The 45,073-nt window shown below is 61.9% G+C and carries 42 protein-coding genes, 1 tRNA gene and 2 pseudogenes; 27 read left to right on the top strand and 18 right to left on the bottom strand.

The features are described 5' to 3' along the window. From AB4Z53_RS33180 to AB4Z53_RS33160, 5 genes and pseudogenes are all read right to left on the bottom strand, one after another. Positions 1 to 164, bottom strand: a pseudogene (locus AB4Z53_RS33180) (electron transfer flavoprotein subunit beta/FixA family protein); the annotation flags it as partial. A 291-nt stretch (positions 165 to 455) separates the two neighbouring features. Beyond that, positions 456 to 1,247 carry a rhomboid family intramembrane serine protease gene (locus AB4Z53_RS33175; protein ID WP_441599579.1) on the bottom strand — a complete coding sequence of 264 codons (792 nt, stop codon included), beginning with the start codon at positions 1,245 to 1,247 and terminating at the stop codon, positions 456 to 458. A 75-nt stretch (positions 1,248 to 1,322) separates the two neighbouring features. Next, positions 1,323 to 1,901, bottom strand: a complete 579-nt coding sequence (locus AB4Z53_RS33170) for a cob(I)yrinic acid a,c-diamide adenosyltransferase (protein WP_441599577.1) — start codon at positions 1,899 to 1,901, stop codon at positions 1,323 to 1,325. A 69-nt stretch (positions 1,902 to 1,970) separates the two neighbouring features. Continuing rightward, entirely contained in the window at positions 1,971 to 2,174 is a 204-nt protein-coding gene (locus tag AB4Z53_RS33165; RefSeq protein WP_113541334.1) for a twin transmembrane helix small protein, read from the bottom strand. A gap of 24 nt (positions 2,175 to 2,198) precedes the next feature. After that, on the bottom strand, positions 2,199 to 3,032 hold the full coding sequence (locus AB4Z53_RS33160; protein WP_441599575.1) for an SDR family oxidoreductase: 834 nt from the start codon (positions 3,030 to 3,032) through the stop codon (positions 2,199 to 2,201). A 177-nt stretch (positions 3,033 to 3,209) separates the two neighbouring features. Between AB4Z53_RS33160 and AB4Z53_RS33155 the strand changes: the two genes are divergently transcribed. Further along, positions 3,210 to 4,118, top strand: coding sequence for a YihY/virulence factor BrkB family protein (locus tag AB4Z53_RS33155; RefSeq protein WP_223725375.1), 909 nt, complete (start codon positions 3,210 to 3,212; stop codon positions 4,116 to 4,118). Here AB4Z53_RS33155 and gluQRS read toward each other — a convergent pair. Then, a complete protein-coding gene (gene gluQRS, locus AB4Z53_RS33150) occupies positions 4,107 to 5,024 on the bottom strand; it encodes a tRNA glutamyl-Q(34) synthetase GluQRS (RefSeq protein ID WP_441599573.1) in 918 nt (305 codons plus the stop codon). The two genes, AB4Z53_RS33155 and gluQRS, sit on opposite strands and share 12 nt — an antisense overlap. An 18-nt stretch (positions 5,025 to 5,042) precedes the next feature. On the opposite strand from gluQRS, the gene AB4Z53_RS33145 reads away from it, so the two are divergent. Next, positions 5,043 to 5,690, top strand: coding sequence for a DNA-3-methyladenine glycosylase family protein (locus AB4Z53_RS33145; RefSeq protein WP_113541337.1), 648 nt, complete (start codon positions 5,043 to 5,045; stop codon positions 5,688 to 5,690). 107 nt (positions 5,691 to 5,797) lie between these two features. Beyond that, the gene (locus AB4Z53_RS33140; RefSeq protein ID WP_043623031.1) at positions 5,798 to 6,355 is read left to right on the top strand and encodes an HNH endonuclease; all 558 of its coding nucleotides are present in this window, start codon (positions 5,798 to 5,800) and stop codon (positions 6,353 to 6,355) included. 122 nt (positions 6,356 to 6,477) lie between these two features. Here AB4Z53_RS33140 and AB4Z53_RS33135 read toward each other — a convergent pair whose 3' ends face one another. Beyond that, entirely contained in the window at positions 6,478 to 6,990 is a 513-nt protein-coding gene (locus AB4Z53_RS33135; RefSeq protein WP_113541338.1) for a disulfide bond formation protein B, read from the bottom strand. A gap of 211 nt (positions 6,991 to 7,201) precedes the next feature. Between AB4Z53_RS33135 and AB4Z53_RS33130 the strand changes: the two genes are divergently transcribed. Next, positions 7,202 to 7,286, top strand: a tRNA-Leu gene (locus tag AB4Z53_RS33130). Positions 7,287 to 7,520: 234 nt separating this feature from the next. Here the strand turns inward: AB4Z53_RS33130 and AB4Z53_RS33125 are convergent. Continuing rightward, positions 7,521 to 7,655, bottom strand: a complete 135-nt coding sequence (locus tag AB4Z53_RS33125) for a hypothetical protein (protein WP_441599570.1) — start codon at positions 7,653 to 7,655, stop codon at positions 7,521 to 7,523. 142 nt (positions 7,656 to 7,797) lie between these two features. On the opposite strand from AB4Z53_RS33125, the pseudogene AB4Z53_RS33120 reads away from it, so the two are divergent. The 3 genes and pseudogenes from AB4Z53_RS33120 to AB4Z53_RS33110 form a co-directional block, all read left to right on the top strand. Then, positions 7,798 to 7,890, top strand: a pseudogene (locus AB4Z53_RS33120) (IS5/IS1182 family transposase); the annotation flags it as partial. 1,540 nt (positions 7,891 to 9,430) lie between these two features. Further along, the gene (locus AB4Z53_RS33115) at positions 9,431 to 9,577 is read left to right on the top strand and encodes a hypothetical protein (RefSeq protein ID WP_162768975.1); all 147 of its coding nucleotides are present in this window, start codon (positions 9,431 to 9,433) and stop codon (positions 9,575 to 9,577) included. An 822-nt stretch (positions 9,578 to 10,399) separates the two neighbouring features. After that, positions 10,400 to 12,061, top strand: a complete 1,662-nt coding sequence (locus AB4Z53_RS33110) for an AMP-binding protein (RefSeq protein WP_441599568.1) — start codon at positions 10,400 to 10,402, stop codon at positions 12,059 to 12,061. An 83-nt stretch (positions 12,062 to 12,144) separates the two neighbouring features. On the opposite strand, the gene AB4Z53_RS33105 is transcribed toward AB4Z53_RS33110, so the two are convergent. Then, positions 12,145 to 13,419 (bottom strand): GNAT family N-acetyltransferase, encoded by a 1,275-nt coding sequence (locus AB4Z53_RS33105; RefSeq protein ID WP_441599566.1) that lies wholly within the window; start codon positions 13,417 to 13,419, stop codon positions 12,145 to 12,147. Next, entirely contained in the window at positions 13,416 to 14,807 is a 1,392-nt protein-coding gene (locus tag AB4Z53_RS33100) for a lipopolysaccharide biosynthesis protein (RefSeq protein ID WP_441599581.1), read from the bottom strand. The genes AB4Z53_RS33105 and AB4Z53_RS33100 overlap by 4 nt, the downstream gene beginning before the upstream one ends. 127 nt (positions 14,808 to 14,934) lie before the next feature. On the opposite strand from AB4Z53_RS33100, the gene AB4Z53_RS33095 reads away from it, so the two are divergent. After that, the gene (locus AB4Z53_RS33095) at positions 14,935 to 15,168 is read left to right on the top strand and encodes a hypothetical protein (protein WP_113541344.1); all 234 of its coding nucleotides are present in this window, start codon (positions 14,935 to 14,937) and stop codon (positions 15,166 to 15,168) included. Between the two features lie 97 nt (positions 15,169 to 15,265). Here the strand turns inward: AB4Z53_RS33095 and secA are convergent, their stop codons facing one another. Next, positions 15,266 to 17,980, bottom strand: coding sequence for a preprotein translocase subunit SecA (gene secA / locus AB4Z53_RS33090; protein ID WP_291154027.1), 2,715 nt, complete (start codon positions 17,978 to 17,980; stop codon positions 15,266 to 15,268). A gap of 242 nt (positions 17,981 to 18,222) precedes the next feature. Between secA and AB4Z53_RS33085 the strand changes: the two genes are divergently transcribed. From AB4Z53_RS33085 to AB4Z53_RS33060, 6 genes are all read left to right on the top strand, one after another. Next, positions 18,223 to 19,089, top strand: a complete 867-nt coding sequence (locus tag AB4Z53_RS33085; protein ID WP_113541371.1) for a peptidylprolyl isomerase — start codon at positions 18,223 to 18,225, stop codon at positions 19,087 to 19,089. Between the two features lie 219 nt (positions 19,090 to 19,308). Beyond that, a complete protein-coding gene (gene argJ, locus AB4Z53_RS33080) occupies positions 19,309 to 20,550 on the top strand; it encodes a bifunctional glutamate N-acetyltransferase/amino-acid acetyltransferase ArgJ (protein ID WP_113541346.1) in 1,242 nt (413 codons plus the stop codon). 57 nt (positions 20,551 to 20,607) lie between these two features. Next, the gene (locus AB4Z53_RS33075; protein ID WP_441599564.1) at positions 20,608 to 21,423 is read left to right on the top strand and encodes a GNAT family N-acetyltransferase; all 816 of its coding nucleotides are present in this window, start codon (positions 20,608 to 20,610) and stop codon (positions 21,421 to 21,423) included. Positions 21,424 to 21,427: 4 nt separating this feature from the next. Continuing rightward, complete coding sequence (gene mutT, locus AB4Z53_RS33070) at positions 21,428 to 21,841, top strand: 8-oxo-dGTP diphosphatase MutT (RefSeq protein WP_441599562.1); 414 nt, start codon at positions 21,428 to 21,430, stop codon at positions 21,839 to 21,841. Between the two features lie 179 nt (positions 21,842 to 22,020). Beyond that, a complete protein-coding gene (locus AB4Z53_RS33065; RefSeq protein WP_113541349.1) occupies positions 22,021 to 22,341 on the top strand; it encodes a hypothetical protein in 321 nt (106 codons plus the stop codon). Between the two features lie 69 nt (positions 22,342 to 22,410). Next, positions 22,411 to 22,578, top strand: coding sequence for a Flp family type IVb pilin (locus AB4Z53_RS33060; RefSeq protein WP_113541350.1), 168 nt, complete (start codon positions 22,411 to 22,413; stop codon positions 22,576 to 22,578). A gap of 27 nt (positions 22,579 to 22,605) precedes the next feature. Here AB4Z53_RS33060 and AB4Z53_RS33055 read toward each other — a convergent pair whose 3' ends face one another. Beyond that, positions 22,606 to 23,484: a methyltransferase domain-containing protein gene (locus tag AB4Z53_RS33055; protein ID WP_441599559.1), complete on the bottom strand. Its 879-nt coding sequence runs from the start codon at positions 23,482 to 23,484 to the stop codon at positions 22,606 to 22,608. Positions 23,485 to 23,542: 58 nt separating this feature from the next. On the opposite strand from AB4Z53_RS33055, the gene AB4Z53_RS33050 reads away from it, so the two are divergent. From AB4Z53_RS33050 to AB4Z53_RS33030, 5 genes are all read left to right on the top strand, one after another. Further along, positions 23,543 to 24,319, top strand: coding sequence for a ComF family protein (locus tag AB4Z53_RS33050; RefSeq protein WP_113541352.1), 777 nt, complete (start codon positions 23,543 to 23,545; stop codon positions 24,317 to 24,319). Positions 24,320 to 24,366: 47 nt separating this feature from the next. Then, positions 24,367 to 24,624, top strand: coding sequence for a glutaredoxin 3 (gene grxC, locus AB4Z53_RS33045; protein WP_113541353.1), 258 nt, complete (start codon positions 24,367 to 24,369; stop codon positions 24,622 to 24,624). 86 nt (positions 24,625 to 24,710) lie between these two features. Continuing rightward, a complete protein-coding gene (locus tag AB4Z53_RS33040; RefSeq protein ID WP_291154014.1) occupies positions 24,711 to 25,568 on the top strand; it encodes a carbon-nitrogen hydrolase family protein in 858 nt (285 codons plus the stop codon). Beyond that, entirely contained in the window at positions 25,565 to 25,993 is a 429-nt protein-coding gene (locus AB4Z53_RS33035; RefSeq protein ID WP_113541355.1) for a DUF1178 family protein, read from the top strand. The genes AB4Z53_RS33040 and AB4Z53_RS33035 overlap by 4 nt, the downstream gene beginning before the upstream one ends. Positions 25,994 to 26,095: 102 nt before the next feature. Beyond that, the gene (locus AB4Z53_RS33030) at positions 26,096 to 26,662 is read left to right on the top strand and encodes a GNAT family N-acetyltransferase (RefSeq protein ID WP_441599556.1); all 567 of its coding nucleotides are present in this window, start codon (positions 26,096 to 26,098) and stop codon (positions 26,660 to 26,662) included. A gap of 15 nt (positions 26,663 to 26,677) precedes the next feature. On the opposite strand, the gene ubiG is transcribed toward AB4Z53_RS33030, so the two are convergent. Continuing rightward, positions 26,678 to 27,424 (bottom strand): bifunctional 2-polyprenyl-6-hydroxyphenol methylase/3-demethylubiquinol 3-O-methyltransferase UbiG, encoded by a 747-nt coding sequence (gene ubiG / locus AB4Z53_RS33025; protein WP_113541357.1) that lies wholly within the window; start codon positions 27,422 to 27,424, stop codon positions 26,678 to 26,680. Positions 27,425 to 27,641: 217 nt separating this feature from the next. After that, the gene (locus AB4Z53_RS33020; RefSeq protein ID WP_441599554.1) at positions 27,642 to 28,193 is read right to left on the bottom strand and encodes a dihydrofolate reductase family protein; all 552 of its coding nucleotides are present in this window, start codon (positions 28,191 to 28,193) and stop codon (positions 27,642 to 27,644) included. Between the two features lie 148 nt (positions 28,194 to 28,341). Here AB4Z53_RS33020 and AB4Z53_RS33015 point away from each other — a divergent pair, with 148 nt between their 5' ends. Further along, positions 28,342 to 28,857, top strand: coding sequence for a class I SAM-dependent methyltransferase (locus AB4Z53_RS33015; RefSeq protein WP_291154005.1), 516 nt, complete (start codon positions 28,342 to 28,344; stop codon positions 28,855 to 28,857). 73 nt (positions 28,858 to 28,930) lie between these two features. On the opposite strand, the gene AB4Z53_RS33010 is transcribed toward AB4Z53_RS33015, so the two are convergent. Beyond that, entirely contained in the window at positions 28,931 to 30,463 is a 1,533-nt protein-coding gene (locus AB4Z53_RS33010; protein WP_441599552.1) for an ABC-F family ATP-binding cassette domain-containing protein, read from the bottom strand. A gap of 647 nt (positions 30,464 to 31,110) precedes the next feature. Here AB4Z53_RS33010 and AB4Z53_RS33005 point away from each other — a divergent pair. The 5 genes from AB4Z53_RS33005 to AB4Z53_RS32985 all read left to right on the top strand — a co-directional run bounded on the left by AB4Z53_RS33005 (position 31,111) and on the right by AB4Z53_RS32985 (position 37,763). Further along, on the top strand, positions 31,111 to 32,385 hold the full coding sequence (locus AB4Z53_RS33005; protein ID WP_113541360.1) for an aspartate kinase: 1,275 nt from the start codon (positions 31,111 to 31,113) through the stop codon (positions 32,383 to 32,385). An 86-nt stretch (positions 32,386 to 32,471) separates the two neighbouring features. After that, positions 32,472 to 34,739, top strand: coding sequence for a phosphoenolpyruvate--protein phosphotransferase (gene ptsP, locus AB4Z53_RS33000; protein WP_113541361.1), 2,268 nt, complete (start codon positions 32,472 to 32,474; stop codon positions 34,737 to 34,739). Between the two features lie 70 nt (positions 34,740 to 34,809). Then, complete coding sequence (gene prfA / locus AB4Z53_RS32995; RefSeq protein ID WP_113541362.1) at positions 34,810 to 35,892, top strand: peptide chain release factor 1; 1,083 nt, start codon at positions 34,810 to 34,812, stop codon at positions 35,890 to 35,892. A gap of 3 nt (positions 35,893 to 35,895) precedes the next feature. After that, on the top strand, positions 35,896 to 36,765 hold the full coding sequence (gene prmC / locus AB4Z53_RS32990) for a peptide chain release factor N(5)-glutamine methyltransferase (RefSeq protein ID WP_441599550.1): 870 nt from the start codon (positions 35,896 to 35,898) through the stop codon (positions 36,763 to 36,765). Positions 36,766 to 37,097: 332 nt separating this feature from the next. Further along, a complete protein-coding gene (locus tag AB4Z53_RS32985; protein ID WP_441599548.1) occupies positions 37,098 to 37,763 on the top strand; it encodes a DUF4167 domain-containing protein in 666 nt (221 codons plus the stop codon). An 89-nt stretch (positions 37,764 to 37,852) separates the two neighbouring features. On the opposite strand, the gene AB4Z53_RS32980 is transcribed toward AB4Z53_RS32985, so the two are convergent. Then, on the bottom strand, positions 37,853 to 38,437 hold the full coding sequence (locus tag AB4Z53_RS32980) for a TetR/AcrR family transcriptional regulator (protein WP_441599546.1): 585 nt from the start codon (positions 38,435 to 38,437) through the stop codon (positions 37,853 to 37,855). Positions 38,438 to 38,567: 130 nt separating this feature from the next. On the opposite strand from AB4Z53_RS32980, the gene AB4Z53_RS32975 reads away from it, so the two are divergent. Together AB4Z53_RS32975 and clpB are read left to right on the top strand one after the other, a co-directional pair. After that, positions 38,568 to 39,593 (top strand): NAD(P)-dependent oxidoreductase, encoded by a 1,026-nt coding sequence (locus AB4Z53_RS32975; protein WP_441599544.1) that lies wholly within the window; start codon positions 38,568 to 38,570, stop codon positions 39,591 to 39,593. A gap of 268 nt (positions 39,594 to 39,861) precedes the next feature. Continuing rightward, positions 39,862 to 42,468 (top strand): ATP-dependent chaperone ClpB, encoded by a 2,607-nt coding sequence (gene clpB / locus AB4Z53_RS32970; protein ID WP_291153994.1) that lies wholly within the window; start codon positions 39,862 to 39,864, stop codon positions 42,466 to 42,468. 174 nt (positions 42,469 to 42,642) lie between these two features. On the opposite strand, the gene AB4Z53_RS32965 is transcribed toward clpB, so the two are convergent. Together AB4Z53_RS32965 and AB4Z53_RS32960 are read right to left on the bottom strand one after the other, a co-directional pair. Further along, positions 42,643 to 44,610 carry a M23 family metallopeptidase gene (locus tag AB4Z53_RS32965; RefSeq protein WP_113541368.1) on the bottom strand — a complete coding sequence of 656 codons (1,968 nt, stop codon included), beginning with the start codon at positions 44,608 to 44,610 and terminating at the stop codon, positions 42,643 to 42,645. 257 nt (positions 44,611 to 44,867) lie between these two features. After that, positions 44,868 to 45,073 (bottom strand): hypothetical protein (locus AB4Z53_RS32960; RefSeq protein WP_441599541.1); only part of this gene is annotated, 206 nt, incomplete at its 5' end.

The following is a 45,073-nucleotide window of genomic DNA, read 5'->3' as shown; positions in this document are numbered from 1 at the left end:
GCCTTGCCGGCTTCCTTCAGCCGCAGCGCCTCTTCGACCGAGATTTCGTCGAACGGGTTCATCGACATCTTCACGTTCGCAAGCTCGACGCCCGAACCGTCTGCCTTCACGCGGATCTTGACGTTGTAGTCAACCACCCGCTTCACCGTCACAAGTATTTTCATGGATTCTTTCCTCCAAGAGCTTTCGCAGGAAAATGCGCCTTAACGGAGCCGCCTGATTGTCGGTTGGCGACATCGATACGCGTTTTTTCTCCAATTACAATCGCTGTGCATGGCGCTAAATCGATATAATCCCGAGAATTGGAATTACGTTTACGTACACGTAAGATCGGGGGATGGCAAGCAGCGCGAGAGGTCATTCTGCTTCAGGTCGTCAAGGTCCAGCTGATGGCACGCAAGTCCTTGAAAAATAGCCTGATCCGCGTCGATACCGCGCGAAAGTCAGGGGCTCGCTCAGGTCTGGCGGCCCCAGGGCATCGGCGGTTTTGTCGCATCCGCAAGCGGTTGATGGCCCGCCGTGACCGGTTCCGCCTGGTGCCGGACGGCGCGCGGCGAGACGATGGTACGGTCGAAAAGCGGCACGTCGCGGCGTCGCAAAATGACCACCAGCACGAGACCGGCCACGATGCCGCCGACATGGGCGCTCCAGGAAACGCCGCTGCCGGGATCGACGACCAGCATGAAGAATTGCTGGCCGATCCAGAAGGCCAGTGGAATGGCAGCGGGTAGGGGCAAGGGGATGCGGAAGAACACCAGAACCCAGACGCGTACCTTCGGATGCAGGAGGAAGTAGGCTGCAACGACGCCGGAGATCGCCCCGGAGGCGCCGATCAGCGGTGCTTCGGAGGCCGGGTCGAGAAGCCCGTGCGCAAGCGCGCCTGCGGCGGCGCAAAGCAGATAGAAGACGAGGTAGCGGAAATGCCCGAGCGCGTCTTCGACATTGTCGCCGAACACCCACAGAAACAGCATGTTCATCGCCAGATGCATGAAGTCGCCATGCAGGAAAGAATAGGTGACGAAGGTGAAGCCGTCGGGGACGATAATCAAAGACGGATCAAGCTGGGCATAGTCGAAGATGAGTGCCGGGATGTAGCCGAAGCCGAGGATCGTGGCGTTGGCGAATTCTTCCGAGGCGATCGGTCCGGTGATCAGCCAGACGACGATGTTGATGACGATCAGGCTGATCGTGACATATTGAACCTTGATGTACTTCAGGGTGTTCGTATCGTGAAGCGGTATGAACATGCGGTCTCCCGAAGCGCAAATTGCGGCACGTTCTTCCCGCCGAATCTGGATCGGGCAACGACGCTGAAGCCGACGTTATCTGTTTTTTCCGGGAATCCAAAGGACGTCGGCTTGACCTTTGTCATTTGCCCAGCGCGCCGCGACAAACAGGAAATCGGAGAGGCGGTTGATGTAGGCGATCGCTTCGGTGCTGACGATCTCGCCTTCGACATTGGCGAGCGCTACCGTCTGCCGCTCGGCCCGGCGCGCCACGGTGCGCGCAACATGCAACGCGGCAGAAGCGGCGCTGCCGGCTGGAAGCACGAAGGAACGCAAGGGTTCAAGCTCGGCGTTCAGCCGGTCGATTTCGTTTTCGAGCCAGGTCACCTGTGCCGCCACGATGCGAAGCGGTTCGTATTGCGGCGGTTCGCCCGTGTCAGGTGTCGCGAGATCCGCGCCGAGATCGAAGAGATCGTTCTGGATCCGCATCAGCGCGTCATCGAGTGCCCGGATGTCGGCCGTATGCTGCCGTGCCAGGCCGACGAAGGCGTTGGTTTCGTCCACTGCGCCATAGGCATCGACCCGGAGGTCGCTCTTGAGGCGGCGCGGACCGGCAACAAGCCCGGTGGTGCCGTTGTCACCCGTCCGGGTGTAGATCTTGTTGAGCTTCACCATCTGTCGTCACGGTCCTCTGGAGCAATTCCAGGAAAGGTGTAGAACGGCTTTCCGTCCGGAATTGCGCCATTAGGTCGGGCGACCGCCGCCGGTGAGCCACAGCGTCACCATGATGAGGACGATCGCGATCGCCTGCAGCAGCACGCGTGCCTGCATCAGCTTGTTGGAGGTATTGCCGCTGCCACCCTTAGCCATATTCACGAGGCCGCGGATCAGGACGATCACGACCAAGCCCATGACGAACAGGGTCAGGCCGGTAAAGAAGCTGGACATCGTACTCTTCCTTGCAATTCTACTTCAGCCAAGTCGGCCGATGATGCGATAAAACAATGCAGCCGGCAGGAGCTTCTTCAGAAGCGCGCCCTGCCTGGCGGGCCTTGTTACAATATAGTGCGGTTTCGGTTTCTTTGCTGTCAGCGCGTGCTTCAAAACCGCATAAACCGCATCCGGGCCGAGCTTGCCGGGGGCGGGTTTGCTTTCGCCTTTGAGGCGACGCATCTGTCGCTCGTATTCGACGCGGTGCACCGAATTCTTGAGATCGATGAAGCGCTCGATATAGGCGACTGCATTGGTCGTGAACTTGGAGGCGATCGGTCCCGGTTCGATGAGGCTCACCTCGATGCCACTGCCGGCAAGTTCCATCTTGAGGGTGAGCGACAGCCCCTCGATCGCAAACTTGGAGGCGTTGTAGGCGCCGCGCCAGCGATAGGGAACGATGCCGAGGATGGAGGAACACTGCACGATGCGGCCGCTGCCGCGCGCCCGCATGGACGGGATCACCCGCCGTGTCAGATCGTGCCAGCCGATGACGTTGGTCTCCAGTTGAAGCCTGAGCGCCTCGGTCGGCAGATCTTCGACCGCGCCCGCCTGACCGTAGGCGCCGTTGTTGAACAGCGCGTCGATGCGCCCGCCGGAAAGCGCCAGCACCGTATCGGCCAGGGCGGCGATGGTTTCCGGCTTGGTATAGTCCATCAGGAAGGTCTCGATGCCTTCAGCCTCAAGGGGTTGACGGTCCTCTTCCCGGCGCACGGTGGCAAAGACCCGCCAGCCGTCGGCATGGAGCGCGCGCGCGCAATAGGCGCCGATTCCAGACGAACATCCTGTGACAATGATTGTGGGGCGATCAGTCATCCGATCGATTCCTGTAGAAATCCTGCCTCCGTTTCCCATATTCATCGGCGGGATACAATTGAATTGCGCAAGCCGGAACCCGCCAGCGTTGTCGCCGTTGGGATCGTGCGTAGCCAAGGAAACGGCACCGGCGGCGCGGGAATGCGCGGTCTTTGGGCCCTGTAGGATTGGAATGGAATGCCAGCGTTCATACGCATCACCTGGAAAGTCATTTTCGATGCGCTCTGGCATTTCAGCCTCGACGACGGTTGGGCGATGGCAAGCCATGTGGCTCTGTCGTCGCTGCTCGCGGTCTTTCCCTTCCTGATCTTCGGTACGGCGCTCGGCAGCTTTCTCGGTGCAGACCAGTTCGCCGAAACGGCGGTGCACCTGATTTTCGACGCCTGGCCCGAATCGATTGCCAAGCCCGTGGCCGACGAGATCGTGCGGGTGCTGACGATCCCGCGCGGTGGGCTTTTGACCGTTTCGGTGCTTGCGGCTGCCTATTTCGCCTCCAACGGTGTGGAGGCGCTGCGCGTCTCGCTCAACCGCGCCTATCGCGTCAGCGAGAGCCGCTACTGGTATGTGACCCGGCTCGCGAGCCTTGGCTTCGTGCTCGCCGGCGTGTTGATCCTGGCGGCGCTCAGCATCCTGCTGGTCGCGGTGCCGCTGGCCGTGCGCTATGCCGGACAGTGGCTTCCCTGGCTTGGCGGGGTGCTGGCGACCGTCGACAACTGGAGCCTGCCGCTCGCCCTGGTCGTCCTGACCAGTGGATTGCTGGTGTCTCATCTCTGGTTGCCCGATGGCCACCGCAAGGTGATCGACGTTCTCCCCGGGATCGTGCTGACGCTGGTCTGCTGGACGATCGGCGCCTACGCTTTCGCCTCCTATCTCGCGACCTTCGCCACCTATGTCTCGACCTATGCGGGCCTGGCGTCGATCATGATCGTGCTCGTGTTTCTCTACATGATCGCGGCAATCTTCATCATCGGCGCCGAGATCAACGCCGCGATCCTGAAATACCGGGTCAAGCGCATGGTGCGGCGGAGCTTTCAGTTTCGCAACGGCAGCGAGGCTGTTCGCGACGAGCAGGATCTAGACGATTAGAGCCCGGACTTCCTGCGGTGTGCGACCGGCGGCACGGAAGGCCGCAATGCCGGTGTCCTGGTTGCTCTTGGAGAGCTTGCGGCCGTCCGGTCCAAGGATCAGTCGGTGATGATGGTAAAGCGGCTCCGGCAAGTCGAGAAGCCGCTGCAGCAGCCGGTGGACGGAAGTGGCGTGGTAGAGGTCGCGGCCGCGCACGACTTGAGTGACACCCTGCAGCGCGTCATCAACGACGACGGACAGATGGTAGCTCGACGGCGCATCGGAGCGCGAAAGGATGACGTCGCCCCAGGCGGCCGGGTCGGCCACGATGGTGCCGGTTTCGCCCGTTGGCCCGGCGCCGTTCTCGTTCCAGGTGAGAGGGGCGCTGCCGAAAAGGCTGATAGCCTTCTGCATGTCGAGCCGCCAGGCATAGGCTTTGCCGCCATCGAGCAAGGCCGTTCGCTCGCTGATCGAATAGGTGCGCTCGCGGCCGGGATAGAGCGGGCTGCCATCCGGATCGCGTGGCCAGGTTCGGCCGTCGGCTTCGGCTTGCGCGACGGCCGCCTTGATCTCGCCGCGGGTCATGACGGAAGGGTAGACCACGCCGAGCCGGTGCAACCGTTCAAGGGCTGAGGCGTAGGCGTCGAGGTGTGCCGACTGGCGGCGCACGGGGCGCTCCCAGTCAAGGCCCAGCCAGGCGAGATCCTCGTAGATCGCAGCCTCGAATTCGGGGCGGCAGCGGGTCTGGTCGATGTCCTCGATGCGCAGCAGGAAGCGGCCGTTTTCGGCCTTCGCCATGTCGTGGTTCAGCACCGCGGAGAGCGCGTGGCCAAGGTGAAGCAGGCCATTCGGGCTGGGGGCAAAACGGAAAACGGGTGGCGTTTCTGGCATCCTTTCCCTTTGCCATGGAAGGGGTATAAAAATCATCCGCTTTGTGGAGGCGTCATGCGGATCATCCGGACACATGAGGATATCGAAGCCGGGCTTTCCGGACTGGTAATGTTGGATGCGCGCCTGGAGCATGTTGTCGCAAAGGCAGGCCCGGTGCCGCTGCGCCGAACCGATCCGGGCTATCGCGGCCTTGCCAGCATCATCGTCTCGCAAATGGTCTCGAAGGCAAGCGCTGCCGCGATCTGGCGGCGGATGGAGGAGAGGCTTGGCGAAGTCACGGCATCAGGCGTGATTTCGCTCACTGATGAGGATTGCCGGACAATCGGCCTCTCGCGCGCCAAGGCGGACGCGTTGCGCCGTGTCGCCGACGTGGTGGTGGGCGGCGAGATCGATCTCGATGCGATCTGCGATGCCGAAGCGCCCGAGGCGATCCGGGATCTGACGGCGATCAAGGGCGTGGGACGCTGGACGGCCGAGGTCTACCTGCTGTTCTGCGCAGGCCACCCGGATGTCTTCCCCTCAGGGGACGTGGCGCTACAGAACGCAATCGGCCACGGGTTGGGCCTCGAACTGCGCCCGACCGCACGCGAAATTGATTCGCTTGCCGCCTCCTGGTCGCCCTGGCGCAGCGTCGCCGCGCGGCTGTTCTGGGCCTATTATGCGCAGGAAATGCGCCGAGATGCTGTTCCTGTGACACCTTGAAGGAAAAAGCGAATCCAGCGCATGCATTTTTGTTTCCGGCTTCACAATCCTGTTGCAACGGGCCTAATATAGAAGGTGCAGATGCCGAATCGATCAGGAGAATACGCTTGACGATTGCAGTCTCACCTCAGGCCTTACCAGCGCTCGTCTTGAACGCTGACTATCGGCCGCTTAGTTACTACCCCTTGTCGCTTTGGTCCTGGCAGGACGCGATCAAGGCCGTCTTCCTTGACCGCGTAAACATCCTTGCCGAGTACGAACATTCGGTGTCGTCTCCGAGTTTCTCGATGCGACTGCCGAGCGTTGTTTGCCTCAAGAGCTACGTGCAGCCCTCGCGCCATCCGGCCTTCACCCGGTTCAACGTGTTCCTGCGCGATAAATTCGAATGCCAGTATTGCGGTTCACCCGACGATCTCACCTTCGATCACGTGGTGCCCCGCGCTCACGGCGGCCAGACGACCTGGGACAATGTCGTCGCAGCCTGCTCCCCCTGCAATCTGCGCAAGGGCAGCAAACTGCCGAAGCAAGCCGGCATGTTCCCGCACCAGCGGCCCTACCAGCCGACGGTTCAGGATTTGCACAACAACGGCCGGCTCTTCCCGCCGAACCATCTGCATGAAAGCTGGATGGACTATCTCTACTGGGACGTCGAACTGCAGCCCTGAGCCTGTGTTCGTGCCTTCCTGCCGGATCAAGCCCCAGAGCGGGATCGGGACAGGTGCGTGCGTGCCTCAGCCCGCATGCGGTGGTCTTTCTGTTGGAGACGCCGGCCGTTCGAGGCGCGATATCACTGCGCCTTTGCAGCACCGCGCAGGGCGATTGCTGCCAGGATGAGGCTGGCGATCACGTTCCATCCGGCAAAGGACAGGCCCAGCACCCGCAAGGCGGCTTCCGTGCAGGACGGACCGTGCTTGGAGTCGAGATCGCCGAGGAGGTCGCCGACATTGGAGGAGACACCCTGCGCCGTGGTGGCACAGGTGGAGGGGCCTTCCCAGAAGTGCCATTCCGCACCCGAGTGATAGACGCCAACGCCCGCACCGACGAGCATGAGGATGCCGACGGCCAGGAGCAGGATGCGCGTCGTCCACGCCGGCAGTTTCAGCGCGCTGGTGATGACAGCCAGAATGCCGAGCGGAATGCCATAGTAGTAGGGATCGCGCTGCAGCAGGCAGAGCGCGCAGGGGATGTAACCGCCGATGTGCTCGAAACCGAGCGCCCCGCCGACGGTCGCTGCCATGCCGAGTGTGACGACAATGGCGATCAGCAGATGCTGGCGGGATTGGGTGGCGGCGTCGATCATCTATACCTCGCGGGCGGCAGATCGGAACCGACACCTGCCGCAGTGCAAACTGGATGGCGCTTCTTAGGCAGGATCGCGCGCCCTGTAAATCGTGGCAACCGCGACAGCTCCGCACGCTTTCGTGATTGTCATCGGGGCATCGTGAAAATGATGGTTGACCGCGGCGAAAACCTTCGTGTAAATCCGAGCCGCTGATATCGCACTTCCCTGAGCCCCATTGGCGGAATTGGTAGACGCGCTCGACTCAAAATCGAGTTCCGAAAGGAGTGCTGGTTCGACCCCGGCATGGGGCACCAAGTACATCAATAAGTCTTTGTTTTTGCTGTTATTTTTTGTTAAATTTGCCCACCTCGGGCTGCGCGAGAAGGGCTGATAGCTCAGTCCACCACCTTCAAGTCGATTTCCTGGCGGCTGCGCTCTCGCTCCAACTCTGCCTCGCGGTTCTTGAAATCCTGTTCGTGAGCCAGGAGACGGTCGCGGTGAGCGGCTGTCATTCCCGGCCAGTTGCATCGAGCACCGCATCGTAGCAGTTACAAGCAGCGGCCGTCGTCATCACGTCGAAATTGGGTCAGCCCGAAAGGTTTTTCTGCCGCCAGCTGTTTGCGGCGCGCTTTCTTGGTGTAGGTCGTCGTCTGGTTCTTCGTGGTCCAGCCGAAAATTGCCATCAGCTCTTCGTCCGTGGCGCCGTTCTCGGCGGCGATGGTGGCGCCGGCTTTCCGCAGACCGTGAGTGAAGTTGCGTCAGCTAGGGTCAGGAGCCATTGATCGGATGCACCAATGTGATTCAGGCTCCGCAAGGAGGCTGATCATGCGTGACCTTTACTGGCTGACAGACGAACAGATGGCGCGGCTTGCACCGTATTTTCCCAAGAGCCACGGCAAGCCTCGGGTTGACGACCGCCTGCCGGAGATGATGCGTTCCAGCACATCGGCAAGCCAGACTGTGGGGTCAACAACCTGACGCGTCGTGGCCTTGCCATGCCTACCAACCAGTGGCACTCTCGTCACACCGGCATGGGTGTAAGCGCAATTCTTCGTATCGGCAACGCGAGGTACATGCGATGTGGATCCTGATGTACGTATACTCCTATTCAGTCAATCCCGCAGCTACGAACGACCGCGCGGAATGGAGGATTGTCCCAACCGTGGTGTTTCAAGAGTTTACGAGCGAAGAGCGCTGCATGGTGGCCAAAACGAGACTAGAAACCACCTTGAAGGAGGCCGGAACCAAGCTAAAAAGTGGCTTGGAGGGGTTAAAGCGCTCAGGTGTGGTAGGTCCCGAGCACATCATCATTGCCTATAACGTGGAATGCCTTCCGAAGTAGCACTGGAACGACGAAGCGCTCCGAAGCGCGTTCTGTCGTCTCGTGCCGGTTCATGGGAGCCCAGTCTCTTTTGCATCCCACGCCGTCATCACATGGTATCCATCGTTTTCAGAGCGATGCTGCAGGGCTCCGTTTCGATTTTTGTTGCGCAATTGGCTGACACGTAGCACTCTTTGTGGCTGGGAAAAGGACCGACGGCGCTGACATCGATCAAGCAAGTGGAAGTGCGTGTCGAGTTGTCGCTGGAACTAACGGTTGGTGATTGTGGCCGTTGAATGCGAACGTCCAAAAATGGGGCGTCCTAACCGAAGTGCACCAAGCCGGTTTTTTTAGGGTAGGGGTTCAGCGTCCTTCCCGCAAATGTGCCATGAACCTCGTGCTGCCCGCCCGTTTACCCGCGTAGCAAAGACACCATCGAACATAGCGTGGTTGTGCTGTCGTAGCGCTCGTTTGCCGGTCGAAATGCACCTTGTTTGTTCCCACAACCAACATTTTCGGCATATCGCAATCATCCTTTTCCGGTGAAAGCAGTATCTCATAGAGGTAGGCCAATATGACTACTAAGTTTGACCGGTCAGCGGTCCTGCTCGCAACCGACCAGAGCGGCACCCTCCAAAGAATATTTGATCGCATTTGCTTCGAAGCGAGCATTCCACGCCATGGTGATCGCGCCTCACGCTTAGCTAGATTCTTGATGGATGAATTCAAGGTGGGCAACAAGGACGAATGGGCGTTGACCGAATGCGGCCGCTGGTTCTGTAGGCCGGCGACCCCCATCCGACCTCCATCTAAAAGCCGCCTGGTTCTTTATTACGATTTCCAGAGTTGGATCACCTAGTACCGGCGCACACCCGGTGCGTGGAGCTAATAACTGACAAGCGACGCAGTGAGACATAAGCGAAAAAAACAGAATCAAATTGCCCACCGCGTCTGTGTCCCGCGCGATGGTAAGTCTTTGATTCTTGGCAATTACCACGCTCCGGCATGGGGCACCACTGGCTTCGTGCAGCATTGTTGTTGCTGTATTTTTTCCATTTTATGTCCGTGCGATCGCGACGTCGGCCCGCGAAAGCCACATCATCGATGGAGCGACAATTCAGGAATGTCGACGCCATCATGGACGACGGCCGCCGACAGTCGCTGATCCGCTACTACATGGAAAAATACGAATGTGGTCGTGAGGACGCCATGCGCCGAACGGTCGAGGAGCGCCAACGCGACACTAACCGGTGGTGCGGGATCAAGAGAAGCAGCCTGGCGTGAACGCCTCGATCATGGCGATCTCTTGTGGCGTTAGAAGCTTCCCAACCATCCAGGCGCCGCTTATCAGCACCAAATAGATACACGGTTCCTGCGTATCACCGACCCTGTTGATCGGGCGATCCGGATAGCGCCGTCGAGCAGCTTCGAGATCTTCCATCACGAATGGATGGCGAGCCGCAGGCAACAAAAAAGGCCGGGATGAACCCGACCCCCCTTCCGTGATCTCCTCCCGCCGCTGCCAGTACATCCGTGGTCAGCAGGCGAGAGGGACCGTATGCCTTCAATATAGGCGTGATTGAAATTTAATCAATTCGGAAATCAAAGGGTGAGGCCTTCGAGGGTGACGACACCCAATTAGGCTATTGAAATGATTACATCTTTCCAGATCCGACACTGATAAGCTGCGGGTATGCGTGGCTTGTTACTCTTCATTATTGTTGCACAGTGCCTGTTGGCTGTGGATTGGATCGCAACCGAGGGCGAGTACACCCGCGTTGCTTGGAGCGGCGTACGAGAAGAAGCCGACTTCGCTCGTTATCAGGTGGGATATTGGGTCAACGCTATCGGTCTGTAGCGCTGGACACCTTTCCGAAAAGCCTAATTGCCCCGCGCAAAAGAACTGTGCCAGGAACAGGCTAAATCATTGTTTAATTGTGATTTCTTTGTTCCGACATGGGGCACCACCACATCACCCGAATTCTCCATACCGACCGAAGTTTCCGTCTAGGACGCGACTTGGCCGGCGCTTGCCGCGTCGGTCATTGAATTGGCTCGCTCGAAAGTGTTAGGTGCGCTGCAGCAGAAAACTGTCATGGCAGCGTCATGTTACCGAGAATCGAGACCTACGACGAACTCTACCGTGCCTTCCGCTGGCAGATCCCGGAGCGGTTCAACATCGGCGTCGCCGTCAGCGACGTCTGGGCTGTGCGGGAGCCGGAGCGCGTCTGTCTTCAGCATTTCGATCCCAATGGCCTGCATCAGGCGTTGACCTATGGCGAATTCGCCCGGCAATCCTCCGCCTTTGCGCAAGGGATTGCGAAGCAGGGCATTGCGCCAGGCGAGCGCGTCGCAATCCTCCTGCCGCAGGGCTTTGAAGCGGCGATCGCCCATGCGGGGATCTACAAGCTTGGCGCCATCGCCTTGCCGCTTGCGCTGCTCTTCGGCGTCGAGGCGCTCGAATACCGGCTGCGTGACGCCGGTGTGTCGGCCATTGTTACCAATGGTTTCGGTTTCGAACGTATTGCCGCGATCCGTGACCGGTTGCCGGAACTGCGCCTCGTCGTGCTGGCGGACGATCAGCCGCAGCCGGGGACGATCGCCTTCTCGTCGCTCGCTTCCGGGGATCCTGAGGGCTTCGTGCCGGCGGATACGGGGCCGGACGATCCGGCATTGATGATCTACACTTCGGGCACGACCGGGCCGCCCAAGGGCGCGCTGCACGGGCATCGGGTGCTGCTCGGCCATCTGCCGGGTTTCGAGTTCCATCATCACTTCCTGCCGCAGCCGGGCGATCGCATGTGGACGCCGGCCGACTGGGCCTGGGCAGGAGGGTTGCTCAACGCGCTCCTGCCGTCGCTGTTGCATGGCGTGCCGGTCGTGTCTTCGCCGGCGCAGAAGTTCGATCCGCATACGGCGTTTCGTATTCTGGAAGAGATGGATGTGCGCAATGCCTTCATTCCGCCGACGGCACTTCGGCTGATGAAGGCGGTCGAGAAACCGCGCGAGCGCTACCGCCTCAATCTCCGGACCATCGGTTCGGCCGGTGAGTCCCTGGGGCGCGAAACCTATGAATGGGTAAAGGCGGCGCTCGGTCTCGAGGTCAGCGAATTCTACGGCCAGACCGAGTGCAACATCGTCATCTCGTCAGCTGCCGCTCTTGGCGTCGTCAAGCCGGGATCGATGGGCAAGGCAGCCCCCGGTCACCGGGTGGCGATCATCGACGCCGAAGGCCGCGAATTGCCGCACGGCAGCGTCGGCCAGGTCGCAGTCAGGCGGCCGGATCCTGTGATGTTCCTGGGATACTGGGGCAACGAGGCGGCGACGGAGAAGAAGTTTATCGGCGACTGGATGACGACCGGCGATCAGGGCGTGATCGACGAGGAGGGCTATTTCACCTTCTTCGGCCGCGACGACGACGTCATCACCTCGTCAGGCTACCGCATCGGCCCAGGCGAGATCGAGGATTGCCTTGCCGGTCACCCGGACGTGCAACTTGCCGCCGCCGTCGGCAAGCCGGATCCGGTTCGCACCGAGATCGTCAAGGCCTATGTCGTGTTGAGACCCGGTGTGGATGGTGACGAGCGTGTCGCGACGTCCATTCGCGAGTGGGTGAAGACCCGACTTTCGATGCACGAATATCCGCGCGAGATCGCCTTCGTCGACAGCCTGCCTCTGACAACCTCCGGCAAGGTTATCAGGCGGTTCCTGCGTGATCGCGCCGCGGCGGAGGCGCGCGGGGCGATCGAGGTTTCCGAAGCGTCGTAGGACCGTGGTCGCCGCGCGGCAGATTCCAATGAGTTAGAGCAGGATGCGGGTGGAAAACCGCGCAGAGTTTTCCTCATCCCGCCCTAGCGTCCGGCGAGCGCCTTGATCTTGTCGCGCAGGATCCGCGCCATGTTGCGGGTGTTGCGGTAGAGGTGGAGCTGGGCTGCGACCTGGCGCACTTCGCGGTCGCGGGTCTGCTGCAGGCCGATCACCAGCGTGCCCATTTCCTCGCGCTCCTGCCAGAACCGGCTCATGATCGGATGATCCGGCACGGCACAGGAATCGGAGCGGGCGATGTTGGCATCGTCGAGATGCCATTCCGTCAGTTCAGCCAGCAGCAGCTTGCCCGGAGAGAACTTGGCATAGCGCTCGTCATAGGCGGTCTTCCAGGTGTAGGCCTCGCCCGACATCAGGAACACGACCATGGATGCGATCGCGCGGCCATCGAGGTCGAGCGTGTGGATGCGCACGCTGTCGCCGTCGGCAAGGTTGGTGATCGCCTCGCGGGCAAAGGCCGCACGGAAGCGGTCGAGCACCATGGCGCTGCGGCTCTTGCCCTTCCAGCCTGATGCTTCGAGCGCCAGGAACTCCTCCATGCGCAGGCGGATTTCGCCCGGTTGGCGGGCGACCGAATAGTTCAGCACGCCGTGCTTTTCGAGATTGTTCCACTGCCGCCGCAGTTCGCGGAAATGCGCCGGGCTGATGGCGTTGCGCAGATAGGTCGGCCCGTCGAGCAAGCTTTCGAGCATCGGGCGGCTGAAAGTGTCGGTGACTGTCAGCGGCAGGTTGCGGCCGATGGCGACGGCACGCGTCAGGCGGGCCACCTTGCCATTGAGGCGCATGTCGGGAAGAACGAGCACGGACGGCAGGCCGGTCGAGGGCGCGGTGAAGGCTTCAAACAGATTGTCGATGGTCTCGGCGGCATCCTCGGCATCGACCAGCGGTACGCCGAGCGGGCCGAAGGGGTTCGACCATGCGCGAATGATCGGCGCGCCGATCGAGAACCCAGGCTTTTCGATCGAGAACGGCATCAGGAAGCGCAGTCGGCTGCGGCGCTCGTCATTGTCGCGCATGATCGCGAGCCGGATCACCCGTTCTTCGAGGCGCGGCATCGCCGGGGCAAGGAAGCGGCCGGTGAAGAAGACGTTCGGTTCCAATGCCCGGTTCGACAGGAAGTCGAGCTCGCGCTGCAATTCGTAGCCGGCTTTGGCCGGGTAGATGGCGAGATGGCGTCCAGGGCGGCCGACCTCAATCAGATGCTCCGCGGTCGGGCCCGCATCACCCGGTTGTGCGAGCCCGCCAAGGACCCGGGCGGCGCGACTGTTAGCGTCGCTCGGAAGATTGGTATTGCCGATCATGGATGGACAGCCCCGTTGTTTTCATTGCCAGCCCGCACGCGCGCAAAGGCGAAGAGCGCGAAGCCGAAGGTACGCCGGACGGCGATATGCAGCAACATCGCCTCGACAAACATTGCACCTGCGGTTGCAAGCGCAGCGCCGGTCAGTCCGAGGAGAGGGATGAGGCTCAGGTTGAGTGCGATATTGGCCACCAGCGCGCCGGCGTAGAGGATCACACAGAGCGTCTGCTGGCCTGCCATCGTCAGCAGCGTTTCCGCCGGGCCGACGAAGGCCTTGGCGAGAATGCCGCCAAAGAGGATCATCATCAAGGGCATGCCGGTGACGAAGGCAGGGCCGAAGAGGGAGAGCAGGAACGGACCCGCAAGCAGGACCAGCGCACCAACGAGAAGCGACGGCCAGAAGGCCCAACGGGCGCTTTCGATCGCGATCGCGGCGAGCTGGCGGCGATCCCGGGCCATGGCGTTCGAGACGCGCGGGCCGGCCGCTGCCTTGACGGCGAACATGACGAAGTGCACGAGCGCCATGGTCTTGGCGGCCGCGAAATAGATCGCGACGTCATCGGGATCGAGATAGAGGCCGACGATCACTACGTCGGAATTGGTGAGCAGGAAGCCGAAACCATCGACCAGGAAGATGGGGATCGAGACCTTGAGCCAGCGGCCAAGCTCGATGCGCCGGGGACCTTCCACGTAACGCGAGCGGAGCCGATAGGTGAGCACCAGGAACTGCGAGACGGTGGTGACATAGGCGGCGGCCATGGCAGCAACCATGGCGGTTTGCGCCGTATGCGCCGCGCCTGCGGAAACCGCGAGCACCATGAAGACGAGCACCAGCAGTGGGCGGATGATGAAGGTGGGGCTCATGGCGGAAAGCGCCCACCCGTGGGCCCGGGATGTTCCGTCCATGACATCGCCAAGCGAGATCATCGGCAGGGTGAAGAGGCCGAGATAAAGCGGGAAGAGGTAGTAGGTTTCGACATGGGCGCCGAAGAGCCAGAGGCCGAGCAGGCCGACGACGGCGACCGTGGTGGCGGAGGTGAGGGCGAAGACCCGCACCGTCGTCGTTACGCCGCGGATCTCGTCGAGTGCTGCAGCCGCCTGATACTCCGGCAGGAAGCGGATGACGACAGAATGGAAACCGACGCAGGAGAGGCTTCCAAACAGGATCACCAGCACCCAGACGAAGACGAAGATGCCGTATTCGAATTCGCCCATCATTCGCGCCAGGATGATCTGCGAGACGAAGGCGATGGCGGCGCTGAAAATGCGAACGGTGAAGGCAACGAGCGCCATCCGGCGCGCCGTGTTCTTCATGTCGGCGCCGGTCAGGATCGCGACCATTGCGCCGAGCACCGCGGACAGGCGGTGTCTCAGCGCCAACGGCAGCATTCGTCCGGCCGTTTGACATACCGCCATGAACACGAGAACACCCTGAGATTACGCAATACAGGGTTTCAGTACTGCCAGAACAGCGTTAACAAACGGTTCAGCGCGGTTGTATTTGATGGGGCCAGACATGCCGATTGAGGACAGCGAACGGCAACGAATGATGCGGGCAAAATCGATCGGTCCGCGCATGATCGGCTATCTCGAAGAGATCGGCATCGAGCGACTGGATGAACTGAAAACGGCCGAGGCAGAAGACCTCGCCTTTCGCATCAACGCCACCCTCGGCCGTCGCCACATCAATCGCACAGGCATTCACGCGCTCGAAAACCTGATCGCCTACGCCAAGTCGTTCGATTGCTAGAAAGCAAGGAGCGGGAAACGAAAATGCCGCCCGAAGGCGGCATTTCCTTAGGAACTGGGCCGCGGGCGCCAACAGCGCCCGCTTTACCTTGCCTGGATTATGCTTCGTAGATGCCGTGGCAGTGCTTGTACTTCTTGCCGGAACCGCACGGGCAGAGCTCGTTGCGCGAGACCTTGCCCCAGCTTGCCGGATCGTTCGCGTCGCGCTGTACGGGGGCGGCGGCAAGAAGCGTTCCGGCGCTGTCGCCGAAATCGTCTTCGCCCGTCAACGGATCGATATGGTGGCCGTGCATGACCGGCGGTGCCGGCTGCGGCGCTTCGGCCGCTTCGCGGACCAGCTCGACGCGCATGAGTTGTGCAGTCACAGCCTGGCGCAGGTTGCCGAGCAGAGCCTGGAAGAGCTCGAAGGCCTCGGATTTGTATTCCTGCAGCGGGTCACGCTGCGCGTAGCCGCGGAAACCGATGACCGAGCGCAGGTGGTCGAGGTTGACGATATGCTCGCGCCAGAGATGGTCGAGCGTCTGCAGCACCACCGATCGTTCGACATATTGCATGATCTCGGGGCCGAAACGCTCGGCGCGATCTGCGGCTTCCTTTTCGGCAGCGGCGGTCACGCGCTCAAGAATATCAGCCTCGTCGATGCCTTCCTCGGCCGCCCATTCGACGATCGGCAGGTCGAGATTGAGGTACTGCTGCACGTCGGCCTTCAGACCCTCTACGTCCCACTGCTCGGCGTAGGCGCGCTCGGGGATGCGCTTGCCGACCATGTCCTCGATGACCTCGGTGCGCATGTCGGTCACGGTCTCGGTGACGCTTTCGGCATCCATCAGCTCGATGCGCTGCTCGAAGATCACCTTGCGCTGATCGTTGAGAACGTCGTCATACTTCAGGAGGTTCTTGCGGATGTCGAAGTTGCGCGCTTCGACCTTCTTCTGCGCGCGCTCAAGCGCCTTGTTGATCCAGGGATGGACGATCGCTTCGCCTTCCTTCAGACCCAGCTTCTGTAGCATGCTGTCCATGCGGTCTGAGCCGAAGATGCGCATCAGGTCGTCCTGAAGCGACAGGTAGAACTTGGAGCGGCCCGGGTCGCCCTGACGGCCGGAGCGGCCGCGAAGCTGGTTGTCGATGCGGCGGCTTTCGTGACGCTCGGTCGCGAGAACGTAAAGGCCGCCCGCGGCAAGTGCCTGCTCTTTCAGCTTCTGCACTTCAGTGCGGATCGCCTCGACGCGCTGTTCGCGCTCCGGGCCCGGCTCGACTTCGGCAAGCTCCTGCTGGATGCGCATGTCGATGTTGCCGCCGAGCTGGATGTCGGTGCCGCGGCCGGCCATGTTGGTGGCGATCGTCACTGCGCCCGGTACGCCGGCCTGGGCGACGATGAAGGCTTCCTGCTCGTGGTAGCGCGCGTTCAGCACCTGGAAGTTGCTGAAGCCGGACTTCTTGAGGAGATCGGCAAGCTGTTCGGACTTTTCGATCGACGTCGTGCCGACCAGCATCGGCTGGCCGCGTTCGTGCGCCGACTTGATCTCGTCGATGATGGCCTTGAGCTTTTCGCCCTGGGTACGGTAGACCTCGTCGTCCTCGTCGATACGCTTGATCGGCAGGTTGGTCGGCACTTCGATCACTTCAAGGCCGTAGATGTTGCCGAATTCTTCCGCTTCGGTCGCTGCCGTACCGGTCATGCCGCCAAGCTTGGAGTACATGCGGAAATAGTTCTGGAAGGTGATCGAGGCGAGGGTCTGGTTCTCGGGCTGGATCTGCACCTTTTCCTTGGCTTCGAGCGCCTGGTGCTGGCCTTCGGAGTAACGCCGTCCCGGCATCATGCGGCCGGTGAACTCGTCGATGATGACGATTTCGTCGTTGCGGACGATGTAGTCCTTGTCGCGGGTGAAGAGCTTGTGGGCCTTGAGCGCGTTGTTGACGTGGTGGACGATCGCGACGTTCTCGATGTCGTAGAGCGATTCACCCTTCAACAGGCCCGCCTGGCGCAGAAGGTTTTCGAGCTTCTCCGTGCCTTCTTCCGAGAAGTTGGCCGAGCGCTGCTTCTCGTCGATTTCGTAGTCCTCGGGCGACAGCAGCGGGATGAACTCGTTGATCGTGTTGTAGAGATCGGAACGGTCGTCGAGCGGACCGGAGATGATCAGCGGCGTGCGTGCTTCGTCGACGAGGATCGAGTCCACTTCGTCGACGATGGCGAAGAAGTGACCGCGCTGGACCATCTGGCCGCGCTCGTACTTCATGTTGTCGCGCAGATAGTCGAAGCCGAGTTCGTTGTTGGTCGCATAGGTGATATCGCAGGCGTAGGCGTCGCGGCGCTGCTCATCGGTCAGGCCGTGGACGATGACCCCGGTCCTCATGCCAAGGAAGCTGTAGACGCGGCCCATGGTGGCGGCGTCGCGCTGGGCGAGGTAATCGTTGACGGTAACGACATGCACGCCCTTGCTGGCAAGCGCGTTCAGATAAACCGGAAGCGTCGCGACGAGGGTCTTACCTTCACCGGTCTTCATTTCCGCGATCGCGCGTTCATGCAGGATCATGCCGCCGATGAGCTGGACGTCGAACGGACGCAGGCCGAGGACACGGCGCGCGGCCTCGCGGGCAACGGCAAAGGCCGGAACCAGGAGGTCGTCGAGCGTCTGGCCCTCGTCCAACTGCTTACGGAATTCCACCGTCTTGGCAGTGAGCGCCTCATCCGACAAAGCCTTCATTTCGGCTTCAAGAGCGTTGATGGCGTCCACCCGAGCCTTGTAGCCGCGGACGCGACGATCGTTGGCGGAACCAAACAACTTGCGGGCTAGGCCGCCGAGACTGACCATACGAATGGTCCTTTCTTTTTTGTTGCCCTAGGTCTCATGGCCGCGCCGCGAAAACCGCGCAATGCCGTGAAACGCCCGGAAACTGTTCTGGACGCGAGGTTGCGTGACAGATAAGAGGGGGGTCGAATTATGTCAACGCAATTGCACTGCCGGACGGCTACAGAACCGCCACATTCTGGTGGTGTGCAGCCGCTACAAGCTGCAGGCAATTGCGCCGAAGGCTAATGTGAAAGGTAATGAGCATGTCCAAGTTGAAAACCCTGGCCGCTGCGGCACTGGTTGCGGCCATGGCCGTTCATGGTGCCGCGCGGGCGGAAGACGCCGATCCGGTGATCGCCAAGGTTGGCGGCGAGGACGTGCGCCAGTCCGAACTCACGCTGGCGCTCGGTGGTCTCGACCCGCAGCTTCAGCAGATGCCGGAGGAACAGAAGCGTGCTGCGGCTCTCTCGGCGATCATCGACGTCAAGCTCCTGTCGAAGACGGCCGAAAAGGAAGGCCTGCAGGATGATGCGACCTTCAAGCAGCGTGTTGCCTACCTCACCGAGCGCGAACTGCACAACGCCTACTTCAAGAAGCACGTGGTCGACGCAATCACCAAGGAAGAGGTGAAGGCGCGCTACGACAAGGAGATCGCAGCGATCCCGCCGCAGGAAGAAGTGAAGGCGCGCCATATTCTGGTGAAGACCGAGGACGAAGCCAAGGAAATCATCAAGGAACTCGACGCCGGCAAGAGCTTCGTCGAGCTGGCCAAGGCGAAGTCTTCCGATCCGAACAAGGACGACGGCGGCGATCTCGGCTACTTCACCAAGGGCCGCATGGTGCCGGAATTCGAGACGGCTGCCTTCGCTCTCGAAAAAGGCACCTACACCAAGACCCCGGTCAAGACGCAGTTCGGCTTCCACGTGATCCTGGTCGAAGACAAGCGCCCGCAGGCTCCGCCGCCGCTCGAGCAGGTCGAGCCGCAGGTCCGCCAGCTTCTCATGCGTGACAAGTACGTCGAGTTGCTTGCCGCCGCCAAGAAGGACGCTGGCGTCGAGATTTCCGATCCCGCTCTGAAGAAGGCCTATGACGAGGCCAACAAGGCGCAGGAAGCTCAGCAAGCCAAGTAGTTTTGATTGGCAGGTGCGGCCGCCGGCCGTACCTGCCGTCACCGCTTTTTGTCGATGCCCGGCGGTGAAAACCGTTCGGGCATTTGTCGCAAGATGGATCTGGAGCAGTTTCGGTTGTAAACCGCCCCAGATCTTTGTTCTTACGCATTTCCTGACGGAAAACCGCTACGCACTTTTCCTGGAAATGCTCTGGCTCCAACCCGTCACAGCAGGTTTCCCATGTCCGGCTCCGTTTCTCCGCTTGCTCCGAAAACCTTCGCCGAAATGCCTTCCGTGCGCGGTGTCCGCATGGCAACCGCTGCCGCAGGCATCAAGTACAAGAACCGCACCGACGTGTTGATGATGGTGTTCGACAAGCCAGCAGCCGTTGCCGGTGTTTTCACTCGCTCCAAGTGCCCTTCGGCTCCGGTTGATTTCTGCCGGCAGAACCTCGCCGGCGGTGTCGCGCGCGCCGTTGTCGTCAACTCCGGCAACGCCAATGCCTTCACCGGCAAGAAGGGACGCGAAGCGACCGCTTTGACGGCAAAATCGGCGGCAAAGGCGGCCGGTTGTGCCGAGGGCGAAGTGTTCCTCGCTTCGACCGGCGTCATCGGCGAGCCGCTCGATGCGACCAAGTTTGCCGGCGTGCTCGACGATCTGGCCGCAGCCGGCAAGGAAGATTTCTGGTTCGAAGCCGCCAAGGCGATCATGACGACGGATACCTATCCGAAGGTCGCCACCCGCACGGCCGAGATCGGTGGCGTCAAGGTTACGATCAACGGTATCGCCAAGGGCGCCGGCATGATCGCGCCCGACATGGCGACGATGCTCTCCTTCGTGGTCACCGACGCCGACATCGCCCCGGCCGCGCTGCAGGCGCTGCTTTCGGCCGGTGTCGGTCCGACGTTCAACTCGGTCACGGTCGATAGCGATACCTCGACCTCCGACACGCTGATGCTCTTTGCAACGGGTGCAGCGGCAGCCGACGGACAGGCGACGATTTCCGATGCGGCCGATACGCGCCTCGATGGCTTCCGCCTGGCCCTCAACGATCTGCTGCGCGATCTGGCTCTCCAGGTGGTGCGCGATGGAGAAGGTGCGCGCAAGATGGTCGAAGTCACCGTCGAAGGCGCCGAAAACGACGCGGCAGCCAAGCGCATTGCACTCTCGATTGCCAATTCGCCGCTGGTGAAGACGGCGGTTGCCGGCGAAGACGCCAACTGGGGCCGTGTCGTCATGGCCGTCGGCAAGTCCGGCGAGATGGCCGAACGCGACCGCCTGGCGATCTGGTTCGGTGACGTGCGCGTAGCCGTCGACGGCGAGCGTGACGCGACCTATTCGGAAGCGGCAGCCACTGCCGTCATGAAGGCCGAGGACATCACGATCCGCGTCGAAATCGGCCTCGGTTCCGGTCGCGCCACGGTCTATACCTGCGACCTGACGAAGGAATATGTCGAAATCAACGGCGACTACCGCAGCTGAGGCTCCGGTCGGCGATCGCAAGCAGCCTGGCATCCCAGGCCGGCCGGAGGTAGCAAGATGACATCGAGTGATACTCGGCCGGCGGGCAAGGCCGCGGCCGAAGGTGGGGAAGTGATAATGGTGGATCTCCCGAGCGTGCGCCGTCTCGAGGCCGTGGGCTTCCGCGCCTGGCCGGCAGCGTCTGTGCAATATGACGGCAGCTGGCTTATCCGGCTCAATGCAGGTCACGATTCCAAGCGTCTCAACTCCGTCAATCCGCTCGATCCGTCCGACTATCGCGATATTCCGGTTCGCCTGGAAAAGGCCGCCAGGCGCTTTGCGGACTACGGCCGGCCGCTGACCGTGCGCCAGACGCCGCTGACGCCGCCGCAACTCGTTGCCCATATGGATGCGGAAGGCTGGACGGCATTCAGCCGCAGCCTGGTGATGACGGCGGATCTTGCCGAGCGCGAATTCGGCGACGGCATCGATCACCTTCCGATCAAGGACGTCGGCCGCTTCGTCGATGCCTGCATCGGCATCGCCAAGGGCGATACGAAGAGGAAGGCCGCACTCGCCGAGATCATCAATGCGATCAAGCCGGAAAGCGGCCTGTTTCTGTTTGAAGATGCCGAGACTGGTCCGATCGCCGTGGCACTCGTCGTGCAGGACAACGACCTCGCCGGTATCATGCAGTTTGCCGTCGACGAGCGGGCCCGCGGACGCGGTGTCGGCAAGGCGATGCTCGGTGTCTGCCTGCGTTGGGCGCGCCTGCGCGGCGCCAAGAAGGCCTGGCTGCAGGTCGAGGCGGAGAACCGCGCAGCGATGGCGCTGTATCGCGGTGCCGGCTTCGCAGAAGTTTACAGCTATATCTACAGAACGCCTGGGGCTTGAGACCATGGACGCCAACGGAAAGAAGATCGTCCTCGTTGCGGCCTGTGCTCTGGTCGATTCCGACGGCCGGATCCTGCTGGCGCAGCGGCCGGAAGGAAAGTCGCTTGCCGGTCTCTGGGAATTTCCGGGTGGCAAGGTCGAAGCCGGCGAGACGCCTGAGGAAACCCTGATCCGCGAACTGGAAGAAGAACTCGGCATTCGTACCAAGGTCGCGTGCCTCGCGCCGCTGACCTTCGCCAGCCACGCCTATGAGGACTTCCACCTGCTGATGCCGCTCTATGTCTGCCGGCGCTACGAGGGCGTGGCGACGGGACGGGAAGGGCAGGCAATCAAGTGGGTGCGGCCGAAGGCCCTGCGCGACTATCCGATGCCGCCGGCCGACGAGCCGCTGATACCGTTTCTTATGGATTTGCTCTGAACCTACCCGAAATCTGATTGATTATTAATCGATCGTTTATCTCCCTCGCGCAAAGATAGCTCAATTCATTTTCGGTACGCATTGTTGGTGAACGGCGTACTGATTTCAGGCAGTACGGTGGAACCAAGCTTGGGAAGGGCGCTTGCGTTCGCTGTGCTTTGTGCATTTGTGAGGCTGGGATGGTGGACGACGATTTCTGGAGCACGGTTCAGGAAAAGGATCTGGTGACTAATCAGTCCCGCCGGACGGGTGTGCTCAATCTGTCCCTGCTGTTTGGAACGGCAGTGATCGCGCTGACATTGATCCTGACGCCGATGCTGTCTTCGAAGAACGACAGGCGCATCATGGCGAACACGCCCGTCGACTACGACAACATTTCCACCGGCTCCATCCCTTCGAGCGGGACCTCCAAGCGCTACACGGTTCGGCGCAGTGTCCTTCAGGAAATGCCGGGCGCGGTTTGCATCATCGATGCCGACGGCCGCAAGAGCGGATGCTGAAGCCAGCGCCATCGGGTCTTCCGATGCCGCCTTGTGTTTCGGATTGAATACGAACCAGGGTGGGGACGCATGGAAAGGCTGAGACGCTTCTTTCGCGATACGCATGCTGGCATCGCCATCGAGTATGCACTCATTGCCGCCATCGTCTCTCTCAGCCTGATCCTTGGCGCCGAACAGATCGGCAGCGCCCTCTCAGCGGTCTACAATTCCGTCGCGACAGCCTTCGAGGGGGCTTGAGTTCAGTTCGAACTCGATCGTCGCCGGTTAGAGCGGCTGTTCCTTCGTGCCGAGCGCTGTCGACAGGCGCTGCTTTGCGGACCCCGGCTTCAATGGCTTTTGCTGGCTTTCGTGCGGCGCCCAGCCGGACAGGTAGATGACCGAGAACGTCGCGCGAATGCGGCCGTCCGGATCGGAAAAGCGTTCGGCATAGATTTCGGCTGCCCGCAGGAAGAAGCGCCGGGAAACGGGCGCGCGGCTTCGTGCCGAGAGTGGGCTCGTCATGCCCATGGCGCGCAGATCCCGCATCAGGGCAAACAGCGAATCATAGCGCACCGTGTAGGTCTCGGTGTCGGTGACCGGCAGCGCAAAGCCTGCGCGCTGGAGGAGAGCGCCGACATCGCGCACATCGGCGAACGGGATGACCCGCGGACTTGCGCCACCCGTCAACTCGGCCTCTGCGGCCAGAAGCGCCTCGCGCAGTTCCTGGAGCGTACCGCTGCCGGGAATGGCGGCGAGGAAAAGCCCGTCGGGCTTCAGCGCGCGGCGAACCTGGATGAAGGCGCCGGGCGTATCATTGGTCAGGTGCAGGGATAGCGGCGAGACCACAAGGTTGAAGCTCTCCGGCTCGCCTGGGACCTCTTCCAGCGAGGCGATCGTGACCGGTGCTTGCTCAGACCCGAAACGCGCATCCGTTTCCGCGCGCTCCACGGTGCCGATCTTGCCGGTCGCCATGAGGTCCCGGGCCGTCTGCCCGCTGTAACCGTGCAGCTCCAGAGCGCGATCGAAGTGGCGCTCGACTACGCTGACGCGCTCGGCAAGTTCCTGCGCAACGATATCGAGAAGGAAACCGGCTTTCGGATCGGCGTTTCTGAGCGCCCTTGCCCGGTGTGCCTCGACGAGGCTCTGGTCAAAGATTTTTTCCACGATACTGTCTCCGCACGCTGGCCAGCAAAAAGACCTTCGGAGGTTCAAAGTCAACAGCATGGGATGGGAGAGACCGCTGTTTCCGGAGGAGGGGTGGGGACGCGCGCTGGGGAGACTCGTCTCCGGGGCGGTCGATCTCGTCTATCCGCCGGTCTGCTGTGGCTGTGGCCGGCTGGTCGGCAGTCATCGCGCGGTCTGCGCGCTTTGCTGGTCGACGCTGCCGCTGATCGAACGCCCCTTTTGCGACATTCTCGGGACCCCGTTTTCGGTCGACCACGGGACTGGCTCGGTTTCGCCCGAAGCCATCGCCCATCCGCCGGCCTTCGACCGCCTGAGGTCGGTGGCTATCCATGAAGGCATCGCTCGCGACCTGGTGCACGGGCTGAAATACCGCGACCGTACCGACCTCGCGCCGATGATGGCGGAGTGGATGATCCGGGCGAGCGATGGTGCGGTGGCCTCGGCCGATGCGATCATCCCGGTGCCGTTGCATGCCTTTCGGCTGTGGAGGCGCCGGTTCAACCAATCGGCGGAACTGGCGCGGGCCATCGCGCGGCTCTCCGGCAGACCCTATCAACCCGATATCCTCAAGCGCATCCGACGCACAAGCCGGCAGGTGGGCCTTGCGAAGCAGGCGCGTGAAGACAATGTTCGTGGCGCCTTCGCGGTCTCGGAAAGCGGCAAGGCGGGTCTCCGTGGGAAAAGCGTGGTGCTCGTCGATGATGTATATACGACCGGTGCAACCGTTTCCGCAGCGACCCGTGCGCTGAAGCGGGCGGGAGCCGGGCCGGTCACGGTTTTGACCTTTGCAAGAGCCATATCCGGTCTTATATGACAATCAGTTGTCCGGCACGGTGGCCGGTGAAGGAGCGATTCAGGATCATGGCTTCAGTGGTCATTTATACGCGTCAGTTCTGCGGCTATTGTTCGGCCGCCAAGAAACTACTGGAAACCAAGGGCGTGCCCTTCCTCGAGCATGACGCAACCTATGATCCGAAGGTTCGGCAGGTGATGATCGAGAAGTCGCATGGCGGCACGACGTTCCCGCAGATCTTCATCAACGACATCCACGTCGGTGGCTGTGACGACCTGCATGCGCTGGAACGCGCTGGCAAGCTCGACGGCATGCTCGCCGCCTGAAGCGGCCGACGACGCGATATCTTGCGAGCCGCTGGCGCGAGAGAGGTTTTCGTTTGTTAGTGGCGTGCATCAGGAGTTGAACCAGGATGACCTTCAAGGCCGCAGCCATACAGATGTGTTCCGGCGTCGATCCGCACAGGAATGCGGAGACGATGGTTCGGCTGGCACGGGATGCCGCGGCAAGAGGCGCGACCTACATCCAGACGCCGGAAATGACAGGCGCGCTCCAGCGGGACCGCGCGGCCCTGCGTGCGATCCTGAAAGACGAGGCGAACGACATCATTGCCGGTGAGGCGGCAAAGCTTGCCGGCGAACTCGGCGTCTACCTCCATGTCGGCTCGACGCCGATCGCGCTTCCCGACGGCAAGATCGCCAATCGCGGCCTCTTGTTCGGTCCCGACGGCCGTAAGATCTGCCACTACGACAAGATCCACATGTTCGACGTCGATCTGGACAATGGCGAAAGCTGGCGGGAAAGCGCTGCCTATCAGCCCGGCAGCACGGCGCACGTTGCCGATCTCGGCTTCGGCAAGCTCGGTTTCACCATCTGCTACGATGTGCGCTTTCCGGAACTGTTTCGCCAGCAGGCGGTCGCCGGCGCCGAGATCATGTCGGTGCCCGCTGCCTTCACACGCCAAACCGGCGAGGCCCATTGGGAAATCCTGCTTCGTGCTCGCGCCATCGAGAACGGCCTCTTCGTCATCGCCGCAGCGCAAGGCGGAACGCATGAGGACGGGCGCGAGACCTTTGGCCACTCGATGATCGTCGATCCGTGGGGGCGGGTGCTTGCATCGGCCGGTCCGACCGGCGAGGCAATCGTACTTGCAGACATCGACGTCGCCGCTGTGCATGCGGCGCACGCCAAGATACCGAACTTGAAGAACGCCCGCAGTTTCGTGCTCGATGAAGTGGCGCCAACCGGGAAGGGAGGCGTCGCCGCTTGATCCGCTATACGCTTTCCTGCGACAACGGCCACGCTTTCGAGGGCTGGTTCTCGTCGAGTGACGATTTCGACCGCCAGGTCGACCGCAAGCTGGTGTCCTGCCCCACCTGCAATTCGACCGCCGTTGCCAAGCAACTGATGGCGCCGTCGGTTGCGACCGCGCGCAAGAAGGAAGCGACACGGGCGGTGATCATGGATCAGGCGCAGAAGGAAACGGTCGCCAAGATCCGCGAGCTGGTGAAAACTGTGCGCGAGAACGCTGAGGATGTCGGCGAACGCTTCCCCGAGGAGGCGCGCAAGATTCACTATGGCGAAGCGGAGGAGCGCGGCCTGATCGGCAAGGCGACAGCGGAAGAGGCCGTGGCCCTGCTTGAGGAAGGAATTGCGGTCGCACCGCTGCCGATCTTGCCGGACGAGGTCAACTAAGCAGGTTAGCGGCCTGCGAGATGCCGCAAATTTTGCCGGCAACTCTTTAAAAACAATGTCTTGCTTCCCATCTCGCAGCTTTGCATGGGAGTTTTTCAGCCAATGACATTGTCCGAGCTTCGCATTTCCACCGATCGTCTCGTCATCCGGCCCTTCGTGTCCGGCGATTTTCCGGCCTTCTTCGCCTACCACCGGCTGCCGGAGGTTTACCGCTATCTTTACCAGGACCCCCTGGACGAAACGGCGGCGCGCGCGAAGTTCGCCAAGGCTTCAGCACCGCGGCTCGACGAGGATGGGGATGTCGCGGTGTTTGCGGTCGAGCGGCAGGAGGATGGCGCGCTGATCGGCGAGGCGTTGCTGAAACTCGCTAGCCGGGCGGCTGAGCAGGCGGAAACCGGTTACATTTTCAACCCCGCTTTTGCCAGAAGGGGGTATGCAACGGAGGCGATGCGGGCCGTTCTCGATTTCGGCTTTTCGACGCTCAGGTTCCACCGGATCTTCGCCCGGCTCGATGCACTGAACAGAGGTTCGGTTGGCGTCGTCGAGCGTCTCGGCATGCGCCGCGAAGCGCATCTGATCGAGAACGACCGCTTCAACGACGTCTGGGGCGATGAGTTCGTCTATGCGCTCTTGCGACGCGAATGGTTGGCGCATCGGCAGGTGGGTTGAGCCTGCCGTAAGCGTTCAGAGCGGGCGCTTGGCGACGATCATGTAGTTGACGTCCATATCCCTGGACAGGTTCCACTGATTGGAAAGCGGATTGAAGAACACGCCGGTTCGCTCCGTCACTTCGAGACCGTTGGCCACAAGCGGCTTTTCCAGCTCTTCCGGGCGCACCAGCTTCTCATACTGGTGCGTGCCGCGCGGCAGCCAGCGCAAAACATTCTCGGCGGCGAAGATAGCCAAAGCCGCCGCCTTCATCGTGCGGTTGATGGTGGCGACGAACATCAGGCCGCCAGGGCGAACCATATGGGCGCAGGTGGTCATGAAGAAATCGACATCGGCGACATGTTCGACCACTTCCATGTTGAGCACGATATCGAAGCTTTCGCCGGCTTCGGCGAGCGCTTCCGCGGTTACGGCACGGTAGTCGACCGTCACGCCGCTTCCGGCAGCATGGGTCTTGGCGATGCCGATGTTCTTTTCCGATGCATCGGCTCCAAGCACGTCGGCGCCCATGCGTGCCATTGGTTCGGACAGGAGACCTCCGCCGCAACCGATATCGAGCAGCCGCAGACCTTTGAGCGGTTGCGGGCTCCTTGGATCGCGGCCGAAATGCTCGGCCACCTTGTCGCGGATATAGGCGAGGCGAACGGGGTTGAACTTGTGCAGCGGCCGGAACTTGCCGGTCGGATCCCACCACTCCGCAGCCATGGCGGAAAAGCGGTCCACCTCGCTCTGGTCGATCGTCGTGCGTGCGGTCTCGCTCATGTCGCCGTCTCCTTGCATCTTCCCTACCGCGCCGCGCGTCTTTTAGGACGCGCGAAGGACGCTGTAACGCTTTAAAGCTGCTGCATAATTTTATCCCTAAATCGATCCCGACTTAAGGCGCTATGCAGTAGTGAAGTCGGACGATCGGGCAGGGAAGTCAAGAGCCGGCGATGAGCCAGATGGGCGCAGGACTGTCGGGAGCGATGCTCTGCATCTCCTAGCTTGCGTCCGTCTCCGGCTGGTAGTGCAGAATGACGACGCCCGATTTCAGCGGGCGGGTATGGGTCAGTCTGAGTTTCGTCTGCCTCGTCCCCGGCTTGAACAGGGGTACGCCGTTGCCGAGAAGCACCGGATTGATGCCCAGGCGATACTCGTCGACGAGGCCCTTCTCGATCAGCCCTGCTGCGAAATCCGCGCTGCCGAAAACGAAGATCGTGCCGCCATCGAGGTGCTTCAAGCGCTCGACTTCCTTGGTGGCGTCGCCGTTTACAAGCGTCGTCCTGTGCCAGTTGGCGGATGTCAGAGTTCGCGAAAAGACGAATTTCTCGACGCCGTTCATGAAGGTAGCGATGTCGCCCTCGGCTGACGGCCAGTAACCGGCCATCATTTCATAGGTCACGCGGCCGAAAAGCAAAGTGTCCGCTTCAAGTTGCGATTCTCCGATATAGGCGGCGAGTTCGTCTTCGAAGACGAACCAGTCGATGTCGTGTCCCGGGGCTTCGAAGAAGCCGTCGACGCTGACCATGTCCCACATGATGACCTTACGCATTGTCTCACTCCCGTTGCAGCATATCCTGTCATGGAAGAGAGTGGCAAAACCGATATTGATTTGCAAGTGGTTTGTTTTTTGCATCAGATGCAGCTTGTACAACTCTTCGCGGTGATGGCTTTCGATCTCTTGAAGGATGGGACTTCAGATGGCGCTGGACAGGATTGGTTGGGCGGTCGAGGTCGTCGCCCCCCGGCCTTCGGATCGACTGCTCGAAATCGGCTGTGGCCATGGTGTTGCGGTGACGCAGGTTTGCGAGCGACTGGTCGAAGGCGAGATAGTGGCCATCGACCGGTCGGCTGTGATGATTGCGGCGGCGGCGCGCCGAAATGAGAAATACGTCGCAGCTGGTCTGGCCACCTTGCAGGTCGCTGACCTTCAATCACTCGATTTGGGTCACCGTCGCTTCGACAAGGCTTTTGCGCTGCGCGTCGGCGTCTTCGCTCGGGGCGAGCCTGCGCGTGAGTTTGAGGGACTGGTTCAACTGTTGAAGCCGGAAGGTCGCCTTTTTCTCTTCCACGACGAGCCGTCCACGGGCGCGGACGAAGTGGGTGCGCGGCTCGAAGCGGCGGTCCTTCGCTACCGATGGAGCGTCGAGGCTCGATTGACGCACGTCTTCGCCGGCGGCGAGGCCGCCTGCGTCATCGCCCGGCCGCCTTCCTGACTGCATTCAGAAAGGTGACGCCCGCTCGTCGCGGGCGTCACTCCTGCCGGTCGTGGGTTTGCCTGAGCGGCTGCTACCCAAGCTCGCTCGCAGCCGCCGAGGCGAAGAAATCTTCGGGATCCTCGACTTCGACGAGGCGGCGCTTTTCGATCAGCCAGAAGCGGTTGCCGACATTGCGCACGAAGCTGCGGTCGTGGGAGACGAGAAGGCAACTCGTTTCATGTTTCAGCAACTCCGTCTCGAGTGCCTCCTGACCCTCGATGTCCAGATGGTTGGTCGGCTCGTCGAGCAGGTAGAAATTGGGCTCCTTCAGCCGCAGTACCAGCATGGCAAGGCGTGCCTTCTGGCCGCCGGACAGTCGGCCGATCGGCTTCTCCTGCATGTCGATGCCGACGCCGGCGCCGACAAGCAGGGTGCGGGCGCGTTGATCGCCGAGCGAAAAACGACGCGACAGCGCAGCAAGCGGTGTCTCGTCATCCGACAATCCCGCGAGCGCCTGGTCGCTGTAGCCAAGCACCAGCGAGGGCGTCGCCTTCAGCGTTTCGGGCGCACGGGAGGGTTCTTCGATCGCAGACCGGATGAGGTTGACGAGCCGTGTTTTGCCGGCGCCGTTTTCGCCGAGCAGCACGATGCGATCGCCTTGGCAGATCCAGCGTTTCCCCGTGCGGAAGAGCGGTATGCCGTCGGGCGTTTCCACCTGAACGTCGTCGAGTGTCACCAGGATCTTCGCATGCGTGCCGCGGTTGGCGAGGCGGATCGCGCCGGCCGAACGTTCCTGATGCGCCGGTTTTGCCGCGTCCTCCAGCCGTTCCGCCCGCTGCTTCAACTGCTTGGTTTTCACCGTCAAAAGGTCGCTGCCGGAATTGATGCCGATATTGTTGAGCTTGGCGGCCTGGCGGCGAAGCTGCTGCGCCACCTTCATGTCGCGCTGGTAGCGCCGCTCCTCCGACGCATCCACCTCATCAAGTGCTGCGCGCGAGCGTGAGTAGGCAAGCGCGAAGATCGGCGACTGCTCGGGCCTGAGGAACAACGTGCGATTGGTGGTCGCATCCAGGAAGGCGCGGTCGTGGCTGGCGACCAGCACCGGCACATCGCGCGGCAGGGCATTGAGCCAGGCTTCGAGCCGGGCGATCTTGGCAAGATCGAGATGGTTGGTTGGCTCATCGAGCAGCAGCGCATCCGGATCAGTAACCCAGACCCGTGCGAGAAGCGCCAATCGCTGCCAGCCACCGCTCAACTCCGAGACAGCGCGGCGGCGTAGAACCTCCGGCACGTCGAGGGAATCGAGAACGATGTCGACGCGCCAGCTTTCATTTTCCGCCTGGTCGGCCGGAAGCGCCGAGAGAACGGCGTCGTGGAAGGAGAGAGGCAGAAGGGAGGGGGGCACGTTCTGCTCGACGTGGCCGATGGTCAGGCCACGCGAGCGCGTAATCTCGCCGGCGGTCGGGTCGAAGCTGCCGGCGATCGATTTCAGCAGGGTCGACTTGCCGCGCCCGTTCGCAGCGACGATGCCGATCCGGTCACCGGGGGCGACCGAGAGGTTGAGGTTGGAGAAAAGCGGTGCGCTCAGGCTGACGCCGAGGTTGCGGATATTGATCAAGGCCATGGTCGTTCTCTGGACTGCGCGAGCGACGGTGAGACATCCATGGGCGGCGCATTTGGCGCCGGGGTTTTCGGATGCTTGAACCCACAACGGCATGCTTGCTGCGCGTGGGTCACGTCGGCTCGATATTGGAAGACGATGCAGGCGTTTGAACCAGGGCGGTTCCGCACTGCATCACTCTGGGCAGACCAGGGATAGGTTCGCGAGATTGCGAAGTATGTCCGGTCAGCCCTGCAAACGCATCTGCAGGGCTTGGACGGGGCCACGCTGGCGGTGGTGCCGGAAGAATGTAATCACGCGCAGCCCCCCTTTCTCGAATTGAGTTGCGGTTGCACGTTTAGCATCAGCGCCGGTAATTTTCAACGCGGCTTTGCGGGGTCTTGCGGCACGGATATTTCCGTCGCGCGACGCCTTCGGCAATATTGTTGCGGAAGGTGGCGTCGAGGCCAGCTATTGGGATCCGAATCTGTGCCCGCTTGCCATTGCGTGCGGCCCCCTGATCCGCTAAGAGACGCCGCGACTTTCCGCTCCCCGAAGCGGTGACTGCCGATGTCCGAGAAGTCTCCCAAGCTTTTTGACCGTCGGGCGCCGGCGGGGGCTTTCCTGTCACGCGCGCCTTACGCGCGCAATTTGGGTACCGGTAGAGGCAAATGGCACGCATCGTGATGAAATTCGGCGGAACTTCCGTCGCTGATTTGGACCGCATCCACAATGTCGCCCGCCATGTGAAACGCGAAGTCGATGCCGGCCACGAGGTTGCCGTCGTCGTTTCCGCCATGTCCGGCAAGACCAATGAGTTGGTCGGCTGGGTACAGAACATGCCGAAGGCAACCGGCGCCAACTCGCCTTTCTACGACGCGCGCGAGTATGATGCGATCGTCGCTTCCGGCGAGCAGGTGACCTCCGGCCTTCTGGCGATCGCGCTGCAGTCGATGGGCATCAATGCCCGTTCCTGGCAGGGCTGGCAGATCCCGATCCGCACCGACAACGCCCATGGCGCAGCGCGTATCCTCGATATCGACGGCGCCGAACTCGTCCGCCGCATGGGTGAGGGCCAGGTCGCCGTCATCGCCGGCTTCCAGGGGCTTGGGCCCGACAACCGCGTCGCCACCCTCGGTCGCGGCGGCTCCGACACCTCGGCCGTAGCAATTGCCGCCGGCGTCAAGGCCGATCGCTGCGACATCTACACCGACGTCGACGGCGTCTATACGACCGACCCGCGCATCGAGCCGAAGGCGCGGCGGCTGAAGAAGATCGCGTTCGAGGAAATGCTGGAAATGGCATCGCTCGGCGCCAAGGTGCTGCAGGTGCGCTCGGTCGAGCTCGCCATGGTGCACAAGGTCCGCACCTTCGTGCGTTCGTCTTTCGAAGATCCCGATGCGCCGGGCATGGGTGACCTTCTCAATCCGCCCGGTACGCTGATTTGTGATGAGGATGAGATCGTGGAACAGGAAGTCGTAACCGGCATTGCCTATGCCAAGGATGAAGCCCAGATTTCGCTGCGCCGTCTCGCCGACCGGCCGGGGGTCTCCGCCGCGATCTTCGGGCCGCTCGCCGAAGCCCATATCAACGTCGACATGATCGTCCAGAACATTTCCGAAGACGGCTCGAAGACCGACATGACCTTCACGGTTCCGTCGGGCGACGTCGACAAGGCGCTGAAGGTGCTCGGCGACAACAAGGAAAAGATTGGCTACGACGTCGTTCAGTCCGAAGCCGGCCTCGTCAAGGTCTCGGTCATCGGCATCGGCATGCGCAGCCACGCCGGTGTTGCAGCCTCGGCCTTCCGTGCGCTCGCCGACAAGGGCATCAACATCAAGGCGATCACCACCTCCGAGATCAAGATTTCGATCCTGATCGATGGTCCCTACGCTGAATTGGCGGTTCGCACTTTGCATTCCGCTTACGGTCTCGATAAGAGTTAATCGACAGGCGACTGATTTGGGATTCGCGGCGGTTCCGCCGCGCATCCGTTTGCCGCCGCCTACTCTATTTCGGGAGACCCCACGCGATGAGAGACCTTTCCGCAGGTCCGCGCGTTCTCCTCAAGCGGTTGCGCGAGCTTATGGCGGAACCGCTGGAGCCGCAGGAGCGCCTTGACCGTATTGTGCGCCAGATCGCGCAGAACATGGTTGCGGAAGTGTGTTCGGTCTACGTCCTGCGTTCCGACGGCGTGCTCGAACTCTACGCGACGGAAGGTCTGAACAAGGCGGCCGTCCACCTGGCGCAATTGAAGATGGGGCAGGGCCTCGTCGGCACCATCGCCGCCTCGGCGCGACCGCTCAATCTGTCCGACGCCCAGTCGCATCCGGCCTTTACCTACCTGCCGGAAACCGGCGAAGAGATCTACCACTCCTTCCTTGGTGTGCCGATCCTGCGCACGGGCCGCGCGCTTGGTGTTCTCGTCGTCCAGAACAAGGCAATGCGCAACTATCGCGAGGACGAGGTCGAGGCGCTTGAGACGACTGCCATGGTTCTCGCCGAGATGGTGGCAACCGGCGAGCTCAAGAAGATCACCAAGCCGGGTCTCGAACTCGATCTCTCACGCCCGGTCTCGATCGAAGGCAACAGCTACGGTGAAGGCATCGGCCTCGGTTATGTCGTCCTGCACGAACCGAGGATCGTCGTCACCAACCTGCTCAACGAAGATACCGACCAGGAATTGCAGCGGCTTGCCGAGGCGCTGGGGTCGCTGCGCATCTCGATCGACGACATGCTGTCGCGCCGCGAGGTGTCGATGGAGGGTGAGCACCGCGCCGTGCTCGAAACCTACCGCATGTTCGCCCATGACCGCGGCTGGGTGCGCAAGCTCGAAGAGGCGATCCGCAACGGCCTGACGGCGGAAGCCGCGGTCGAACGGGTGCAGAGCGAAACCAAGGCGCGGATGATCCGTCTGACGGACCCTTATCTGCGCGAGCGCATGCATGATTTCGACGACCTGGCCAACCGACTTTTGCGCCAGCTTTCGGGCTATGGCGCCAAGCTTTCGGCGAGCGACTTCCCGAACGATGCGGTGATCGTCGCCCGCGCCATGGGCGCTGCCGAACTGCTCGATTATCCGCGCGAAAACGTGCGCGGCCTGGTGCTCGAAGAGGGTGCCGTGACGAGCCACGTGGTGATCGTCGCGCGCGCCATGGGCATTCCGGTGATCGGACAGGCGACCGGTGCGGTTGCGCTTGCGGAAAACCGCGATGCGATCATCATCGACGGCGACGATGCCAAGGTCCATTTGCGGCCACTCGCAGACCTGCAGCGCGCCTACGAGGAAAAGGTTCGCTTCCGGGCACGGCGCCAGGCGCAGTTCCGGGCGCTGAAGGACGTCGAGCCACTGACCAGGGACGGCAAGCGCATTACGCTGCAGATGAACGCCGGCCTGCTCGTCGACCTGCCACATCTCAATGAAGCGGGCGCTGAAGGCATCGGCCTGTTCCGCACCGAACTCCAGTTCATGATCGCCTCGACGATGCCGAAGGCGGAAGAGCAGGAAGCCTTCTATCGCAGTGTGCTGAAGCAGACCGGCGGCAAGCCCGTGACCTTCCGCACGCTCGACATAGGCGGTGACAAGGTGGTTCCCTATTTCCGCGCGGCGGAAGAGGAAAACCCGGCGCTTGGCTGGCGTGCAATCCGGCTTTCGCTCGATCGCCCGGGTCTCTTACGCACCCAGCTTCGTGCGATGCTGCGTGCGGCGGCCGGCGCCGAGCTCAAGCTGATGCTGCCGATGGTCACCGAGGTCTCCGAGCTCAGGATCGCGCGCGACCTACTGCAGAAGGAAATCGAGCGGCAGTCGAAGCTTGGTGAACAGTTGCCACGCAAGCTGCAGTTCGGCGCCATGCTCGAAGTGCCGGCGCTGCTGTGGCAGCTCGACGAGCTGATGACCGAAGTGGATTTTGTATCCGTCGGCTCGAACGACCTCTTCCAGTTCGCGATGGCGGTCGACCGCGGCAATGCTCGTGTCTCCGATCGTTTCGACGTGCTTGGCCGACCGTTCCTCAGGATCCTGCGCGACATCGTGCGTGCGGGTGACCGGCACGATACGCCGGTGACGCTGTGCGGGGAGATGGCGAGCAAGCCGCTTTCTGCCATGGCATTGCTGGGGCTTGGCTTCCGTTCGGTATCGATGTCGCCGACGGCGGTAGGCCCCATCAAGGCGATGCTGCTGGCGCTCGATGCGGGCAAGCTTGGCGGCGCGCTCAACGCGGCGCTCGATGACACACGCGACCAGCGACCCGTTCGCCAGATGCTGGTGGATTTCGCCGCGGAAAACGGCATTCCGGTTTAGATTGAATTGACGCGTCGTGATCCTCGTCCGGACTTGATCCGGGCGAGCCGAGACGCATTTGGAGTGAGACTTGGCAAAGCTTCCCGTTGAAAAGATGCGCGAACTGGAACGTCGGTTCGGTGAGATCGAGGCCCGCATGTCGGCCGGCCCGGCCGCGGACGTCTATGTCAAGCTCGCCTCGGAATACTCCGAACTGCAGCCGGTCGTGACCAAGATCCGCGCCTACGAGAAGGCGACGGCCGAACTCGCCGATATCACTTCGATGCTTGCCGACAAATCGACCGACCGGGAGATGCGCGACCTCGCCGAAATGGAGAAGCCCGAGGTCGAAGCAGCCATCGAGGCACTGGAACAGGAAATCCAGATCCTGCTTCTGCCGAAGGATGCGGCCGACGAAAAGAGTGCGATCCTCGAAATTCGCGCCGGTACCGGCGGATCGGAAGCGGCGCTTTTTGCCGGCGATCTTTTCCGCATGTACGAGCGATATGCTGCCGGCAAGGGCTGGAAGGTCGAAGTGCTGTCAGCAAGCGACGGCGAAGCCGGCGGGTTCAAGGAAATCATTGCGACGGTTTCCGGACGCGGCGTGTTCTCGCGGTTGAAGTTCGAATCCGGGGTGCACCGGGTGCAGCGCGTGCCGGAGACCGAAGCGAGCGGGCGCATTCATACGTCAGCCGCAACCGTCGCCGTGTTGCCCGAGGCTGAGGACATCGACATCGAGATCCGCCCCGAAGATATCCGCATCGACACGATGCGCTCGTCGGGTGCCGGCGGTCAGCACGTCAACACGACGGACTCGGCGGTGCGCATCACCCACCTCCCGACCGGGCTCGTCGTCACCAGCTCGGAAAAGTCGCAGCACCAGAACCGTGCGAAGGCGATGCAGGTCCTGCGCTCGCGCCTCTACGACATGGAGCGCCAGCGCGCCGACAGCGAACGCTCGGCCGACCGCAAAAGCCAGGTGGGCTCGGGCGACCGCTCCGAGCGTATCCGCACTTACAACTTCCCGCAGGGACGCCTGACCGACCACCGCATCAACCTGACGCTCTACAAGCTCGATCGGATGATGATGGGTGAGATCGACGAGGTCGTCGATGCGTTGCTCGCCGATTATCAGGCAAGCCAGTTGGCGCAGCTCGGCGAGCAGCGGGGCTGAGCCATGGCCGAAACGCTCGCGAGCCTCGTTGCCGAAAGTCGCGATCGCCTGCAGGCGGGCGGCATCGAGCATGCGGCTCTCGACGTCCGGCATCTGATCTCCGGCCTGCTCGACATCTCGCTGAGTGCGGTTGTCTCGCGGGGCAGGGAGCCCGTGTCGGAGGAGGATGCCGCACGCATCCGGGCGGCGGTTGCGCGGCGGCTGGCACGCGAACCGGTCTACCGTATTCTCGGCGAACGCGAATTTTTCGGCCTGCCGCTAAAGCTTTCGAAGGAAACGCTGGAGCCTCGCCCGGATACCGAGACGCTCGTCGATCGGATGATCCCCTATCTGCGTGAGGCGGTTGCGCGAAAGGGTGGCTGCGAGGTTATCGATCTTGGAACCGGTACCGGGGCGATTTGTATCGCGCTCCTATCGCAGGTTCTTGAAGCCAGGGGCACGGCCACCGATATATCGCAGGACGCACTGGCAACGGCGACGGCGAATGCTGCCGGGCTCGGCCTTGCGGAACGGTTTCGGCCGCTTCTCAGCAACTGGTACGAGAAGGTGGACGGACGGTACGATGTGATCGTCTCAAATCCGCCGTATATCCGGTCCAGTATGGTCCATGAGCTTGAGCCGGAGGTGAGACTTCACGACCCGGCCGCAGCGCTAGATGGCGGAGAAGATGGGCTTGATGCCTATCGCGCCATCGCTTCTCAAGCTGGTCATCATCTTGAGACAAATGGCGTGATAGGCTTGGAAATCGGTTTCGACCAGAAAGAGGCGGTGACGGCGTTGTTTAACGCCGAAAAATTCCGTCTGCGTGAAGCGGCGAAGGATCTCGGCGGTAATGACCGCGTCCTGATCTTCGAACGCGACATCAACCGTTGAAAAAATGCTGCACTGACGCATCTTCTTTCTTGCTCAGGCAAAGAAAGGGCTTGGAATCCCAGAGGAAGCGGGCTAGTTTGCCCGCGCACTGGGCAGAAGGTCATGGACCTAAGATTCGTTCCGGTATGACCTGGCCACGGGGATTGCTCTCAAGAAAGAGTTGCTAGGGTCAACAAGTGCCTTGTGCAGGTACCTGTTAATTTGACGTCAGTCGGCGCCAAAGCCGCCATTGTGCGAGCGCAGCGGTGCGTGCTCTGTCGGGCGTGAACGGATCCGGCCGGAAGACGAAACCACATGATCATCATTATCAAGAGAATTCGGGTGAATGTACTATGAGGCCAGGACAGCAAAACAAGCGCGGCCGCGGGCGGAATAACAATAACAACAACAACAATAACAACGGAAACAACAACAATCACAACCGCAAGGGCTCGAACCCGCTGACGCGGACCTACGACAGTTCCGGCCCGGACGTGAAGATTCGCGGTACTGCCCAGCACATCGCCGAGAAGTACTCAGCTCTTGCGCGCGATGCTCAGAGCTCGGGCGACCGGGTCATCGCAGAAAACTACCTGCAGCACGCCGAGCACTACAACCGTATCATTGCCGCCGCACAGGCGCAGATGCAGGATCGGTTCCAGCGCGAAGATCGCCAGGATTTCCGCGGCCATGATGCGTCCGATCAGGACCAGGATGATCTGGATCAGGTTTATGTCGACGACATGCCGGCTCCGGTTGCCGTGTCCGCAGCGCCTGCTGCCGAGCCGCAGCCTGTTGTCATCGACGGCACGGGCCCGCAGCCGGTGATCGAAGGCACGCCGGCGGAAGTCGCGATGGAAGAGGAAGCTCCGGCTGCCTCCGGCCGCGCCGCATCCCGCCGCCGCAGTGCGCCGCGTCCGCGCCGTCCGCGCCGTAGCGCACAGGACGGTGCTGCCGACGAGGCTCAGGCTTCGGGCGATGCCGCTCCGGAAGCACCGGCACTGGCCGCTTCCGAGTAAGTGGCGAGCTGACAGCGAGGTTGCCCGATCTGGGCACGACAAAAACCCGGCCTGTTGCGGCCGGGTTTTTCTTTGTCTGATACTTGCGATCAGGCGTTGACGCTGTCGACGATCAGTGCCGCGAGATTGGTGCTGGCGGCCGCCTCGCTTGTGCGGCCGCGGATCAGTTCGCGGCCGATCGCCTCGGCAGCCCCTGCTATACCAGTGCAGCGCAGGCGCAAATCTTCAGCGGGAATTTTCGCAAACGGCCCGAGTGCCGCCTGGATCATCCCCACATAGTCGTCGGCCTGCTGTTGCTGTGTCGCGATCATATCGGCGTTGCCACGCAGCGCGCCGGAGATGGCTTGCCATTCCTCACCACTGTCGACGGCGCAGTTGATGTAAACCGAACTGATGATGTCGGCGACCGCATCGAGCTCTTTCGGTGCCCCGGCAAGCGCCAACTGCAGCTTGCTTGTGTGGCGGTCTTCGATCTCCTGGGAGAGCGCGATCAGCAATCCCTCACGCGTACCGAAATGCTCATAGGCGATCGGCTTGCTGACGCCCGCACGTTCGGCGAGGTGTCCGAGCGTCAGGGCATCGGCTCCGCACTCGCGCAGGATCTCCTTGGCGGTCTCGATCAACTGGGCGCGCCGTTCGGGTTTGGCGAGCTTTCGGATTTTCGTCGGTGCCATCGATCGCAATCCTTTTTCGCGCCGGTTTGTGGCTCTTGAAAGCGGCGTTCGGCAACTTATCTACTAACAGTAACTTACTAATGGTAGGTTCGGCAATCAGCCGGACACCTTTCGTTTAGGAGATAGGAAGATGTCGAGCAAGTTTCAGCCTGTTTTGATTATTGGCGGCTCCGGGGTCGTCGGATCGCAGGCGGCGAAAATCATCCGCCGGCTACACCCCACGCTGCCGATCGCCATCGGCGGCCGTGATGTCGGCAAAGCCGAGGCCGTGGCGCGTGAGGTGGGAAACGCGATCGGCGTCAGTGTCGATCTGGCGCGACCGGATCTTGGCTTTGGCGATGAGCCGCGCTTCAGTGCCGTCGTCATTTTCCTGAAGGATGAGAAGCTGAGCTCGATGCGCTACGCCCAGCGCCACGGCATCCCCTATATCAGCCTTTCGAGCGGCACCTTCGAAGTGGGGCCGGAAATGGCGCAATATATCCACGCGCCGGACAAGGCGCCGATCCTGCTCGCCAGCCACTGGCTCGCCGGCGCCGCGATCTTCCCGATCCTCGAATTCGCCAAGGCCTATGAGGCGATCGACACGATCCGCATCGGGGTCCTGCTCGACGAACAGGATATGGGCGGCCCGGCGGCACTCGCCGATTACAATCGTATCACCGGCCTCGCGCCGGCGGCATTGACCGTGAAGGACGGCAAGCTCCACTGGGCCGGCAGCGAGGATTCGAAGGCGCGCTACCGAAGCGTCGACGGCGTCGAACTCGATGCGGTTGCCTATTCGCCCTTCGACGTCATGGCGCTCTCGGCTCGGACGAATGCCGGCAACATCCGGCTGGACCTCGCCTACAGCGAATCCGCGAGCAGGCGTCGTGGCGAGCCGTTTTCGACCGAGATCGTCATCGAGATCGCAGGGCGGGGCAGGGATGGCGAGCGTCTCAATCATCGCCACGAGATCGTGCACCCCGAGGGGCAGGCGCCGCTGACCGCGCTCGGTGTTGCGCTGGCGGTGGAACGCATGCTCGGCCTTGCAGGCGGCGACGCGCCTGCGCCCGGTCTCTATCTCCCCGAGGTTCTGATCGACCCGGCCTGCTACGTGCGGCGAATGAAGGAGTTCGGTGCGTCATTCGCCGAACGATCGCTGATGGCGGCTGAGTGAACCAATGGGGCTTCGCGCCTCCCTGAGCGAAAACGCGGCCGCGGGGCAAACCGTCCGGTGGCCGCATTTTTCGGTTGCAGATTTCGGTCTGGAGACCATGGACGGCTCTTTAATTTCCAAAATCGGTGCCCCATATTCGCTTCGGATGCGTTGATCCGGCGCAAGGCGGGGATCGCTCCACACTGACAGGCTTGCCGAATGCGGGAGCCTGATCCTGAAACACCGACGGGTGCCACGCGATGGGCCTGCCGGGCTATGGAGGTAGACTATGAACATTGAAAAATATTCCGAGCGCGTGCGCGGTTTTCTGCAGTCGGCGCAGACCTATGCGTTGGCGCAAGGACACCAGCAATTCACGCCCGAGCATGTGCTCAAAGTGCTGCTCGACGACGATCAGGGCATGGCCGCTTCGCTGATCGAGCGCGCCGGAGGCGACGCCCGTGAGGCGCGCGCCGGCAATGATGCGGCACTTGCCAAGCTCCCCAAGGTTTCCGGCGGCAATGGCTCCGTCTATCTGTCGCAGCCGCTCGCGCGTGTGTTTTCCAGCGCCGAGGAGGCCGCGAAGAAAGCCGGTGACAGCTTCGTCACCGTCGAACGGCTGCTGTTAGCGCTTGCGATTGAAAGCTCTGCTGCGACCTCTGGCATTCTCGCCAAGGCCGGCGTGACCGCGACCAAGCTCAATCAGGTGATCAACGACATTCGCAAGGGCCGGACCGCCGACAGCGCCAATGCCGAGCAGGGCTTCGACAGCCTGAAGAAATACGCACGCGACCTGACGGCCGACGCGCGTGATGGCAAGCTCGACCCGGTCATCGGCCGCGACGACGAGATCCGTCGCACCATCCAGGTGCTTTCGCGCCGCACCAAGAACAACCCCGTGCTGATCGGGGAGCCCGGCGTCGGCAAGACCGCCATCGCCGAAGGCCTTGCTCTGCGCATCGTCAATGGCGACGTGCCGGAAAGCCTCAAGGACAAGCGACTGATGGCGCTCGACATGGGCGCGCTGATTGCCGGTGCAAAATTCCGTGGCGAGTTCGAGGAGCGGCTGAAGGCCGTTCTCAACGAAGTGCAGGCTGAAAACGGTGAAATCATCCTGTTTATCGACGAGATGCACACGCTTGTTGGTGCCGGCAAGGCGGAAGGGGCGATGGATGCCTCCAACCTTCTGAAGCCGGCGCTCGCGCGCGGCGAGTTGCATTGTGTTGGCGCCACCACGCTGGACGAATATCGCAAGCACGTCGAAAAGGACGCAGCCCTTGCCCGCCGCTTCCAGCCGGTCATGGTCGAGGAGCCGACGGTCGAAGACACGATCTCGATCCTGCGCGGTCTGAAGGAGAAGTATGAGCAGCACCACAAGGTCCGCATCTCGGACTCGGCGCTGGTTGCTGCCGCGACGCTTTCGAACCGCTACATCACCGACCGGTTCCTGCCGGACAAGGCGATCGACCTGATGGACGAAGCTGCGTCGCGCCTGCGCATGCAGGTCGACTCCAAGCCCGAAGAGCTTGACGAGCTCGATCGCCGCATCATTCAGCTGAAGATCGAGCGCGAGGCCCTGAAGAAGGAAACCGATGTCTCGTCGAAGGATCGGCTGGAGAAGCTCGAGCTCGATCTTGTCTCGCTCGAAGAGCAGGCGTCGGCGCTGACGGCTCGCTGGCAGGCGGAGAAGCAGAAACTGGGGCGTGCTGCCGATCTCAAGAAGCAGTTGGACGAAGCCCGCAACGAACTGGCGATCGTCCAGCGCAAGGGTGAGTTCCAGCGCGCCGGCGAACTAACCTACGGTGTCATTCCGAAGCTCGAAAAGGAGCTTGCGGATGCCGAAAGCCAGGAAAACGCCAATGCCAACCCGATGGTGCAGGAGGTCGTGACTCCGGACAACATCGCACATGTGGTTTCTCGTTGGACCGGTATTCCGGTCGACAAGATGCTGGAAGGCGAACGCGACAAGCTGCTGCGGATGGAAGACGAGTTGGCGAAGTGGGTCGTCGGCCAGGGTGACGCCGTGCAGGCGGTCTCCCGTGCCGTCCGGCGTTCGCGGGCCGGGCTCCAGGATCCGAACCGGCCGATCGGCTCGTTCATCTTCCTCGGCCCGACCGGTGTCGGCAAGACGGAGCTTACCAAGGCGCTGGCCCGGTTCCTGTTCGACGACGAGACCGCGCTGATGCGTGTCGACATGTCGGAATACATGGAGAAGCACTCCGTGGCCCGGCTGATCGGTGCTCCTCCGGGCTATGTCGGCTATGAGGAAGGTGGTGCTCTGACCGAGTCCGTCCGCCGTCGGCCCTACCAGGTCGTGCTGTTCGACGAGATCGAGAAGGCGCATCCGGATGTCTTCAACGTGCTTCTGCAGGTGCTCGATGACGGCCGCCTGACCGATGGTCAGGGCCGCACGGTCGACTTCAAGCACACGATGATCATCATGACCTCGAACCTCGGGGCCGAGTATCTGACCGGTCTCGGCGAGAACGAGGACAGCGATGCGGTTCGCGACCAGGTGATGGATGTGGTCAAGGCTGCCTTCCGGCCGGAGTTCCTGAACCGCGTGGACGAGATCATCCTGTTCCACCGGCTGCGCCGCTCGGAAATGGGCGCGATCGTCGATATCCAGCTCGAAAGGCTGCGGTCGCTGCTTGCCGAGCGCAAGATCACGCTGGAGCTCGAGGACGACGCCCGCGCCTTCCTCGCCGACAAGGGTTACGACCCCGCCTATGGCGCACGTCCGCTGAAGCGCACGATCCAGAAGTACGTGCAGGATCCGCTCGCCGAGAAGATCCTGCAGGGCGAGTTCCCAGATGGTTCGTCCGTCAAGGTGCTCGCCGGCTCCGACCGCCTCAACTTCAAGCGCGGAGCGACGGCGGACAAGGAAGCCGCCTGACAAGATCAAAGAAACGAGGCCGCCCTTCGGGGCGGCCTTCTTGTTTGTGCGGGCTTTGGAAGAGGGGAGGGGCCTAAGGCGCGTCGCGCTCTTTCAGCTTCGCTCTTTGCGCTTCAAGCTTCTGCTTTTCGGTAACTTGATCCCAAGCAGTCGCGCAGTGTTGCGCGCCATGCTTCAGTTGCTTGCGACTTCGGCGCCGGCGCCATCCTTGTTCAGCAACTCGTCGATGCGGTCGCGTTCCTTCTCGAACTTCGCCAGCGCGTCGCCCGAAAGCGACTTGCCGCCGGGAAGGCGGATGCGCAGCGGATCGACCTTGTTGCCGTTGACGATCAGCTCGTAATGCAGGTGCGGACCGGTCGAAAGACCCGTCGTGCCGACCCAGCCGATCACCTGGCCCTGGACGACCTTGTTGCCCACCTTGACGTTCTTGGCGATCGCGCTCTGGTGGTTGTAGGACGACACGTAGCCATTGGCGTGGCGGATCAGCGTCTGGTTGCCGTAGCCACCGGAATCCCAGCCGGCCTTTTCCACGACGCCGCCGCCGGCCGCGATGATCGGCGTTCCGCGCGGAGCTGCCCAGTCGACGCCGGTGTGCATACGTGAGAAGCCGAGGATCGGATGGCGGCGCATGCCGAAGCCGGACCGGAAGTGTCCGTTCGGCACGGGGTTGCGCAGCAGGAACTGGCGGATGCTCTTGCCTTCGGTATCGAAGTAATCGATCGAATTGTCTTCCGGATCCTGGAACCGGTAGAAGGCGGTAACCGCATCGCCGAACTTGGCGCGCACATAGAGAAGCTCGGATTCCTCCGTCGCCATGCCGCGTTCGTCGGTTACGGAGAAGAAGGCTTCGAGCGAATCCGTCGGCTTCAGCTGTGCCTGGAAATCGACGTTGCTGGCGAGCAGCTTGACGACGAGGCCGACCATGTCGGCGCTCATGCCATAGGAAAGGGCGGCGCGGTAGATGCCGTCATAGACCCGCGGCAGGTCGTGGCTGCTGGTCATGACCGGCGCGCCATTGTCGTCGAAGGCGGTGGCCACCGCGTCGAGCTTCGGCGGTTCGGCACCAGGAACGAAGCGGCCCTTGTCGTCGACGGCCATCGTCAGCACATGGCGATTGCGTGAATAAATGGTGGCGCGCACGATGCGGGCTTCGTCGCCCTTCTGCGCTTCGCCGTTCTGAATGATGCCGATGCGCAGAACGTCGCCCTCGCTCAGTTCGTTCGCACCGAGCGCGTCGCCGATGTAGCCGGCCGCGTCTTCGGCCTGGGCCTTGGCGTAGCCGGCGTTGACCATGACGGTGGCAATATCGGTCTGGCGCCGCACCGGTATGATGTCGTCAGCGTATTCGGTGCTTTCTTCGTCGATCGTCTCGTAGGCGGCATCGCTCTTGTTCTGTTCGACGATGCGGGCGGTCAGGCCCTGAAGCAGATCGAGGCCATCGCTCTCGGATGCGAAGCGCTGCGGATCGACGTAATAGAGCGAGGCGACCTGCGTGCTGCCCTCGGTCAGTACCGAACCGTTGGTGCGAACGTTTTCCTCCACCTCTTCGAGCGACATCGAACTGTCAAAGGCAACACCGCCATTCAGCGGAAAGTCGACGGTCTTCAGTGCGACTTCGGAATCGACATTCGAGCCGTAGAGCGTGCCGGTGCGGGCAACCGGAGATTCTTCATCCGCATCGTCGGTGGAAAAGATCGCCAGCGGATCGAAGTCCGGATAGTTTTCCGAGGGCTGGTGATTGGCGGCGAGTGCCATCTTGACATGAACGAAGGGCTGCTTGCGCACCACTTCCTTTTCGCCGTCATGGGTCATGGTGGAAACTTCCATGACGGTCTTGTCCGCCGGTTTGGCGACCAGTTTCGGCGAAAGGATACGACCGCCGCGTACCGCGCGCGCCTGCTCGTCTCCGTTCGGCGCGCTGTCGAGTGCCGCATAGGCTTCGGCGGGGATGGCCAGCTGCTGGCGCCCGTCAAGGGCGGCAAAAAGAGCAACGCCCATAAGAAGACTTGAGGTGATACCGGTCAGAAAGGTGCCGGAAAGCCAGCGTAGGGAGATCTCGCGCCTGTCGGGCGCGCGGCGGCCATGCGCAAGGATCGGCGGTTGATCGCCGAGCGACCTGACCATGTTCTTGTCGGTGTTCATGCCGAACTGAGTGTCCCCGATTTGTCTAAACCGTATTCTTGCCTGCGATACGTTGCGCGAAGATGTGCATCTTTCGCGCAACGGAGTCAAATCGCGGGGGAGGGGAGAGGGCGCATATCCCAGCTATCCCACGCCCGTCCGCGCGAAAGCATCCGCGAAGCATCGTCGGTTTCGCTTAGACCGGCCGATTGTGAAAAAGTGAGGGCCAAAATGTGTCTCCACAGCCCTCGCAGAGGAGGCAGAAGATTTTTTGGGGCTCAAAGCCCGGCGTTTCCGGCCTTTGTCAGAAATCTGTCATTTTTTTCCAGAAAGCCTGTTGACGTCTCGGTGGGGGCAGGTCTATAAGCCCGATCACTGACGAGGGCGGCGGCGCTGCTGGCGACGACGACCTTCGCTCTAGAGTTTCCTGGATTGGCTGAGGCTGATTTGAGGGTCTGGGCCGGATGGTTCGGGCTTTGAGGAA

The sequence above is a fragment of the Ensifer sp. 2TAB8 genome (assembly GCF_052115125.1).
GTDB lineage: Bacteria > Pseudomonadota > Alphaproteobacteria > Rhizobiales > Rhizobiaceae > Ensifer.
This window is presented reverse-complemented; position numbering and strand designations above follow the sequence as displayed.

Bases quoted from the DNA above. Each gene is read 5' to 3' on its own strand.
- AB4Z53_RS32975 (WP_441599544.1), top strand. From the start codon at position 38,568: ATGTCGAGCAAGTTTCAGCCTGTTTTGATTATTGGCGGCTCCGGGGTC.
- gluQRS (WP_441599573.1), bottom strand. From the start codon at position 5,024: ATGATTTTTATACCCCTTCCATGGCAAAGGGAAAGGATGCCAGAAACG.
- AB4Z53_RS33160 (WP_441599575.1), bottom strand. From the start codon at position 3,032: ATGACTGATCGCCCCACAATCATTGTCACAGGATGTTCGTCTGGAATC.
- AB4Z53_RS33040 (WP_291154014.1), top strand. From the start codon at position 24,711: ATGACCTTCAAGGCCGCAGCCATACAGATGTGTTCCGGCGTCGATCCG.
- AB4Z53_RS33170 (WP_441599577.1), bottom strand. From the start codon at position 1,901: ATGGTGAAGCTCAACAAGATCTACACCCGGACGGGTGACAACGGCACC.
- AB4Z53_RS33115 (WP_162768975.1), top strand. From the start codon at position 9,431: ATGGACGACGGCCGCCGACAGTCGCTGATCCGCTACTACATGGAAAAA.
- secA (WP_291154027.1), bottom strand. From the start codon at position 17,980: ATGGTCAGTCTCGGCGGCCTAGCCCGCAAGTTGTTTGGTTCCGCCAAC.
- AB4Z53_RS33010 (WP_441599552.1), bottom strand. From the start codon at position 30,463: ATGGCCTTGATCAATATCCGCAACCTCGGCGTCAGCCTGAGCGCACCG.
- AB4Z53_RS33105 (WP_441599566.1), bottom strand. From the start codon at position 13,419: ATGATCGGCAATACCAATCTTCCGAGCGACGCTAACAGTCGCGCCGCC.
- AB4Z53_RS33155 (WP_223725375.1), top strand. From the start codon at position 3,210: ATGCCAGCGTTCATACGCATCACCTGGAAAGTCATTTTCGATGCGCTC.
- AB4Z53_RS33075 (WP_441599564.1), top strand. From the start codon at position 20,608: ATGACATCGAGTGATACTCGGCCGGCGGGCAAGGCCGCGGCCGAAGGT.
- AB4Z53_RS33005 (WP_113541360.1), top strand. From the start codon at position 31,111: ATGGCACGCATCGTGATGAAATTCGGCGGAACTTCCGTCGCTGATTTG.
- argJ (WP_113541346.1), top strand. From the start codon at position 19,309: ATGTCCGGCTCCGTTTCTCCGCTTGCTCCGAAAACCTTCGCCGAAATG.
- AB4Z53_RS33100 (WP_441599581.1), bottom strand. From the start codon at position 14,807: ATGCTGCCGTTGGCGCTGAGACACCGCCTGTCCGCGGTGCTCGGCGCA.
- AB4Z53_RS33050 (WP_113541352.1), top strand. From the start codon at position 23,543: ATGGGATGGGAGAGACCGCTGTTTCCGGAGGAGGGGTGGGGACGCGCG.
- ptsP (WP_113541361.1), top strand. From the start codon at position 32,472: ATGAGAGACCTTTCCGCAGGTCCGCGCGTTCTCCTCAAGCGGTTGCGC.
- AB4Z53_RS33020 (WP_441599554.1), bottom strand. From the start codon at position 28,193: ATGCGTAAGGTCATCATGTGGGACATGGTCAGCGTCGACGGCTTCTTC.
- AB4Z53_RS33175 (WP_441599579.1), bottom strand. From the start codon at position 1,247: ATGTTCATACCGCTTCACGATACGAACACCCTGAAGTACATCAAGGTT.
- AB4Z53_RS33065 (WP_113541349.1), top strand. From the start codon at position 22,021: ATGGTGGACGACGATTTCTGGAGCACGGTTCAGGAAAAGGATCTGGTG.
- AB4Z53_RS33135 (WP_113541338.1), bottom strand. From the start codon at position 6,990: ATGATCGACGCCGCCACCCAATCCCGCCAGCATCTGCTGATCGCCATT.
- AB4Z53_RS33015 (WP_291154005.1), top strand. From the start codon at position 28,342: ATGGCGCTGGACAGGATTGGTTGGGCGGTCGAGGTCGTCGCCCCCCGG.
- AB4Z53_RS33125 (WP_441599570.1), bottom strand. From the start codon at position 7,655: ATGGCAATTTTCGGCTGGACCACGAAGAACCAGACGACGACCTACACC.
- clpB (WP_291153994.1), top strand. From the start codon at position 39,862: ATGAACATTGAAAAATATTCCGAGCGCGTGCGCGGTTTTCTGCAGTCG.
- AB4Z53_RS33165 (WP_113541334.1), bottom strand. From the start codon at position 2,174: ATGTCCAGCTTCTTTACCGGCCTGACCCTGTTCGTCATGGGCTTGGTC.
- ubiG (WP_113541357.1), bottom strand. From the start codon at position 27,424: ATGAGCGAGACCGCACGCACGACGATCGACCAGAGCGAGGTGGACCGC.
- prmC (WP_441599550.1), top strand. From the start codon at position 35,896: ATGGCCGAAACGCTCGCGAGCCTCGTTGCCGAAAGTCGCGATCGCCTG.
- AB4Z53_RS32985 (WP_441599548.1), top strand. From the start codon at position 37,098: ATGAGGCCAGGACAGCAAAACAAGCGCGGCCGCGGGCGGAATAACAAT.
- AB4Z53_RS33145 (WP_113541337.1), top strand. From the start codon at position 5,043: ATGCGGATCATCCGGACACATGAGGATATCGAAGCCGGGCTTTCCGGA.
- AB4Z53_RS33110 (WP_441599568.1), top strand. From the start codon at position 10,400: ATGTTACCGAGAATCGAGACCTACGACGAACTCTACCGTGCCTTCCGC.
- AB4Z53_RS33060 (WP_113541350.1), top strand. From the start codon at position 22,411: ATGGAAAGGCTGAGACGCTTCTTTCGCGATACGCATGCTGGCATCGCC.
- AB4Z53_RS33085 (WP_113541371.1), top strand. From the start codon at position 18,223: ATGTCCAAGTTGAAAACCCTGGCCGCTGCGGCACTGGTTGCGGCCATG.
- grxC (WP_113541353.1), top strand. From the start codon at position 24,367: ATGGCTTCAGTGGTCATTTATACGCGTCAGTTCTGCGGCTATTGTTCG.
- AB4Z53_RS33030 (WP_441599556.1), top strand. From the start codon at position 26,096: ATGACATTGTCCGAGCTTCGCATTTCCACCGATCGTCTCGTCATCCGG.
- AB4Z53_RS32980 (WP_441599546.1), bottom strand. From the start codon at position 38,437: ATGGCACCGACGAAAATCCGAAAGCTCGCCAAACCCGAACGGCGCGCC.
- AB4Z53_RS33095 (WP_113541344.1), top strand. From the start codon at position 14,935: ATGCCGATTGAGGACAGCGAACGGCAACGAATGATGCGGGCAAAATCG.
- mutT (WP_441599562.1), top strand. From the start codon at position 21,428: ATGGACGCCAACGGAAAGAAGATCGTCCTCGTTGCGGCCTGTGCTCTG.
- AB4Z53_RS32965 (WP_113541368.1), bottom strand. From the start codon at position 44,610: ATGAACACCGACAAGAACATGGTCAGGTCGCTCGGCGATCAACCGCCG.